Here is a 57,671-nt window from a genome sequence, read left to right on the forward strand (position 1 = left end):
TGCCGCAGACGAAGCACCGGCCAAGCCTGTACCCACCACAATAATCTTGTAATTTCTGCGGTTTGCTGGGTTGATCAACTGGGCATGGGCCTTATATTTTTGCCACTTATCTTCAAGTGGGCCATCTGGAATTCTGGAGTCAAGCATGTCCTCAAGTTATTCAAAATATGCTTGCCCTGAGTCATGATCCCGCGAAAAAATTGAAACACACTCCTTATTTTTTAATTTTCAGGAAAGTGCATTTTCAAATAGCTTCTACGGTTTCCATGGATGTGGTTTTGAATAAAACCATTGATTCGATTTGGCGGGTTTTGCGGTTATAGATTGCCTCTTCTTTTAAGCAAAAGGAATTATTTTCCTTCCTGCATGATTTCCCCAACCAATTCGTAGGATCTCAATCGATCGGCGCTGTCATAAATATTGGTGCTGACCATGATTTCATCGACTTCGGTTTGCTTGATGAATCTTTCGAGGTCTGTTTTGACGGTCGCTTTGCTTCCCACAAAGGTACAGGCCATCATATTTTGGATTGCGGCAGCTTCGTCACGGCTCCAAATGTTGTCCATGCTTTTTACAGGTTTTTTGAGCGGGTAGGATTTTCCGCGGATGATGCCCAAAGCCATCTGGTAAAAGGAGGTGGCCATGCTGTTGGCTTTCTCATCGGTATCGCCGGCGATGACATTGATACAGGAAATCACGTAAGGTTTTGCCAGATATTTGGAAGGCTTAAAATTAGCCTTGTAATGTCTGATGGCTTGCAAGAAATAGGTCGGTGCAAAATGACTGGCAAAAGCGTAAGGCAATCCCTTTTCAGCAGCCAAGATTGCGCTGCTCATGCTTGATCCCAGCAGATAAATCGGGACGTCCAAGCCCTCAGCAGGAAAAGCGCGAACTTTGGAATCCATATTGTCGTCTGAAAAATACAATTGGAGTTGGTCCAGATCCTGGGGGAAGTCCTGCACGGTTTCCACTCGGCCTCTTCTCAGTGCTCGGGCAGTGGTCTGATCGGTCCCCGGAGCGCGTCCCAAACCCAGGTCGATTCGTCCCGGGAAAAGTGTCTCCAAGGTGCCAAATTGCTCAGCCACCATCAGTGGACTGTGGTTGGGCAGCATGATGCCTCCCGATCCCAATCGGATTTTGGAGGTTCCATTGGCGAGGTAACCGATCAAGAGGGCAGGGGAGGAACTTCCCACGCTTGCCATATTGTGGTGTTCGGCCAGCCAAAATCGGGTATATCCCCATTTTTCGGCATGTCGGGCAAGGTCAAGACTTCGGTCGTAAGCATCTTTGGCATCTTCACTTTCTCGGAGGATGGCCAATTCCAATACAGAATAGGGGATATTTATTGTCAAAACTTTTGTTTTTTTGATGGGCTTGTTGGAAAAACAGCCAAATTTTTGGAATCGTTCCTAAGCCAAAAAAGCTACCGCCAATATGCTGCTGGAGAATCGGATAGGATTTAGGGATCACAAATCGATTTGCGGTATACCGGCTATTTTATCTGTTCATTCCATGCGCCCTCTGGAATTTTTTCCATTGCTAGGGTAAGAAGTTTTGATTTCCTTCATTTTTGGCTATGGCGACATTTTGCCAAGGATAATCAGTGGAGGGAATTCAAATTCAATATAATATTCTGAAAATTTTTTCCGAAATCTTTATTTTCATTCCCCTAAAAAAACATCTGAAAAATCATTACTTTTCAGATTGAATCAAGCCTATTTTAGTTTTCGAAAATTGAATCAGGGAAAACTCAATAGGCTTGTGAAAGATCACCCATCTTCATTTCTAAAGCTACGCCTAAATTGAACACCCGTAATACACAGGTTTTGACCAGATTCAATGTTAGCCTGTTGTGGTTGCTGGTTTTTTTTCCTGTAGCCACCTTATTGGCCAACGATATTCAGGGATTATATCCCATGGACAGCAGTCTCCTGGAAACCTTTTTGCAAGAAAAAAATTATGTAGTGGAAACCTGGGATAACTCCAACGGTCTTCCGCAGAATGCAGTCTATGCCATGGGGAAAGACAATACCGGTTTTTTGTGGCTGGCCACAGAAGAAGGTTTGACAAGATTGGACGGTTCTTCTGCAAAGGTGTTTGACCAGGAAAATAATCCTCAAATGCTTGAACAGACCTATTACACCTTCTTCAAAACCAAAAGTGGAATCTGGGCCTCGGGAGACCGGAGCATTGCTCTTTTGGAAAAGAACATCCAGAAGGTGGTGGATTGTGCCCACATTACCGAAAATTCCTGGATCAGAGGCATTTCGGAAGATGAAAGGGGGAATATTTGGATCAGCAACAGGGAGGGGCAAATTCACTTGTGGAAGGATGGGGTTTTTGAAGAATTGGATTATTGGAAACCAGAGGGTCCCTTAGAAATGTTAAGCCTTTTTCATTTGGGGAATTCCCAGATGATTGCGGGCACGACCAAAGGATTATATATCATCAATTACGTGACCGAAACCGTTCGATTGATCTCATCGGAGGATTTTATCGGAAACAGGATATTCGGAACGCCTGAAAATGTTTTTATCGCGAACCCTGAAAATGGGATTTATCGGTTGGGGAAGGATTTCAATCTTCAGCTCGAAAATGCGATCACCGAGCTCAGAGACTTGAATTTAAGCAGTCTGACCACTGATTCTTCCAATCGGATTTGGGCAAGCTCTACTGAAAAAGGACTTATCATGATAGAAAACGGTAAAGTCAACCGCTTTTATTATCCAGAAATCAATAATTACCCAGTCCGAAAACTGATTCACGAAAAGGATATCCTTTATCTAGGGACGCATGGAAAAGGCTTGGTTGTAATCAAGCCTGCCAAAGTAAAACAGCCTAACCATCCGGAACTTCAGCAAAAAAACATCAAGGCAATTTTCTCTTCTGATGAACAAAGCATTTGGGTAGGCACCAAATCAGAAGGGGTTTACCGAATAAAAAACAGAAAAATCACCTCCATATCCACCTCAGATGGATTGATACAAAACGGTGTCAACACCATAGGAGCGAACAAAAACCAATTGTATGTAGGGTCAACTTCAGGTATATCGGTAATTGATGTTGTTTCAGAAAAGGTGATCAATCAAATCACGCAGGATGATGGATTGGCAAGCAATTATGTCAATGCGATCTTAGGGGATTCTGAGGCTCGGGTATGGATACTTACCCGATATGGTGGGCTGCATTATTTGGATCAAAAGCAGCAGCTTCAAAAAGTTGAACTCCCTGCGAAGTTTTCCAATACCAATTTCATCGGAATTATGGAATTGAAAAACAAGGATATTTTGATCGGCTCCATTGGACAGGGTGTTTTCCGGTTGGTGGATGGGAAATTTGCAGAAAACCTGATACTTCCATTGGCTCCGGGAGAAAACGTCATTTATTGCATGGTTGAAGATCAAGATGGGGACCTTTGGTTCGGTAGCCATGGGGGAATTGTCCTTTACTCGAAAGGAGAATTTAAAAGGATTAAAAAATCACAGGGTTTGAAATCACAAAGTGTTTTCAGCATGACCAGAGATGAAAGGAACGGAATGTGGATTAGCAATAACTTTGGTGTCCAGTATATCTCTCCTCAAGAACTCAAAAGATTCAAAGAAAGTCAGGACGAAGATTTTTTCATATCATCCATCTTGTACGATCAAAGCCAAGGAATGCCGAATGCCGAGACCAACGGATTAATTTCCCCTTCAGCCCTTAAAGACGCTACCGGAAAAATCTGGATTCCGACCGTTGAAGGTGTTGGGATCATTGATCCTTCGGAGATTATATTGGAAAAGCAACCCATAAACTTTCAATGGGATGAATTGGTATATGGAGAAAAAAAAATCCCTATAGACAAGAAAATATTGATACCTGCAGGGGAAAATATGTTTCAGGTTTCCTTCAACTGCATTGATTTCCAAAATCCACACCAGTATACGCTCTTCTACCGAATAGGTGGGGAAAACAATGCTTGGTTACCTGTAAAGAACCAAAGGCAATTCTTCTTTAACGGGCTTAAACCAGGCAACTATCTTCTCGAAATCCAAGTTCTGAAATATGGAAAAATTGAATCTATCCAATCCATACCGATTGAAGTAGAAGCCTTCTTTTTTGAAACTAAAAGTTTTAAAATTCTTTCTCTTGTATTTCTCTGTTTATTGACCTACTTTATAGTTAAATATTACTTAAATATAAAAATGAAGATTGATTTAGAAACACAGGTAAATCAAAGGACATTGGAGCTCAGGGATACGAATCATCAGCTGAAACAAGCTGTCCGGGAAATAGAAACTCAAAACACCACACTCAAAGAAATTACTTGGAATCAATCGCACTTGGTCAGGGCTCCTCTCACCAAAGCGATGGGTATCAATCAGCTGTTGATCAATTATCCCAAGTATGCCCAAATTGGAAAAAGCCGGGAGGAACTGGAGAAGGAAATGCTCACGGCACTGCAGCAGCTTGATGCCATTGTGAGGGAAACGCATAGGAAATCAGAAAATCTGGGAGAGGACTGATGCCGACAAAACCGATAGTGTACATCATAGACGATGATCCGGGAGTGGTGTTCCTCCATGAGATCATCATACAGGAAACCAAACTGACAGACCATCCTGAAAGCTACACCGATGCAAAAAAAGCATTGGACGCCATTCTTTTAAATGACCGGACCGATTTAAAGCTTCTGATTTTTCTGGACATCAATATGCCTAAAATGAATGGCTGGGAATTTTTAAATGAATTGAATTTGAAAATTAAGAAGGCAGATATCAAAGTCGTGATGGTGACTTCTTCTCTGAGCAGGATCGACAGGGAAAAGTGTAAAAATTATCCTATTGTAATTGATTTTTGGGAAAAACCGATCAGCGAAGACCAAGCGATCCTTCTTCAGGAAAGATATTCAGATTGGTTTGGGACGACCTCTTAAATTTTTGTTGTTCCGCCTGTTTTTTGTCCTCTCCTATATTTTTTTGATATCAAAAGGAGCCAAAGAGGCTCTGAAATCCCGAAAAATCCCAATCCCCTTTTTTGTTCTTAGGAAGGTTCTTCTAAAATGTTTTTCACCCGGCCAACTTCCCCACTTTCCAGTTGGACTTTAATGCCATGTGGATGGAAACTTACCTTGGTGAGGATCCGCTTTATCTGACCCTGTGTAAGTTCCCCCGTTCGCTGATGTTCTTTTTTTACAATTTCCACTTCCTGTCCAATGTTGATGTCTTTTCTGTTTTTTCCGTCCATGTTGCAAATATAAGGGAATGCCCGGAAAATGAGGGAAAAAGGAGCCCATTGCACTGCCATCAGCTTCTGGCTGTATTTAAATTCATGACAAGCCTCCGGAATTCCTCCCTTTGTTTTGGCTTCAGCTACTTCCAATACCAGTTGATTGAAGGAGGAATTTGAGTGTCCATAAATCTTAAAACAGAATTTTATTTCTATGAAAAATAATGGGTCCCGGACCTTCCTTTTTTTTTTCATCACTCGGATTACATTGACAATTAGCGAAGTACCAGCCAAGTTTTACCCCATTTTTTGTGGTATATCCGTAGGTTCATCGCCTTTGATTTTTGAATTTGGGAAGAACACCCTTTTCGGATTTTTCTTCAGTTCGGCCATCACCGCTTCAAATAGTTTATTCTTGACCCTGCCTGAATTTTTTGGTTCCACCAAGTAGCGCACAGTCACTTGTATCCATGTGTTGGGATTTGCTGATAAAATAACAGAAGGATATTCATTTACGTCCAGTTCATCCACCGGGGTGTCGGCCAATATTTTCTTAAAACGCTTTACCCGTCTTACCATGGCTTCACCGATTTCTTTTTCGACAACACTTTTCACGGTATCGGTGGTAAATTTAAAATCACTTTCATAGGATATAAAAAAACTAAGTTCATTCCAAATGAAAGGAAATAAAGGCCATGAGTAATTGTATACATATTCACTGAATACTTTTGAGTTGGCAAATCTTATGATGCGTCCGCTGGGATGGTCGCCTGATAAATAATCGCCGTTAAATTCCCAAAGGGTGGTATCAAGGTAGCCAACATTGATGATGTCGCCGAAGACACTGCCAATCCGTATGCGGTCACCGACTTCGTAAGGCTTACGGGTAAGAATGTAAATCCATCCAAAAAAACTGGTAATCAGGTTTTGTAAGGCAAAGCCAAGGATTAGGGAGACAATCCCAAATGAAACCATGGCGGCATACCAGTTCGCAAAGAGCAGCGAGAGGACAATCACGAGGATCAGCAGACCGGCAAACAAGTCTGCAATCCGGTTGAAATTAAATACAGTGGTTTTATTTTCAATTTTGCGGTCAAATACTTTTTTCAAAAGCCTTGTTGCCATCAACACCAAAGAGATCAACATGATGGCAAGGACAATTTTTTGTGCCAGCGGAATATACATGCTGGAAATGGGCAAACTTTTCCAGCCCAAAAGATAATAAAGCGCACCACAGACTAAAAAGATGATGGCGGTGATTCCCACCAATGGAGCTTCTTTCTCTAAAGCATCAACGCTGTCTTTTTGGACAACAATTGAGTTTTCGATCAGGGCTCTTTGTACCTTCTCATCCTTTTTTATGTCTTCTATTTCTTTGTCTTCTATATGTTCTGAACTTTCCATACTTCTTGTCCAATTTGTCGGATGTAATCTTAGTTAAATTTGTTAACTATTTTCTGATATTCTGCCAGTTTTTTGGCTTGGATCCCTAGCCAATTGGCTATGCCAATCTAAAAATTTTTCATCTGGAATCATCTGGTTATCGGTAAGTAATCTTGACCCTAAAGCAAAGACCAATTTTTTTAAAACTTTCGCTCTTAATTTTTTGCAAAGGATTGTTGGGCTTATTTGCCATTTTGAGTCACATCAATTGGAACCAATATTTCAATTTAAATAAGAACCAAAAGGGTCTGCCGGGCAATAAATCCGGCTTCTGGCTTCATTTCCAAACCCTGTGCCATATGGGCTGGGATCTTTCCTTCATTTGTGGTTTCTACCGAAATTGAATGGCTAACGGCAGAGAGGATTAGGATTTTTTTGCATCAAAATCACTCTTCCTTCTCATACGCAATTTCTTTAAAAATGTATCGCTCGTCAAAATTCACTTCAAACTTTTCTAAAAAATCGCGATACTCATCCATGAAACTCTTTTTTCCATGATGTTTTTCCTGATTTTTGATGTAATCAATTACCCGATCCACATGCGACTTGCTGTATGAAAATGCTCCGTAACCTGCTTGCCACGAAAACTTCCCCGTGACAAAACCTTTTTGGCTAATCCATTTGAACTGTCTCCTTTTATGTCCTGCATCAAATCGGAAACTGATTGGGTAGGTCTCATGCCAATTCATATATGGACATGATCAGGTATTCCGTTTATTGCCAATACTTTATGATCATGATTTCGGATACTTCCTATCATATATTTATACAATTTTTCCTTCCATGATTTTCTTATGACCCCGTCTCTATTTTGTACTGCAAAAATCATCTGAACATGAATTTGAGTGTAGGTATTGGCCATGATGCATCAATTTTCTCAGTTATCGGTACTACTCAACTCAATAGACTCTGCATTTCAACCCACATCTATCAATTAAAAAATAAAATAAGCGGTGGAAAAATCATCCCAGATCCATCCTATTCAAACAAAAAAGCCCGCCCCCAAATCAGGGGCAGGCTTCTTCAATACAATAAATTTATCAACCGAAAAAGCTACTCCATCTCCTCCTTTTCCTCCTCCAATCTTGCCTTCTTTTCCAAATGTGCTTTTCCATTAATACCAAAGACCACCTTATAAAGCAAGAATCCCGTGGTGCAGATGACCAGACCTTGGGTCAGGATCATCAATACCAATGCTTGTGTGTTCATCATGATGTGGTTCTCCCTTCTTTTTGACGTTTCTTTTGTGACAGGTATACAAGTAATGAAATAAACAAAAACAGCCCCACCAACAGTGTTCTTGCCAGATTGGAATAGAAGATCTTATTCTCGATTTCGAGTTTCAAGGAGCCGGGTAAGTCGAGCGCCAGCTGTTCCTTCAACCCAAAATGGGAGATTTGGCGGATGATCGAACTGTTGTCCAACTGCCATGCCTGACCTTCGCCCAGTCCCTGAAGGCTCAGCGCCCAGTCATTGTTTTCCGGTGTGATCAAAGCGCTCACAAAAACCAGCAGGAGCAACAAGGGCGTGACATATTTGATGATGAATTTGTAGAAATTCGGAATGTAGATATCCGAGCCTTCATTGATTTCCCGCCAACCTTTGTTGATCCCAAAAACCCAGGAAAACAGGATCGATTCCAGAAGTGCAAAAACGACCAAACTCACCGTTCCTGCCCAGTAATCGTATTCATCAAAAACACCATATTGGTAAAACAACACCGTCGGAAGTCCCATAACCAAAGCCAAGGCGCCAAAGGACCAAGCGCCCTGGTTCTTGTTCCAACCAAATTCGTCTTTCATAAATCCCATCCAAGGCGTGCCCATCGCGAGTGAGGAGGTGATACCCGCAAAAAACAACAAGCCAAACCAAAATACCCCCGCAAAGGCCGCTGCGATCTCGCCCCATTGCTGGAAGAGAAATGGCATGGTCTGGAAGGCCATCCCGAAACCTGCATTTTCCATCACCCAATCCAGTCCCAAATAGCCCGCCGCGATCGGGATTACTATGGAGCTTCCCAATACGACTTCCACAAATTCATTCATAAAACCCGCCGAAACGGCATTCAGTGCGATATCTTCCTTGGGTTTGATATAGGCGGCGTAGCATTGGATCGTGCCCATTCCCACGGATAGGGTAAAGAAAATCTGTCCCGCAGCGGCCAACCAGACCTTGGGATTGGTGAGGGAATCGAACTGGGGAGTCCAAAGGAAATTCAGTCCGTCCCAGGCACTGGCATCCGGAAATTGCTCGGATTGACCGGATTCTCCCAGGCTCAATCCCTTGATGGACAAGAGCACCCCAAATAGGATCAACAGGGGCATGCCGATTTTCGCCACCTTTTCTATCCCACCCAAGCCTTTGGAAAGGATAAATACATTCAGGGCCAGGACCAATACATAAAAGACCACTGCCTCGTAGGGAATGCCAAGGGTGGATTTGCCGATATCGATGTAATCCTCAAAAAACCGAGCCACTTCAGATTGGGACATTCCCTCGAAAGTGCCCAAGATCGAATGCAGCACATAGGACAGGGTCCAGGATTCGATATAGGTGTAGTACGCCACCACGGCCACATTGGTAAATATCCCGAAAACACCCACATACTTCCAGATTTTACCTTTCCCCATGCTGTCCATGATGTAGGGTGTACTGTGGTTATTGGATTTTCCGCCGTACCTGCCCGTGGACCATTCGATCAGGAGCAGTGGAATGCCCATGACCAAAAAACAGATCAGGTAGGGAATGATAAAGGCTCCGCCGCCATTTTGGACGGCTTGAACAGGGAAGCGGAGAAAATTCCCCAGCCCGACTGCATTTCCTGCCATTGCCAGGATCAACCCCAACCTGGAACCCCAGGCTTCTTTGACTATTGTATTGTCCTTCATTGAGTTTCAGTGCTTGATTAGGTACCGTGTTTTTATAGCAAGCGAAGTAGGATTTTTTGAAATGCATGTACCAAAGAAACCTTCATCCAATTGCATTGGAATAATATCGGGGATTTTGGGCGAGATGCTGAGGGAGAAATGCGGATTGAAAACCTGAACAGGATTCAATTCAAGGGGTTCAGAAGAAAAAATGGAAGGGGAAGAGGGTATTCAACCTCTGATCCGTGGAGAAATTTTCCCAATCGACCACGAGGGTAGAAGCGGAGGAGAACTGAATCAAATGATTGGGCTTTGGACCAAAGAGCTCAAATGCAGTAGGGTGGAATTGTTGTTTTCCGGCAAAATTAAACTGGCTATGACCCTGAAAAACCAATGGAGAATGCTGGTCAGCCCATTCCACAGCAGACAGTTCAGAAGCTGTCGGGCTAGACTGAACTTGGCAATTGCTGACATCCGGTATGGGGACCAAAAAAACACCAATCAACCATAGGAGGGAGATAAATAGGAAGGCTTTTTTCACGGTGTCGGAACTGAAAGGAAGCAAGCGTAGATGTCCATTTGAGGCAATAAGCTGCCAAATGTAAACCCTTTTTTGAGTGTTCAATATGGATTGGGAGAATTATTTTTTGAGGGTCTACAATGGGCCAAAAAGACAGCATTTGCTACTCGTGAATTTATAGGGATTCATTGTCGAAAATCCAATTTGGTTCTGTCAAATTTGCATTTGTTTAATGAGAAGAAAATTCCAAAATAATTTCAAACTAATTATTTCACCTTGATATAATATTAGTTCAAAATATTTATATGTTGCCCCATATTTATATTCAAAATTTTTATACCGTCAATGCGTGTTTTTAAAAAATTAATAGCATAAATTATTGTTTTGTCCGTTCTATTGCTGATTTCTTTGGATTCGATAGCAGGAAGATTTATTGTAGAAAGGCTTAAAAGTCCTTTTGCAACCCTCCTTTTGGAGGATGATCCCAAAGCAGAGTTTACATTTTCACCCGATATCAATTGTGCGGACAGCCCCATTAAATTCACTAATACATCCACGGGAATCGATTTGACATTTGAATTGGATTTTGGTGACAATAGCCCAAAATCAACAGAAAGGGATCCCAGTCATGTTTTTGCTTCGGCTGTAGGTTCGGGAACAAAAACATTTTCCGTGAAATTGACAGTGAAAAGTAACCAAGATCCAGGCAAAACCAATTGCCCGGCCCGATTATTACCCGTGGCCAACACAATTTGAATCTGATCCAATTCTTCCGTTTCTAGACCATTTATTGACAAAAATTCCCTCAGAAAGAGATGCCGATTGCGTAGGCTTTTCTTCAGGGAAGGACATTTTTTGAAACTGGTCATTTATTGGTAGCTCAATTCTCAAACCGGTACGGAAGCTATCCCCTGGCCATTTCCTCCAGAAACAAGGAACATTTTCTTGCGTTTATTTTCTCCCTCTCCGACTTCCGCGATGATACCACAAAAGAAACTGACAGCAATAAAGTGTAAACATGATCACATAGCCTTCAACACTTCGCTTTAATCAATTCCGCAGCGCCTTGGTGATTCCCATAATTTACCGAACATCATTTATTTTTTAATTTTATAAATATTTTTCATGAAGAAACAATCTTTAATATCATTGCCATTTTGGAATATAATCTTGGAAATCTGGACATTAATTTATGACTGATAAAAAATTTTATTTAAAACTTAGTTATTATTTTTTTGTTATTTTATAATCATTAAAAATATTTATAATGATTATATATATTTAAATTATTTAAATTATTTTGCTAAAAAAAGAAACCAAAGTTTTTCAATTCACGTAATGAATTGAAATAAAATATCTTTTATTAAAATTACGAAATGATGGGATAAATCAATTTTCATTAAAAATACAATTTATGTATATATGGGAACTAAAATAAAAATATATTGTATTTACATTTTACCAAATAAAATTTAGTCATTCACTTATTTTCGTAAAAAAATATAAAATCTATATTTACTATTTATGATTATTTATAACTGATTTTAAAGTGATTGGGCATTATAAATCTATTGTTAAAGTAATAAAAAAAGGACAAGCTGAACACCGTATTAAGAAGTAGGCACATTAAAATGAAGTACAATATGAATATGAAAAATTTAGTATTTGCAACCGTTATTACCGGATTGCTGGCAAGTTCCTGTACACAGGTAACAGACAAAGCCAAAGAAGAGGCTCAGAAAATGGTGTCACAAACCAATGAAAAAGTGCAAGAAGTCATTGACGAACTTGGCTTAGTCTATGTTGAGGAGGGAGCCCAAGACATCATCACCTACGATGAAGTGAATGCTGCACAAAAAGCTTGGTGCGATGCGTTGGTTAAAATCGGAAAACTAAAAGAAGAAGGTGGCGATTATAGATCTTTTGCAGAACAGGTACTTACAGATGCTTACAATTATGATAATGGCAAGGTCTTTTTTAAGCCAACTTTGGCCTTTGGGGACCAAACCTTCAGAAACGATAAAAAAGGTGCTTTGGCCTACTTCATTGGAGGTGATCTCGAATATCCAAACGATAAAGGATTTGCAATGGCCCCTTGGGTAAAGGCACGATATGACAATGCTGGAGAAAACAACGAAGGCATCCAAATTTATGGTTCTGTAGCCATTACCATGGGGAATGTATGGGTGACTGACAAAAATGGAAATGAAATAATGGTAGATAAAACTTGGGTCTTTAAAAAAGACAATGAAGGTAAACTTAGAATTATTGTTCACAAGTCCTCCTTGCCCTTTAGTCCAGCCAATTAAATCAAAAAAATGATCTCCGACTACAAGCACTTTTTCTTGTAGTCGGATTTTTTTGAGAAGCCGCAGAAGACAAAAAAACAACATTTTTCAGACAACAGGATTGTACTTACTACAATGAATCCCTTTTTTCAAAAAAAGGGATTTTTTTTGCTCCCTCCCATGTTTTTAAACTCAAAATAGTCATTATACTCCCTAGCCGTTTGAAACAGCAAAAAAATCAGGCTATTTATATAGCATATAGGTCCGATATGGTGCTGTGAAAAGCAGAATGCAAAGGCTGATTATTTGGTGATTTTGGTCTTGAGTAGGGAATGGAGAAGACGGGTTAAAGTGATGCGCATTGGTCTAAACACTATTGTATTGCTGAATTCCATAAATGCTGTTCAAAAGGCAGCAATTTACCCGAAGGGAAAATCTCTGAGGAATAAAGAAAAGCAGTCGAGCAGACCACTCTTAAAGACCGCCTTGCGACTATATCCACGGAACCCAAGCCTGGTATTGCCTAAAACACACTCAGATGCCTAATTTTTCCACCTATAATCTTTTGCATCGCGGGCGGGGCAAACAATATGGATTGAGTCGGATGGATATGTTTCTTAGGGATGCTTGCCAAGATCGATTTGATTATGGATAATAAAGTGCATACTTTAACATCGTTTTTAATGGGGGCAGAAAAATTCTTTTAAAGGTTAAACCATGATCAAGGTAATTATTATAGACGATGAGAAAAAGGCCCAAGAGACTCTGGAATTGTTTTTGGACCGATATTTCCCACGCCAGTTCAAGGTTTTGGCCAAGTGCAGCAGCATCGATGAAGGCGTAAAGTCCATCCAAATGGAGCGCCCGGACATCCTGTTTCTCGACGTGCAAATGCCAAAAAAAAATGGTTTTGCCATTTTTGAGGAAGTGAAAAAAATTGATTTTGATATCATTTTCACCACTGCCCATAAAGAATATGCCCTCCAGGCTTGGAATTCGGCAGGTAAGGTTTTCGGGTATCTGCTCAAACCGATCGATATCAGTGAGCTTCAAAACCTGATGAACCGCTTTTTTGAAAAACAGGATCAGGGCTCCCTGATTGTGAAGTTGGACCGAATGTCCGAGAACATGGAAAACCTGGGAATCCAGGCCTATAATACCTTATCCGGGATCGAATTTGTTCATTTTGATGAAATCCTCTATTGCGAAGCCAGCATGAGTTATACCACTATCCACAAAGCGGACGGCTCTCAAATCCTGGTCAGCAAAAACCTGAAGGTGATTCAGGAAAAACTTCCAATCGGACAATTTATCCGCATGCATCATAAACTGCTGGTCAATGTGAAGCAGATCCTGCGGATTGACAAAAAAGAAGATTTTGTTCTATTAAAGGGTGGAATACAGCTTTCCGGTTCCAGTCGAAAGATGAAAGATTTGAAAAAGTATTTTGCATACTAGATTTTTTATTGCCTGCCTCGTATTGGTCTTTTGTGTTGTTGTGCAAAACCAAGCCCAACAGTTTCCCAACAGAAATTACACCACCCTGGATGGATTGCCAAACAATGCCATCCGTTCCCTTTTTATCGATTCCAGGGGATTGCTCTGGATCGGGACCGAAAACGGGATTTCCAAAATGGAAAACAATACTTTCCAAAATTTTGATACCTCCGATGGAATGGCTTTCAACAGCTGCTGGGTGATTGCCGAAGACCCTATGGGGCGGATGTGGTTTGGGAGCTATGGAGGTGGCGTTTCCATGTATGATGGTCGTTTTTTCCATACTTTCACCAGCAAATCCGGATTGATCAATGACAAGATCAGAAAACTCTTCTATTTTGAAGACAGAATTTGGGTGGGGACTGAAGACGGAATCGCGGCCATCGATGTGCATTCACTCGAAATCATCAGCTTGGAGAAAAGCGTTTTCTCCGGAAGAAGGTCCTATACTTCCGGGTTTTTTGTCCACAACAACCTGTTGCATTACACCACCTTTGGCTATGGTATTTATAGCATATCGCCATCCGGAAAAGCCGAATTCACCATCAAAAAAGTCAGGGACCACGATAAGATATACGCCTTGGGCTGGGACAGTGACAGCCTCTTATTGAGCAATATCGGCGCCATCCAGCGTTTTGCTCCTGCCGATCTCACTTCCAGTAAACCAATGGAGGACGGATTTGGCGTATCCGTGGTTTGGGATTATGCCAGGGATAATCAAGATAATCTGTACGCTGGCGCTTGGGGAATTTTCAACAAAGATGGAGGCTTGTTTAAAATCACGGGAAACAAGATGGTGGATATGGGCAAAACCTTTGGCGTGAGCTCTAAAGTGATTTTGGCTACAGCATATAATCCCCAAACCAATATGCTCTATGCGGGATCAAATGACAAAGGACTTTTTGCCATCAGCCTTAATCCCTCCATTGCTTATGTGCAATTCGATGAAAAATCCGTCTTGGGATTTGCAGCGATTTCCGGTAAGACTGCCGTCCTGCATACGCTTGGCCTTACCCTCTTGGACAAAGAGGACCAAGCCACCCATCAGGTGGATTTAAAGGCATTCAAACGGATTGAACTGGATTATCTGCAGAAAAATCACAAAAATCTCCCGAAAAATGTAGACGGTTTTTTTGAGATGAACTTCAACCTAGATGCCGCTGATGTGGAATTTTATGGACTGATCCATACGGATTCTTCGCTCTATGTCAGCAGCAACATCGGTATTTTTGAGCTGAATGCAGCAGGGAAGTTTTTGACTTATATTCCCGTGCATACCTTTGTGATGGGCTTTACGCCGGATGGCAGATTCATCGAATCCAATCCCTATCGAGGACTCAGGATTTACGAAAGTCCGGCCAAAATGGAATACCAATATTTTTCCGATACACTCCCCCATATCCCCCATCAATTGTCCCAAATCGTCCATAGCGGAGATAAAACCTACTTTTCCTCAGTTTTCCATGGGCTTTATACCTGGGAAAAAGGGACGTTTACAAGTTACCTGAGGGCGAAAAAGTGGTCCGAAGAAAAACTCAAGGTCCTTCATCTGATGGAAGACAACAGCCTTGTCATCGCCTCAGAATTCGGGGATGTATTTGTTGCGGATGATAAAAATGGATTCACCATCAAAGAAACCATCGGTAAAAACGACATTGAGGGAAATTCCATCCAGTTTCTGGAATCCTATCAGGGAAATATTTTGATCGGCACGGAGAAGGGCTTGACCGTCTATCGGGATGGGAAAACCAGGTTCTTCGACGAGGAACAGGGATTTACCTCCAAGCTCTTTCAAACCGCCAAGGTGATCGGGGAGGTGCTCTGGCTGGGAACAAGCGAAGGATATTACAAAGTACATTTACCCGGACTGTTGCTTCCGGTATCCCCTCCTCTTAAACTGCTGGTGGATGAATTGTCCATCAACTATGATCCAGTACCTGCAGAATCCTTTTCGTGGTTTGTCCTACAACAAAAAGAAATTGTGGTCCCTCACGACCGCAATACGGTTTACATAAGCTTCCAACCCAGCGGGCACCAATTCCCGGGAAAGCTGAGTTACCGCTACCGGCTCAAATCCGATGCTGCCTGGAGTCCATTCAGCAAGGAAAACAAGCTGTCCCTTCCCTATCTTCCCCCCGGAGTGTATCCCGTCGAAGTGGAAGTTCAGGACAGTCATACCGGCGTCAGCAATATTTTCACGCTGCTGACGATCAGAGTAAAACAACCCTTTTATTTTGAGGTGTGGTTTCTTCTTCCCAGCCTTGTCCTATTGATTTTGATTGGGATGAAAGTCTATAACCGCCGGATGAGAAACATGAGGACACAGGAAAGGAACATTGCCAGCAGCTCAAAAAGGCTTGTCGAAACAAAACTTGAAGCCCTTCTGAGTCAGATGAATCCCCATTTTATTTTCAACGCCATCAGTTCCATCCAGTATTTTATCCTGAAAAACGAAACGGAAAAGGCATTGGACTATGTCAATAAATTTTCCCGTTTGGTACGCAGTACCTTGGACAACAGCTCCAAACTGCTGATCACATTGGAGGAGGAAACCAGCTATTTGAAAGCCTATTTCACCATCGAAAATTCCAGAACGGAAAACAGGGTGAAGCTCCAGATCGAGCTGGATCCCGAGCTCGACCCCAATAAGATCAATGTTCCGCCCATGCTGCTCCAACCCTTTGTGGAGAATGCTTTCGTGCATGCCTTCACCGAAAGCCACCAAAACCCCAGTATCCGGATAAACTTCGGGCTTATGTCCGAAAATCAGCTTTTTTGTACCATCCGGGACAATGGCATGGGACTGCAGGCCCGGGAAAAATTCAAAATCCACGAATCAAAGGGAGTAAAACTGGTCTTGGAAAGACTCCGTTTACTGGAAGGTGTTGTAGCCGAACCCTTATCGATACAGTATTCTCCAAACGGAACCACTGTGGAAATCACCATTCCCATTCACTGATAGCCTCCCGATCGCAGCAGTTATTGCCAAAAAAGCTACAGTTATTTATTTCTTCCATTTGGAAGCGGGCAATGCCCCATATTTGTTTTGCAAATGAGCGTAAAACTTTTTCCAACTTTTTATAAACAAGGTGGGTCCATGCAGTAGGGTACTGGGATGGACTCACCATTTTTTTGTCGCTGTGCGGAAGCTGTTTGAGCCGCTGTTAGAGATTTATAATCTCGAACTGCAGATAGTTCAGGATTTGCAATCCTGGTCTCGTTTTCGACAAATGGGATTGCAAATCCCTTATATCTTAATTCGACATTGCAAATGTCGAATAGCGGATGGTGCTGTTTGAGATTTATAAACTCGAACTGCAGATAGTTCAGGATTTGCAATCCTGGTCTCGTTTTCGGCAAAGGGGATTGCAAATCCCTTATATCTTAATTCGACATTGTAAATGTCGAATAGCACATTTAAACCTCCGCGAGTACTAGCGAACTCCTTCTGATTCCATAAAATTCACCGCAACTTCCGTTTAGGTATTCTTCCTCCTTTTCCACGATTCCCGCCCTTACGGGATTGGAATGGATATATTGGATCTTAGAGTCAAGGAATTTTTTGGTGTTGATTTCCACGCCGTGGTAACCAGATTCCCAAAACCAGAATTGCCCTTCCTTAGTCAGCAGCCACAACAACCAACTTTTTCTGCTTTCCTTTTCGTTTTCCTGGATGGCCACCATGATTTTTTTGGCTGTGAATTTTTTTAGGTCACGGATGATGTCCGATAAGGGAACTTTGATGCTGCTGATGATCAAATGGCAGTGGTTGCTCATCACCACCCATGCATATACTTGTAAACCTTTGTGCTCCTGACAATGTCGGATGCTATCCAGCAGGATATCCACATACTGTTGCCGCGTAAAAACATCCACCCATTGGTGGACAGTAAAGGTTACAAAATGAATGGCAGTCTGATCTTTGACGGTATAGGAATGTCCCATAAAAAAAGTGGGTTGAAATTTTATGACCAAGGAATTTACATTTTTCTCCGAAACTATGCAAACCGTTGTCTGAGAATTAAGATCTCGAACAGCAGATGTTTCAGGATTTGTAATTCTGAGCTGTTCGGGATTTATAATCTCGAACTGCAGATACCTAGGGATTTGCAATCCTGGTCATGGTCTTGCACTTGGGATTGCAAATCCCATTTATCTGGATTTGACATTGCAAATGTCGAATAGCAGGTTTCTCTGAAATTGCAAATTTCGACCAGCAAACCTTCAACCCTCAGAAATTACACTTTTAAGGATGTTGATACACACTTATAGGTAAAACAGGCACACTTATACATTTGATGAAAAAGCCAAGATCCAAACCTATACATTTAAAACCAAGCAAGACACCCAACGCATGGCTCTATTCAAAATCACCGTCAAAAACCCGATGTTCCGCAACGGCATCCGCCTCGAAAAAGGTATGAGCGTTCAAGTCGTCATGATCAGCGCAGCACATTACCCCCTTCACTACAAAAACGGTGAAGCCATCGTCGATGCTTTCCAGCGCATCTGGGCCGTAGATCTGAGGAAGGCCAATGCGGTAAACAGCGCGATTTTGGAAGTGGTGGAGATAAAATAGAACCCGGACAAATCAAACAATGACAGCTGGTGACAATGAATTGGAGGGAGAGAATAATAGAATGTTATTTGTCAAAATTAAAACTTTAGGAATTTAATCCTGGGTTGGGTCACATCACAAAATCAGAAAATCAAATGAGTCATCCAGATCCGAATCGGCCATATTGGAGAACAGAAATCGATAGGGAATTCGCCAAGGTCAAGTCCAAAATGCACCAGGAAGCAACCAATAGGGGCGGAGGAAGAGCAATTTTTCAGGATTCATATACCGGAAAAGTCCTCTTTGGCGGCGATCCCTACGATTACGAACATATCCGCTCCTCCGAGGAAATCTTCATGAAATACCGCGACCGCCTGACCAACGATCAAATCGCCAAAGTCGTCAACTGCCCCGAAAACGTGGGAGTTACTTTGCGCAGCATCAATATTTCCAAAGGAAAGAAAAGGATGGAGGATTGGATACGCCAGCCTTCTGTGGTGTCGGATTATGGGATTGATCTGGAATTGGTGAAGAAAGTGTTGGAGAAGGCGGATAGGGGGATGGAGAGAGTGATGGGAAAAGGATTTTAAATTGATTTGAAAAAACAGTTAAATCATTAAAGATGTTATAAAAAGTAATGTGGATCTTTCAGCATGAGAGAAACAGAATATGTTATTTGGGCTAAACCAAATATATACAATCATATTCAAGTAGATCAAATTGAGAAATACAATCACTTTCATAGCTTGCATCTGTAGCAGTAACTTCTAGTGCTAATAAAATATTAGCTTTTGCAGTCTCCCAATTTATGGAATCAACCTTAATTTGTGCCAATTTTTGGATAAATTATAATAACTAAAAACATTAAAATTAACATGAAAAAATATTTTGGAATAGCTATTATTCTGTTTTTGTTTAACGCATGTTCGAATAAGGATGTGGAGAGAAGCGACTTGATAAAAGGTAGAATTGAGGTTATGACTGGGCAAGAAGTTATCCAAGAGCTTTTAATTGAGAATGATACTGATATTGAACAAATTGCCAGGATTTTCAATTGTTCAGTACCCACCTTAAATAGAGTCCTAGAGAGAAAATCGTATTTGACCAATAATGCGTTAGAAGAATTTAAGCAATTTCTGGTTGCTGTAAAGATATTAGATGATAATTCATTTATAGAGAATGATCCTCTTCATGATTATTGGATAATAAAATTTAGATCTTATCTAGATAAATATGTCTGGTGGGCCGGGTATCTTCTTATTTTTGGTATTGTTGTGGGAGCTATTGTAGGGTTCTCCGGAGGTGACCCTGGAGAATTTGTAATATTTATTGGCTATATAAATTTATTTAATTTAATTATGTTTTCAATAAGTTATTTATTTGCAATCATTGTTTTATGGATTTTTCCTTATGTACAGCCAGAAATTCTTTATTCGCCAGAAATTAATACAGTATTTGAAACATTGATTTGAAATGAAAATATCTTTTATTTTACTACAATTTATTTACTTGTTTTTTTTAAGCAATAACATTAATGGTCAGATTTTAAGATCTGATCAGCAAAATAATATTTTAAGTGTAAAGTTGAAAGAATATGAATTTGAGGAACATGAGAAATTTCAAGAAGAATTAAATATAAAAGTTAAAAAATATTTTATAGATCAGAGTAAAAAATTTATCGATGAAGAAACTGGTTTTTTTGGAATTTGGGGAGAAACTATCTATTTTTTTGAAAGCAGTATTAAAAAAGAGTCAAGGTGGAAATCTAGAATTGAAAAATATTTTAGAACTACTGCATTTCAAACTTATGTTCAAAATGAAATTAATAATTACACTGAAACAATAAATAAACAGAGACTTGAAATTATTGAAAACGCAACTGGCATTCAAAGCAATCAAAATGGATTAGAAATTCAACTTAAATCACTAAGTTCTATTGAATTAAATTCTGAAATCGTTATTCAAACTGTTTCAAAAATTCAGGAAATGGTTGTTCATGAAGTAGTTCCTGAAATAATTGATCTTGTTCTTGGGCCTTTATTCCTATTCCCTCTATTGAGTAGTCTGATTGGTTTATTTATACCAAGTGTAAATGGGATATTAGGTAAAATAAAGATTATATGCTTAGTAGTATTAATTATTTATCCTCTTGTTCAAAGTATTCGTTTTAGTAATAACCTAGAGAAATATTTAATAAATAGTTTATATTCTTTTGATGAAAAGCAGTTTTATATTTTGCCTGATCTTAATGAAAATTCAAATGTTTTTTTTGAAAAAGTAAATAATAATTTAAAAAAATGAAAACAATTTTAACTATTGTAGTAGTAATTTTTCTTGCTTCTTGTAAAAATACAGCTCGGGAAATGGGTGGAGAAGGATTAAAAAAAAGTGTCAAATTAATAGAAAATATTGTTTCTCCAACTCAGTCTAATTTTTTGAAAAATTCATTGGGTGATGATGTTTTCCAAAAATTACTAAAAGAAAATGACGATGAAGTATTAAAAAGATTAGCTAAAAATATTGAAAATAATCCAGCTTTAAATGATGTAATAATTAATAATACCTTAGCGGTAAAAGTTCTTGAACTCATGGGTAATTCACCGGTAAGAAATAATCACCTTATAGTTAAATATTTTTCTGATTTAATGGCTGAGTTAGGAGAAGTTGCTCTTAAAGAAAAATATTTTTTTACAGAAGCAGGTGAAAGAATCCTTTTAAAAAGTAAAAAAAATGGAAGTGTTCTTGCGGAAATTTCGGAAACAGCTATAATAGCCAAACCCGGAAAAGGTGGCCTTGAACTTAATGAATTTTTGGCCGAGAAATATATGATACCTCATATTCCATACAAAATCAGAGGGCATAAATACGTCACAAATGAAATTGGTCAATATAAAGAAGTTTCAGGTACTTTTGTGCCTCCGATTTTTGAACCTACACCATTGAGAAATAACGTTCAACAAGGTCTTTCAAAGAAGTATAAGGATGCGGTTGCTCATACTGAAAACGGGCAAATTTCCAGAGTTAAAGCTGGCTATCCTGACTATAAAGATGATGGAGGCCATTTTATCGGAAATCGATTGGGGGGTGGATCTGAGATGTATAACTATATCCCAATGTCAAAAAAACTTAATCGTCCAGGAGGAGGCTGGTTCGAAATGGAAAGGGTATGGTTAGATGCAATAAAAAAAGGAAATAAGGTCAATTATAAAATTGAACCAGTTTATAATTCGAATTCAAAAAGACCAGATTTTATTAATGTTACATATGAAATTGATGGTAAGCGGACTACGGAATTATTTAATAATAATATTTTCTAATGGATAAAATTATAAAAGATTTACAAGCAAAGTATAAGGAAGAATTGCTTAGAAATAATATTGATATATTATGTCAATATTATGAGCCATTTTTAAGATGCCGATTATTAAAAAATAACATTATACAAGACTATGAATTTAGTAAAGAGGAAATGATTGAAATATTTAATTTTGTCAAAAATGAAAAGATTAATCGATTTCCTGAAGACAATAGGTTGGTGATAAGATTAGACAAAAATGGTGTGTCTATGAAATTTGATTTTGATAAAGAATTTGCAGAAGAGCATTCCAGATGAAAATCTACTGCGATTATAATTGAAAGATTGTTATTCTTTTCTTTTATGATTAGGACTCATGATGTGCTTAATTATAATATTTTATTTTTATTTAATTAATTTTTTTAAATTAATTAAATTACGATTAATTATTTATATAATGGAAATTAAGATCGAATCAGCAACAATTCAAAATGTTTGGGAAGCGCTACAGCAAGTGCCAAGTAATCCAAGATTCCATCAGGCTGAAAAACTTTTCATCAAAAAAATGAAAAAAGGTTGGATTTTCCTATCCAATAAATTGAAGAGATAATCAATTTAATGGATAGTCCATTTGACGATTATCGATTTCATTTTGATGAACTTCTGAAAATTTTTGAAATTTCTTTAGAATATGTTAGTTATCGCCCTAAGGTAATTGCTAGTGGTGTTTCAAGTTTTGAAGCGATAAGGCCGGAAAATTTTGTGCTCTTACTTAATATGTTAGAACGAATGGGTCTCCAAATAAATACCCAAAGATTTGTTGAGATACTTTTGCCAACCTTTGTTGCACGTTCGAAAACCATTTTTTCATCTGCCGAATTGGAATTCTTTTGGTACACAAAATATCGTTATAAAACAGATGATATTATTCTCTTTTCTGACAAACCTTTGTTGTCTACTGAGCCTATAGATGCTTTTAAAATATCCAATGGTTTCATACTTTCACTTTACAAAAATGACGAAAACCAAGAAACTCTAATGTTGAGAATTCGTGCGCCAAAATATCGAAAACGTCCACAAATAAGGCGAGTAGTTTGTGATGATTGTGGTTTTGAATGTCAAAAGGGAGATCCAGAGTCAAGTTTTTTACATCGAAAAGAACACAAAAGACGTTTATCCTGGTTGAAACCTGATCCCCTTCCAATAATGCTTTTGGAACTTCAGAAAGATAGAATTGAAGCAGAACATGTTTCCTTCATCTCATCGTGTTGGAAACACAAAGAAATGTATAATCGAGCACTTGCTTTTAAGAGAGAGTTTCATAATAACTTTGTACAATGGAGTCATAATGGAAAGGAAGATATTGATGCCCATGGATTTTTATTTACTGGAGATAAAGGTGAAATTGTGGGAGCTTGTGCGTTTCGTAATAGAACAAAAGATGGTCAACATCAAAGGTGGGGATTACTGTGGATTTGGTTTTGCCCAAATGAACGAAGAAATGGACATTTGGCGAAACGTTGGAGAATGCTTCGACTGCGATTTTGAGATTTCCTTGTTGAACCTCCAGTTAAAGATGCGATGAAGTCTTTTCTTAAAAAACATGATGATTTAGCACTTTTAGATAAATAAAACATAAAGGTGTGGTAGTATTGTCACTCATTTCTGGAGATTTTATTTTTATCACTTTAAATATCCCAAGATTTGAAACCCCAATCATATTCCCACGAAGAAGGAATGCAAATCCCCTTTTATCTGAATCCGAAATTGCAAATGTCGAACAGCAAGAGACCCAATAATCCTATAATCCTTAGTCCAATTTTAACCCTTATTGTACATTGCCACCCGTAATTCTCTAATAATCAGTTAGGAGTTTGGTTTTTTTGACTTCACCATCTTGGCACCAGCCCTTTTTCTCCCAATAGTCTGATTTTATTGAATTTTCAAGCCCATTTGGAAACCGGATGCATATTTTGGGTTAAAGAGTTGAAATCACCCTTCTTGCTCCTAAAAATCTTGCCCTGTATTGCGGGTGTTCCAGACTGTTGGTGGTAATGCCTCTGCCGCCGCCTCCTGAAGAGCTATGGACAAAAAAGATTTCATCCTCTGTTGAGAACACGATGCCGACATGCCCGACCCGGTCACTGTCATTCTCATATCCTTTGAAAAAAACCAGATCACCCTTGGCGAGATTACTTTCGTCCACCGGAGTGCCTTCCAAAAACTGGTTGGCAGAACCGGCGGGAATTTCGATCCCAAACTTATTGAAAACAAAGTAAATAAACCCCGAACAGTCAAATCCATTCAACGATTTGCCTTCATAGGCGTAGGGAATTCCTTTCATGGACAAGGCGTAAGTTATCAGAGAATCAGTTTTGGTGTCAATTGCATTGTCATATAAAAAAATTTGTTGGGCAGCAGCTGAGTTGGTTTTGTTGGCTTCGGATTGATTCCGGACCAAGACCACCAAGAAGCCAACGGCCACCAACATATAAATGATTCTTTGCTGGTTAAGTCTCTTGATACCCTTAAAAATCAACTTTAAATACCGCTGCATATTAAAATAATTTGGTCGAACTTTAAGGATAGCTTTAATTGTGCCACAAATCGTTTTTTGATCAATAGAGATAAATTCCGAGGAAATAACAGGATAGGAGAGGTGGATTTGCTCCATTTGATAGGACAATACGATATGCTTATTTCTAAAAATCTGAAACAATGGGTAAAAAAGAAACAACATTTGACCAAAACACCTTGGAATACGATCGCTGGTTTGAGGAGCATCCATGCATTTACCAATCGGAAATTCTGGCCATTCAACAAGCGCTTCCGAAAGATAAATCAGGTATTGAAATCGGTGTGGGTACTGGCCGTTTTGCGGAAACTTTACACATTAAATTTGGGGTAGAACCTTCCGCGAATATGGCAAGGATGGCTAAAAAGCGAGGTGTACACATTTACACCGCATATAGCGAAAATCTTCCGATTGAAAATGAAAGCTTCGACTTTGCCCTGATGGTGACGACCGTCTGTTTTATTTCTGACATCCCAAGAGCATTTTCGGAAGTTCATCGCATTCTAAGACCAAAGGGAGAAATCATCGTCGCCATCATTGACAAAAACAGCGCACTCGGTAAAAAATACCAAGCAGGACAATCTTCAAGCAAATTTTATAAGGAGGCTCATTTTCATTCCACCGAAGTAATAACGGAATTGCTGAAGCAATCCGGTTTTCATGATTTTGACTTCTGGCAGACTTTGGCCAAACCGGATGAAAATGAAATCGAAAAACCTATCAAAGGTTACGGTCAAGGGAGTTTTGTCGTCATTAAGGCTGTTAAATAAGGTTTTCCCTTTACTTGATTTACCGGAAAAATGCTTTTTCCCTTAAGAAAAGTAAAAAAAATCCATAGCAACAAGCATCCAACCATTTTTCTCTACGACCCATGATCCCTACTGTTTACGTTTAAAAATCTCGAAATACAGATATTTCAGGATTTGCAATCCTGGTCATGGTTCCACAAAAAAAGAATTCAAATCCCCATTTTTCTGCATTCGACATTCTAATTGTCGAATAACGCGATTCCAAATCCCCCTTTTGCCCGAATCTGACATCCCTAATGTCAAATTACCCTTCTCCGAATATTTTGGTCATTAGTTAATGCTGTTTTTTTTTAGAGAATTTATATCTATTTTCAATTGTGCATTCCACATGAAGTGTGTTTTTAGGAATTGGCCAAATCCCGGTTCTGATGATTTTGATTGGGAAAGGTCTTTTTTGATGGATGGGATTCTTTTATGGCCCATTTGGAAGTTTGATGGGCGGTAAGGCTTTTGGTATTTGCCGATAATTATCCGGAGAGAGAAGTCTTTTCCGGCTGTGAAGGGACTATTTTTAAATCATTAGAGAGAGACAGGATATGAAATATTTCATAGGACTGAACAATGAATTTCTGACTGAGGTTGGTGAAATCTATCAATTTACCCGGCGATTTTTCAGGGAATTTTTCAAGCCCAAACAGGAGTTTGATGAATTCCTGCACCAATGTTTCTGGGTGGGGTACAAGACACTGCCCTTGGTCGGGCTGACGGCATTTATCATGGGACTGGTCCTGACGATCCAATCTCGGCCCACACTGGTGGAATTTGGCGCGCAGTCGATGTTGCCGGCGATGGTGTCGGTGTCCCTGGTGCGGGAAATCTCCCCGGTCATCACCGCCCTGATCTGCGCAGGCAAGATCGGCTCGGGCATGGGGGCTGAACTGGGGTCCATGCGGGTCACAGAACAGATCGATGCCATGGAAGTTTCGGGTACCAATCCCTTCAAATACCTTATAGTCACCCGTGTGGTGGCTACAACCGTCATGTTGCCCCTGCTCTCCAATCTCTCCAACGCCATTGCGATCTATGGGGGCTATCTCGGCGTCAACATCCGTGGCCATGTAAGCTGGCATTTGTACTGGACCCAAGTTTTCGATGCCTTGAGTTATGGTGACCTGATTCCTTCCCTGATCAAGACTTTCTTTTTCGGTTTTGCCATCGGCATTATCGGCTGTTATAAAGGATACAATTCCAAGAAAGGGACGGAAGGGGTGGGAAGATCTGCTACTTCTGCCGTGGTGGTGGCCTCGCTTCTGGTCTTTGTCATTGACCTGATCGCCGTTCAGATCACGGATCTTTTGGGATTTACTTAAACCGAATCTATAATGGATCCAGTCGTGAAAGTAGAAAACGTCAACAAATCCTTTGGAGACAACCATGTGCTCCGCAATTTCTCCTTGGAATTGGAGCCCGGCGAAAACCTGGTGATCCTTGGGAAATCGGGCTCGGGTAAGTCGGTGTTGATCAAATGTATCATCAACCTGATGCCGGCTGATACGGGCAAGATCATCGTCCTGGATCAATCGATTCAGGACATGGATCAGGAGGAACTCGATATCCTGCGGGCCAAGGTCGGGTTTCTTTTCCAGAGCAATGCCTTGTATGATTCGATGACCGTCCGGGAAAACCTGGAGTTTCCGTTGCGCAGGCACTGGAGCAAGGAAGAACGGGAAAGGGGATCCGAAATGGCGGTTTTGGAGGCTTTGGAGGATGTTGGACTGGCCCATACCATCGATATGATGCCGGCGGAGTTGTCCGGCGGAATGCGGAAAAGGATTGCCCTGGCGCGCACCCTGATCCTGAAACCAACCATCATTCTCTACGATGAACCCACCACGGGTCTGGATCCGGTCACCGCACGGGAAATCAGCAATTTGATGATAGAAGTGCAAAAGAAATACAATGCTTCGTCGATCATCATTTCGCATGACATGAATTGTATCAACATTACCTCCAACCGTGTCATCATGTTGATCGAAGGAAGGTGTTATGCCAATGATACCTTCAATAATCTTAAAAAATCCACCGATCCCAAAATCCGGGAGTTTTTTGCCTGACCATGAAAAAGAATACGATAGAAAACTCGAAAGTAGGCTTGATCGTGATTGCGGGAACACTTTTCCTGCTTTTCAGCCTGTATATGATTGGAAAAAACCAGAACCTGTTCGGTTCCACCTTCAACCTCCGAGCCGTAGTCAAAAACGTCAACGGATTGGTGGTGGGAAACAATGTAAGATTCATGGGCATGGATGTGGGCACGGTGAAGTCGATCGACATGGCCAATGATACCTCCATTTACATCAGCATGCTCATCAACAATAATATGAAGCCCTTTATCAAGAAAAATGCGATCACCACCATCGGTACCGATGGATTGATGGGCAATAAATTGATCCACATCCTTCCCCAGAAAGAGGTGGCCGAGCCCGTTGAGGAAGGCGATGTCATTTTCTCACAAACCCCGATCGATACGGATGACATCTTCAGGAGCCTGAATGCAACCAGCATGATCGTCGAAAAAACTTCTTTGAATCTCTTTGAAATTACTTCTAAATTGAACGGCAATGAGAATTTTTGGGCTTTTCTTTCGGATACAGTCCTTACCCAGGATTTGAGAAATTCCGTCAGGGAATTCCGGCGAACAGGAGCGAATGCCAATGCCATGACGCTGGCTGGGAGGAATCTTGTCGAAAGACTCGAGCAGGGAAGCGGTCTGGTCAATACCCTTTTTATGGATTCGATTTTGTCCAATCAGCTGATCACCTCTCTGGAACAAATCGGGCAAGCGAGTACCCATGCTGAATTGTTGCTGGAGGAAGTGAAAACGATGGTGATTGCCATGGAAAAGGGGGAAGGGACCACCGGATTGATTCTGAGGGATTCCATGATGCGGGAATCGATTTTGAACACCGCGCTGAATATAGAAGAAGGGACAGACAAATTCAACCAAAACATGGAAGCGCTCAAAACCAATTTTCTTTTCCGTCGGTATTTTAGAAGACAGGAGAGACTAAAAGCGAAGGAAAAGGAGGCGGAGGCTGGAAATAGCAATTAGGAAAATGATTTTTTTGGTACGTTCCAAATTTTCTGTGCTCTTATTCAACCCGTTTTATGCATTACGAACTCCATTTAATATTTTAATTTACCGATGATCAGGTAATCAATTCGATGTTGACTATTTTTGACTAAACCCTTTTGGTGTCAGGAATTATTCTCCCAATAGTCTGATTTTCTTTCAGTTTCAATCCCATTTGGAAACCTATTGCATATTTCGGGTTCAATCCATTTGGCTTTGATGAGGGAATGTCCTGCGAGAGGGTCTCCTTCTCAAAAATGTAAATTGACCTAAGATGTCGATTTTTCCCCCAACTACCGGGTTAAATGGAGAAGGCAGAAATTTGATTCACGCTGTATGTGGTCGGTGATTTTTATTCTGCATTTGCTTTCAGTTCGTAATTGGTACTCCGGCCTCTTGGTGAACCTTTCACCAAAATTCCTTTTTCAATCAAGTCCTGAATATCACGCAAAGCGGTGTCTTGGGAGCATTTTGCAATCTTAGCCCATTTTGTAGTGTTGAGCACTCCCTCGAAATCCTCCATCAGCATATTCAGAATTTTTCTTTGTCTGTCATTTATATTGACCCTTGCATGTGTTACCCAGAATGCGTGTTTGTCAATTATTTTTTCAAGAAGCTTTTCAGAATTTTCTATCGCATGTATTAAACAATTCAAAAACCATTCTAGCCAGTTGGTAATATCCAATCCGCTTTTTTGGGTCTTTTCCAATATGTCATAATAGGAATTTCGTTCTTTTCGAATTTGAGTTGACATACTATAAAATCTATATGATTGTTCGTCGGAACGCGCCAGTAACATCTCACTTAGTGCTCTTGAGATTCTTCCGTTTCCATCTTCAAAGGGATGTATTGTCACAAACCACAAATGTGCAATTGCAGCTTTCATGACAAGATCAGTATTTTGATCCCAATTAAACCAATCTAAGAAAATTCGCATTTCATTTTCAATCTGAGCCGCTGGAAGAGCTTGGTAATGCACTTTTTCTTTTCCCAACGCTCCCGAAACTACCTGCATCGGTCCTGTTGAATCCTCACGCCAGTTTCCTGAAATGATTTTATACATCCCGCTTTGTCCCATTGGGAACAAGGAGGTATGCCAAGAAAATAATCGATCCTTGTTCAAATCTTGGTCATAATTTTTGGTTGCATCAAGCATCAAATCCACAATTCCGTCAACATTACGTTGAGAAAAAACCAATCCTGATATATCAAGTCCCAATCGTCTTGCAATGGATGATCTTACTTGTTCTCTGTCTAGAAATTCACCTTCTATTTCAGTCGATTTTATAATCTCCTGTGTTAAAATCTCGAGATTGGCTTCATTGCGAAGTTCAAATCCCAAGGCTCCCATTTTGCCTATTAACCTGCCTTGTCTGTTTCTGACATGGGAAAGTAAGGATAGAAGTTTCTCGCTATTCCATATAAAAATTGGCCAATTCTGGTTGTTGTATAAATACATATCTTTTTTCTCCGCGTATTATGCGGTGAAAATAAGGTTTATTCTCCGCATGAAAAAATTATCTCCGCATAAAATGCGTCCTAAATGATCATTATTCTCCGCACCTTTATTTTTGGCCCCGCCAATACCTTCTGGCATAAAGAAGGTTTTGTGAATTGCGGAGTGGCATGAAGTCGAAAACCACCAAGGTTTAGGCCAATGGTAATATTGACGAATTGCACAAAGATGGGTGTCAAATATCCATGTGGGTATCCACCAGCGTATTATCTGTGGAGGCGCCAAGTAGCGCAAAAAGTCCATCCTGAAATCCAATTTTTTTAAATGAAGAAAATATGATCAAAGGCCGCAGAATGGATCCAAAACGTCTTTTAAACTTAATTTTCGCTTCATCGCTCTAGCGCCATTTTCATCTAATTTTGAGGAATTATTTAAGCATTCACAAAACCAAAAAGTGATTTTGTTTCCAGGAAGGCTTGCCAATTTCTTCCTTCAAATAACCCAAAATAGCTGATTTCTTTTTGGCCAAAAGCGGAGAATCCGCTTTCAAATCCCTCTTTAAAAAAGAGAGTGGGAGTGAATGCGCATGGGTTAAACCCAGGAGCAATTGATCTAAAAACCAAAAACCATCACTAAAATTTCAATTTTGAGAACCATGAAAAAAAAGTTACCCAAACGAATGGTGTTTTACGCAAAAAGCACTTTCAGAATTCTGGCGCTGCAACTGGTTTTTTCCCAGTGGGTATTCGCAAATCAATCAAGTGAGCAGGACTCCAACCAGGACAAAACGCGTTTCGAAGAAACCGAAAAGAGGGGAGGGAATATACTAAATCCCAGAGAAATTCAGGCAGAGGCAAAAGAAAGTGCAAATGTCCAAATCCTGAACAAGACAAGCTTGGTGCAACAGGAAATCAAGGGAAAAGTCATTGATTTAAAAAGAAACGAGCCCATCGTGGGAGCCACCGTGATTGTGAAAGGGACCAATATCGGTTCGGTCACCGACTTTGACGGAAATTTCACCCTCTTGGTGCCAGAGGGAAGCAGGGAAATTGTGGTTTCTTATCTGGGCTATACCGCCCAAACCCTTCAAATTGGGAATCAAACCTTTTTCACGGTCAACTTGGAAGATGAGGGAGCCTTATTGGACGAGTTCGTGATTTTGGGTTATGATGTCCAGCGCAAAAAGGACCTGACAGGTGCTGTGGCCATCGTCAATATGGACGAAATTAAATCCTTACCCGTGGCAAGTGTGGAATCGATGCTTGTGGGTAGGGCTCCTGGCGTCCAGGTCTTGTCGGACAATGGACCAGGTGGGAATGTATCCATTAGAATCAGGGGTTTTGGGACAGTGAACAACAATGACCCACTTTATGTAATCGATGGAACACCGGTTTCCAATGGACTGAATTCCATCAATCCTCAGGATATTGAGTCCCTTCAGGTATTGAAAGATGCTGCGGCTTCTTCGATATATGGTTCAAGAGCCGCTAATGGTGTGGTGATCATCACCACCAAAAAAGGGAAGTCGGTCATACCTACGATTACACTAGATGCTTATACTGGATTTCAACAGGCATTTAACCTTCCCAAAATGCTTTCGGCACAGCAATATGGGGATCAATTGTGGAAAGCCAGCATCAATGATGGAAGAACTCCTGCTTCGGATGTGTATGGGAAAGATCCATTGAACCCAAGGATTCCCCAATGGCTCAATGCCAACCAAACCATTCCTTCCGCTGATGTGGATTGGGTCAATGAAATATTCAGAACGGCTCCCGTGCAATCCTACAACCTGACGGTGGCAAAAGGCGGAGAAGATTCCAACCATGTCTTGTCGCTTGGTTATTTCAATCAGGATGGTATCATCAAACACACAGGTTTTGACCGGTACTCCCTTCGGTACAACTCAGAATATACCCTCAAAAAATTCCTGAACATCGGTCAAAATTTCACGGCCTCTTTGACCAAGACCAATGATGTGGCCACCAATAGTTCTTTAGGGAGTATTGTCTATGATGCGTTTCAGTTTCCATCCATTGTTCCGGTAAGGGATATCAATGGAAGCTTCGGTGGCAATCCACTCAACGATATCAGCAATCCTCTGGGCAATCTTTTCAGACAAAAAGACAATACCAAAAACAGGATCAAGTTGATGGGAAATGTCTATGGGGATGTGAAAATCAATGACAACCTGAATTTCAGGTCCAATTTTGGGCTTGATTTTGAAAATTTCAATCAACGGTCTTTTGCGCCGATTTACAATGAGTTGCTTTCGCAAAGGGTTGTCAACAGCCTGTCCGACAATAGTTCTTTCTATTATCAATTGGCTTGGACAAACACCCTGAATTATAATAAGAAATTCGGCAACAGTACCTTGGATCTTCTTTTGGGCCAGGAATCGATTGAAAATTATGCAGAACTAAAAAGCGCTTCCAGAGAAGGCTTTCTGTATGAAGATCCCAATTTTCAATATTTAAGTTACGGTACACAAAACCAGCAAAACTCAGGGAGCGCCAGCAAATGGAATTTACTTTCCTTCTTTGGAAAGGCCAATTATGCCCTAAAAGACAAATATCTGTTTTCAGCCACATTGCGGTATGACGGTACTTCAAGATTGGCAAACAATAAATGGGATGTGTTTCCAGCTTTCTCAGCAGGCTGGCGCTTAAGCGAAGAAGATTTTCTTGATCTTGGACCAAAGGTAAATGAGTTGAAAATAAGGGGGAGTTGGGGCCGGACCGGAAACCAGCAGGTGCCCACTTATTCCACATTGGCAAGTTTTCAGAACAACATCAACTATTCCAATTATGCCATCGATGGTGCACAGGAAAATGTATCCATTGGCCTTGTGGAGACCCGTGTAGCCAATTCCAATCTGAATTGGGAACTGACCACCCAAAGCGGTGTGGGAATCGATTTGGAAATGTTTGACAATAAATTGGTGATCACGGCCGATTATTTCAATAAAACCACGGACAACCTATTGATTTATGCGCCCATCCCGCCGACTTATGGAGGAACAAATGATGGCGTTTGGACCAATGGTGGTAAAATGAGAAACCATGGATTTGAACTTGGGTCAAAATACAGCGGCCAAGCCGGAAATGTATTTTACAATGTAGGCTTGAATTATTCCTTCTACAAAAACAAGTTGGTGGAGCTGAATCCCGGAGTGAATTATTTGGGTATTCCCGCCTCTTCTTTACACAGTGTCAATTTTGGCCAGGAAGTTTCGCGAACGCTTGCAGGACAGCCTATCGGCACCTTCTTTGGATATGATGCGATCGGGATTTTTCAAAGCGAAGAAGAAATTGCATCCTATGGCCTCCAGCCTAATGCGCGTCCAGGTGATTTGAAGTTCAAGGATATCAATGGCGACGGCCTGATCAATGCCCAAGACAGGACAGCTATCGGCTCTCCACATCCGAAAGCGATCATTGGATTCAATACCAACCTGTATTACAGAGGATTTGATATGGCATTGTTCTTCAATGCCTCTCTGGGGCACAAGATTTACAACCTGACCAAGTACAAAACCTTGTTTTTCAACCAATCTGCCTACAACAAGTCCAGCGACATCATAAATGCCTGGTCTCCGCAGAATACACAAACCGGAATTCCAAGACTGAGTCTGGATGATCCGAATGAAAACATCCGACCGTCTTCCTATTACCTTGAAAATGCATCTTTCTTGAAGTTGAACAACCTTCAATTGGGCTATAGTTTTCCTGCAAGCGCTTTTCAAAACATGGAATTGAGGTTGTATGCACAGGCTTCAAACTTATTTACCATCACCAACTACTCAGGAATGACACCTGAAATCGGACTTCAGAATTATTCTTCCAACAGTAGAAACTTGGATATTGGAGTTGACAGGGGTGTTTATCCTCCATCCAGGACTTTTATGGTAGGTTTCAATGTCAAATTTTAAATTAAGAAAGAATGAAAAATCAACGCTATAATTTCAGCCGGCTATTGGTATTTATTGGAATATTGGGTACGTCTCTGGCCTGTTCTTCTGATTATTTGGAGGAAGTGCCCTATGGTGAGGTATCTCCCTCCAACATGTCCAATCCCGAAAATATTGAACGCGCCATCATCGCAGCCTACAGCAGCCTAAACGGTCAGTTTGACAATGCCACAAGTGGATTCAACTCTCCTGCTTCCAATTGGAGTTTCGGGGACGTGGTTTCTGACGATGCCTACAAAGGTGGGGGAGGAACCGGCGACCAAAACCAGATTCACCAACTGGAAATATTCAATACCACCCCGGTGATCACAGATGTGCAAAGAAAATGGTTGGCGCTCTATGAAGGGATCAAAAGAACCAATTATGCATTGAATCTTTTGAAAGATTCAGAAACATTTGATACGGATTTGAAATCGATCAGGGAAGGAGAACTCAAGTTTCTGAGAGGGCATTATTATTTCGAATTGAAAAAAATCTACAAAAACGTCCCTTTCATCGATGAATCGGTGGTGGAGATTCAGGATTTTTATGTGGGAAACAAAAGTCTTACGGACGAAGCCTTGTGGGGAAAAATTGAAGCGGACTTCAATGCAGCTTCAAGTCTACTGCCAATGGAGCAATCCGATGCAGGAAGGCCAACCAAAATGGCTGCGATGGCCTATCTCGCCAAAACGTACGTTTTCCAATCCAAATGGCAATTGGCCTTGACTGCTTCCAATGAAGTGATCAGTTCGGGGAAGTATAAACTTCATGCCGATTTTAGAGATGTTTTTTTACCGGAGAATGACAATAGCCGCGAGATCATCTTTGCTGTCCAGCATTCTGTCAACGATGGAGAGCCAAGGCATTTCAATGGATCCATCGGTGACAGACTTTCGGCACCAGGAGGTCCCCATTATCCCCAATATGGATTTCATCGGCCAAGTCAAAATCTAATTGCCAGTTTCCGGACAAATGAAAGCGGAATGCCTTTGCTTGATTCAAATGGCAATTCCGATTTCGTCGACCCCCGATTGGATCATACTGTGGGAAGGCCGGGAATACCCTATTTGGATCTTGATATATTGTATCAAGCCAATTGGGCCAGGGATCTTGCGACCTATGGTCAATTTTCGCCAAAGAAGAGAATAGTTTCACCACTGTCCAATTTTCAGGTAAAGGTGTGGCCGTATATCAGTTCACTCAATTATTATATCATCAGGTATGCCGATCTGTTGCTATGGAAAGCAGAAGCACAGGTAGAATTGGGTGATTTGGAAGGTGCTAGGGAGACCGTGAATTTGGTAAGGCAAAGGGCCAAATCCTCTCAAGTGGTCAAAAATCTTGGAGGAAACGCACCGGCTGCCAATTATGCAATTGAGGTGTATTCAGCTTCTTGGACCGATGCCGCCGTTGCAAGACAAGCCGTTAGATTGGAGAGAAGGCTGGAATTGGCCATGGAAGGGCATAGATTCTTTGACTTGGTCAGATGGGATATTGCGGATCAGGTGATGAATGCTTATTTCGATAAGGAAAAAACACTCAGATCCCATTTGACCAACGCCAAGTTCCAAAAAGGAAAACATGAATATTTCCCGATTCCGCAATTGTATATCGATATGGTAGGTGCTGAGAATGTCCTTCAAAACCCAGGATATTAGTGCTCTTTGATTTTTTTGAGAAGGGTGGCTCTTTTTTGGGTCACCCTTTTTTTTTTATGGGATGTGCTGTAATCGGATTTGGCTTTTATATTTTTTATAAAATTCCGGCTAAAAAACATGCTTATTTTTTATATTTAAACTTTATATAATTATATTCAATTCGGGAAACCGATTCTTTTATTTTTAAAATACAAGGGATTGGAGTCTGTTTTTTGGTTTTTTTTAAGGCTCTTTTTTAAATCTAAACCTCAGGAGGAGTGTCCGCTATGTTGATTATTGTGATGGGATTGCCCGGATCAGGGAAAAGTTATTTTGCAAGGAGATTGGCCAAGCAGCTCGGGGCGGTGTATGTGGGCAGTGACGAACTTCGGAGAAAAATGGGTTTGCTGGGAAAATACAAGATCGAAAACAGGATTTCCGTTTACAATGAAATGATCAAGACTTCCAAGGAGCTGCTTATCAAGGGGGAAGATGTGGTCATGGATGGTACTTTTTACCTTCAATTCATGCGGGATATGGCAATCTGCATGGCCAAAACCCTTTCTTTCGAGGTTTTCATCATTCTGGTAGAGGCAGAAGATACCCTGATTGGACAGCGACTTTCCATGCCCAGGGAAGACAGCGAGGCCGATCTGGCGGTTCACTATCAGATAAAAGGAGAGTTTGATCCTTTGTCGGAGCCCCATTTATTGATCCAATCCACGAATGAGAATTTGGAGGAGAATCTTGAAAAAGCAAAGCATTTTTTGGAAAAAGTCAATTGATGAAGCAAAGAAAAAGACAAGATGGACCAGGAAGAGGTTAGGGAATTGATGGCCAAGGGTTTTTTTATGGACAAACCCATAAATGGAACATTGGAAGAAACCAATATTTCCTGGGTGATTCTCAGCGCTACGCATGCCTTCAAGATCAAGAAGCCTTTGAAACTTTCCTTTTTGGACTATTCGACCCTTGCCTTGAGGAGAAAATATTGCGAAAAGGAAGTGGAGCTCAACCGCCGATTTTCCCCCATCTACCTCAATGCTTTTCCCATCAGGCGAAATGGAGACCAATGGGAAATTGGAGGCTTTGCCGGGGAAGTGATCGACTATGCCGTGGTCATGAAAAGACTGGTTAGTGGAAAACGAATGGATATCCTTTTGTCTAAAAACAAAGTCACCGAAGATGAAATCTCCATTTTGGCCGGGCAATTGGGCTTGTTTCACCATGCCTCTGTGAAAGTCAAGCGGCCATTTGAACTTGGGTCAGCTCAGGGGGTTTTCAACGATTTGATGTCCATCCAAGCAATCGCCACCAAGGAATTGGATGGTAAATACCAGGAATGGATACCGGAATTGGTGGCATGGAGCGATGCTTTTTTGACCAAAAACGAAGCGAGATTTCGCCAGAGGATAGAGAAGGGGTATATGCGGGATGTCCACGGTGATCTTCACAGCGGCAATATTTTCCTGTACAAGAAACCCATTCTTTTTGATTGCATCGAATTTTCGGATGAATACCGACAGATCGATATCTTGTATGAAATCGCATTTCTTTACATGGATCTGGAATTTTTTGGAAAACCTGAATTGGCCAAGAAGTTATTGAGGGTTTATAATGCTGTTTTTCCATGCTTTCCGGAAGCCCTTGACAAGGAGATTTTTAACTATTTCAAATGTCTTCGGGCCAATGTCAGGGCAAAAGTACATTTGCTCAATGCGCAATCGGCAAGCCACACCAAGTCAAAATCGCTACATCTACTCAAAGGAAAGGGCTATCTCGAATTGGCTATGAAATACAAGGATTCAATGTAGTGGATGGAAGAAAAAGCATGAAAAATCCTCAGAATAGATCCCAATTCCTTTGTTGATAAATTTCAAAAATTATTTATGGATTTTCGCTTTCATGCAAGAAGACGTATTCATTCCAAAACCAATTTTTCATGCAAAGTCCGCCAAGAGATAAAATCCCAATAGTTATCATTTGCCGGAATCCATTTCTGGTCTCCCTAAAAATCTTTGCGTACTCTGCGAAATACTTCGCGCGCGCTGCGTGAAAATATTCAGAACCAATTTTCGCGCAAAGTCCGCGGAGAACATCGCAAAGTCCGCCAAGAGATAAAATCCCAATAGTTATCATTTACCGGAATCAATTTCTGGTCTCCCTAAAAATCTTTGCGTACTCTGCGGAACACTTCGCGCGCTCTGCGTGAAAATATCCAGAATTATTTTTTCACGCAAATTCCGCGGAGAACATCGCAAAGTCCGCCAAGAGATAAAATCCCAATAGTTATCACTTGCCGGAATCCATTTCTAGTCTCCCTAAAAATCTTTGCGTACTCTGCGAAATACTTAGCGCGCTCTGCGTGAAAATATTTCAAAACCAATTTTCACGCAAAGTCCGCAGAGAACTTCGCAAAGTTCGCCAAGAGATAAAATATCAATAGTTATCATTTACCGGAATCTATTTCTGGTCTTCCTAAAAATCTTTGCGTACTCTGCGAAACACTTAGCGCGCTCTGCGTGAAAATATTTCAAAACCAATTTTCACGCAAAGTCCGCAGAGAACTTCGCAAAGTCCGCCAAGAAATAAAATCCCAATAGTTATCATTTACCGGAATCCATTTCTGGTCTTCCTAAAAATCTTTGCGTACTCTGCGAAATACTTAGCGCCCTCTGCGTGAAAATATTCCAAAACCAATTTTCACGCAAAGTTCGCCAAGAGATAAAATATCAATAGTTATCATTTTCCGGAATCCATTTCTGGTCTCCCTAAAAATCTTTGCGTACTCTGCGAAATACTTAGCGCCCTCTGCGTGAAAATATTCAGAATTATTTTTTCACGCAAAGTCCGCGGAGAACATCGAAAAGCCCGCTGAGAGATGAAATTTCAACCATTTTCATCAAGGAAAATCAATTTCCAGAGAGCGAAAAATCTTTGCCTACTCTGCGAAACACTTAGCGCCCGCTGCGTGAAAATATTCAGAACCAATTGAACAAGAAAAGCCTGCTAAGAAATAAAGTTTGAACAATTATGGGATTGATCCGGCCAATCTTGGATTTGTAGAAGGACTTCCCAATGGCAAATGGCTGTTTTTGTTTCAAAAATCCTTAAATTGAAATATGGTTTTTTAATCCAATTCATATTTAAATTAAATACTACTCAAATCAATATAAGTTACATAAAATCAATATACTATGAAATATTTTGCTCTTGTTATTCTAGTGCTGAATTTGACTACTCAATCGTTATTTGCGCAGCAAGGAATACTGGAGGAAGATATCCGCAAGGAGCTCTATGCATTGATTGAGCAATACAACGAGGCCAGGGACAACAAGGATACTTTATTGCTCAAGACCATTTTGACCCCTGAAATCGATCAGTTGGTTTCCTCTGGGGAATGGAGAACAGGCATCGATCAGGCGATTGATGGGATGATGAGGAGTTCCGCGGCCAATCCCGGCAGCCGAAACTTGATCGTTGATAAAATTCGCTTGCTGGATCAGGCTTCAGCCATTTTGGATTGCCGGTATGAAATCGAAAATCCGGATGGCCCCACCAGAAAAATGTGGAGTACCTTCCTGGCTGTCTTCACCGAAGGACGGTGGAAAATCACTGGAATCAGAAACATGTTGCCCACTTCAACCCAAAACTAACGCAGAGATGAAATCAACTTTCAACATTCAAGCCATTTTGATATTTTTATTCGTAATCAGCATTGGAACAATTGCCTATGCACAAAATATGAAAGGCCAAGAATCCAGAGATGCCCGTGTAAAAGAATTCTTGGAGCAAAATAGATGGCAATGGCGTGACCTGAATATTCCCTATGAAGATGGGCAGGTATTGTACAAGCTCATCATGGACAACAATTACCAATCCGCCTTGGAGATCGGCACTTCCACGGGGCATTCGACCATTTGGATTGCCTGGGCACTCAGCAAAACCGGTGGGAAATTGATCACTTTGGAAATGGATGAAAGGAGACAAAAGGAAGCCATCAAAAAACTGGAGGCTTTGGGACTTTCTGATTTTGTGGACTTCAGATTAGGAGATGCCCATCAAATCGTGAAAGAACTTGAAGGGCCTTTCGATTTTGTCTTTTCGGATGCAGACAAGGATTGGTATGTCCAATATTTCAAGGATACCGATCCAAAGCTCAAAAAAGGAGGACGATTTACGGCACACAATGTCTTGAACAATATCGGTGGAATCCGCACATTTATGGAGTATGTTAAGGATCATCCGGGATATGAAACCACAGTGGACAGGAGCAGTTCTTCAGGAATCTCTATCAGCCGCAAAAAATAGGGCGGGAAGAGAAATGGTCCAATACTGCCGTTATCAATTTTTTTAGGAGGGGAGGAAAAAAAGACAATCTTTTATACATGAATAGGGCTCCATGAAACCCTATTCATTGACCCTTACTGGACTTCTTTTTTGCGAAAGGTGTTTTCCCACAACCTAAAGCCACCTTCAAAAGCCAATTTGTTGTTTCCTAAGCGGCAACCTTTTGGGATTTTTGTAAGCAATTTGGAATTTCCGCCACCGATGACGATATCCTCGGGCAGGAATGCAGCGCTGAATTTTTTGATGATGGACAATACATGTTCCTGCCATTTTTCCTGTTCCATCCTTTCCAAACCCCGTAAACCAATGTAATCTTCGTAGGTGCCTTTTCGGTAGGGAAGGTGTGCCAATTCAAGCGGGAGGACAGTTCCATCAAATACAATGGCGGATCCAAGTCCTGTTCCCAAGCCCAAAAACAGCAAAACGCCTTCCTCGTATGAACCCAAAGCCTGCATGGCGGCATCGTTGATGATTCTCACCGGTTTTCCGAAAGCGGCATCAAAATCAAAAGAAGTCCAACCTTCGCCCAAGTTTTTGGGTTCGGTCATGATTTTTCCTTTTTTGATTACACCCGGATAGCCAATCGAAATGGCTTCAAACTCCCAATCTTGGGTGTTTTCCAAAACGGCAGCGACCATCTTTTCAGGGGTCATGAAATCTCCGGAAGGAATTTTCCTTCTTTCATCCTCATTGTTTGCCTTAACCTTGACGTTGGTACCTCCGATATCGATGACGAGTAGTTTCAAATCGTAAAAATTTTAAATGGGTGGAACATTGAATGGTGTGCTAAAATAAACTTCAATTTTGATATCCACATCAAAAATTAGGTTAAATAAATCATGTCCTCCAGTAATATATTGAAAAATAGAGAATTAATATTGACTTGTCGGGACTGCGCTTTCACCCTTTCTGGGATGAAGAGGATGCGGGATTCCACCTCCTGCGATTTCGAATTCTTCAAAATGGAGGGTCGATTGCATGGCTTGCTGATCAATAGAGGAGAACGTGAAGCACCGAGATGCAAAGTTTTATCCTTTTTTTAGTTCTAAAAACCAACAATCGTTTGATCATTTGAATTTTTTATTAACTTTGAATCGCAAAGTACTTTCAATATGAACAAGCAGCACGACCCATTAGCAACCCTGCACGAGATCCGGAATATCATGGACCGTTCTTCCCGCTTTATTTCATTGAGTGGGCTTTCTGGTGTGGCAGCGGGGCTGTCGGCACTCTTGGGAGCAGCGCTTGTAAGATGGCATTTCCTTGAAGAAGATATCCAGTATCGCGAGACACTCGGGCGCGAGTTGACAAGTGAGTCCATCGTATTTGTCCTTTCGATAGCGGCAGGCGTGTTTTTGCTCGCGGTCAGTTCGGCGATATATTTCACTGCACGCAATGCCAAAAGAAAGAGCCATCAGGTATGGGACAGCAAGTCCGAACGCATGTTGGTCAACTTGGCCATTCCCTTGGCTGCAGGTGGGATTTTCTGTGCAGCGCTGTTTTACCATGAATTGCCGTATTTGGTGGCTCCCGTGATGCTGCTATTTTATGGTTGCGCCTTGTTGAATGCCAGTAAGTATACCGTCAGCGATATTCGCTATCTGGGGATTTTGGAAATACTATTGGGCTTGTTTGCAAGCTTTTATCTGGGCTTTGGATTGTTGGCTTGGACGCTTGGATTTGGTGTCCTACACATCGTGTATGGTGCGCTGGTGTATTTCAAATACGAACGCTAGCAGGACCGTGAAAGATTATCTTGAAAATATCAACAAGGCATTTGAAAGCAGGGTGCGGCTGGGCATTATGTCAGTCCTGATGGTGGAAGAGCGCGTGGATTTCAGTACGCTCAAAGAAACGCTGGAGCTGACGGATGGCAACTTGGCCAGTCACTTGCGGGCCTTGGAGGAAGCGTCTTATCTGGTAGTGGAGAAAAAGTTTGTGGGTAGGAAGCCAAATACCACCTATCAAGCAACGGATCAAGGTCGTGAAGCTTTCAAAAACCATTTGGATGCACTGGAGCAGCTCATTTTGAACAATAGAAAGGAGGGTTGATATTTTTTTGACACTCAACTTTGAATTTCAAAGTACTTTATATGGTAATATTATAAGTATTGAAGCGTATGGAATAAATGAAAATCGGATGATCGTCTATTCTGCCACTGCTTACCAATTGGCTATACAAAGGGCTGGAAGCCGGGGGGCGGATGATAAATATCCTATTCATCTTCATTGCCCGGTCAGCAATGGGAGTAGGGGAATGGTCCGAAAAGATGGCCATGATATGAAATGCTTGACGATTGACCATAAATAACAATACTTAACACGCATATTAAAACCAGAAAATTGATGAAAACGAAAAACAAAAGATTGATCGGCATTGTACTCGCTGTAGCATTTCTATTGCTCCTTCCATTGATCGCAATGCAGTTTACAGAGGAAGTGGCCTGGACGCTGTTGGACTTTGTGGTCATGGGCGTGCTGCTCCTCGGTACAGGACTGCTGAGTGAATTTATCATCAGAAATGTGAAAAACCTGAACACCAGAATCGCCATCATTGGGGTGATTCTGTTGGGACTCCTCCTCATTTGGGCAGAACTCGCAGTCGGGATCTTCGGAACCCCTTTTGCGGGATCCTAAATTGGAAACCCATGAAAATTCAGGGCAAACACACACCAATATTCGTTTGGGTATTTGGAATACTTGTTTTTACAGTAGGTGTCCTGAATCTGATTTTGGTCCACCCTGTGCCAGGCTTGGTGTATCTGCTACTCTCCTTGGTCTATTTGCCTCCGGCCGCAGGTTGGCTCAAGGAGAGATTCGCTTTTACAATTCCGCTTTTGGTAAAAATCATTTTAGGCATAGCCATTTTCATGTTCACATTAGGGGTAAGTGACCTAGGGGAGATGATTGATGATTTTTTTTAATGATAACATAACTTCATTTCGAAAGCCCAAAAGGAGTATAGCCTTACTTTTAGGGAATTAAACCATTCCCATTTTATCAAATAAATCCATGTTGTTGATTCAAAACGATCTTCAGTTTGAGCGTATTTTCAATGAATACTGGGAGATAATGTACAAATCGGCTTTCAGCAGAATCAGGGAACAGGAGGTGGTGGAAGATCTGCTCCAGGAAGTTTTTATCGATATCTGGCAAAGGAGAACTGAAATCACCATCCAATCTACCCTCAAAGCCTATCTGCTCACTGCGGTCAAGTATCGGGTGCTCAAGTATATGGACAAGGCAAGGGAAAAAAGGGCGCGTGAAATTGAAGGCGCCGATGTTCCCTATTTGGATGTTGATGTGCTGGGGTTTGAAGACCTCTACCATCAATTGGAGGTGGTGATTGCCAAATTGCCACCTAGAAATAGGCTTGTGTTTCAAATGAGCAGATTGGAAGGGTTTTCTTCAGATGAAATCGCTGAAAAACTCGGGATTTCCCAACAGACTGTTCACAATCACCTCTCCAAATCCCTGACATATGTCAGAGCGGAAATGAAACATCTTGCCCCTGGGTTTTTGCTTTTTATCAATCTCTGATTTTCCCGATTAAGTATTCATTAACAAACCCATCAAATTGATAACAATTCAATAAAGATTTTGAGAGGTAGTGAATTTGTGTTTTGAGCACTCTATAGAGGAAGACTCAAGAGATGAGAAAGGAAAAATCCATAGCACAACACATTCAAAAAGTCCTGAGAGGTCAGGCTTCCCCACAGGAATTCAATGCTGTCAACGATTGGTATGATCATCAAGAAGAAGACGAACTTCTGATTCAGGATTTTAAGGGGCGTACAAAATCGCTTATCAGGAAAGAACTTTTTAACAAAATACAGCGAGGTCGGATTTCCAACGCTCCAAATGCCGGGAATCGGAATATCAAAAGAATATTTGGTATAGCGGCCTCTGTTGTGATGGTCATCGGATTGGGGTTTGTTTTATCTGAACTTACCCAAAAACCAAAAGTGGATTTCTCCGATAAAATCGCTTTCCAAAAAGTGGAGAACGGGGTCGGAATGGTAAAGAAGATCAGACTCCCTGATGGCTCCAGGATCCAATTGTTTCACAATACCACGATAGAATTTGATCGGAATTTTTCAAACAACAGGTTCGTGAAACTGGAAGGAGAGGCATTTTTTGAAGTGGTGGCCAATCCGAATTTGCCCTTCAGGGTCCAAACCGATGGTTTGACCACGGAAGTGTTGGGCACTTCTTTCACCATCAAAACGGCTGGTCTCGAAGAAACTAAAGTTTCCGTAAAAACCGGGAAAGTCAGCGTTAGCAATGCACAAACCAAATTTGAACTTCACAAAGACCAGCAGCTGATCTATTCAATAGGTGCCGGAAGAGTTCAGCAAATCACCAATCGGGATTTGGTTTTTGGTTGGGCCGAAGACAAAATAGTCTTCGAGAACAGCGATTTATTCAAGTTGGTAAAGGTACTGGATGCTTGGTATGGAATTCAAATAGAGCACAACCTATCACCAAACAATACCTGCAGAATTTCAGGCACTTATCTGAACATGAGTCTCGAAAATCTCCTCCAAGCCATTCAGTATTCACTTCCAATGACGTACCAGATCGATGCCAAAAAAGTAAACATTCAATTCAAAAACTGCAATTAAACGAAGATGGGGCTGTACCACCAGCCCCATCAATTTGTCCACTTCTAATTCCTTCAAAAATTAAAACAGAACCACCGAAATTATGGAAAAAAAATTAATCTTCTCAATAAAGAGGATTGCAAAGAGACTGTTTACCCTCTTATTCCTGCTCTGCTGGGCAGTTGGCATAGCCGAGGCAGCAAAGCCAAATGCCCAAAAACTGGACGAAACCTTTGTTAGGGTTTCCAAAAACAAGCAAAAGGTTTCCGAATTCTTCAAAGAAATTGAAGCGCAGACAAGTTTTCGGTTCTCCTACCAAAGCAACTTGGAGCTGCAGCAGACAGTCGCCTTGGACAAAAGATATCAAAATTTGGAAAGCATGCTGACGGAGATTTCCAAAAACACTTCCTTAAAATTCAAACAGATCAACCATACCCTGGCGGTCTCCACCAAGGAGATTCCGAGAAAAGCAACGGGGATGGAAAAAATCAGGATTTCGGGACAGGTCAGGGATGGGGAAACCGGTGAAAGCCTCCCGGGAGTCAACGTGGTGATCAAAGGAACCAACACGGGTACCATCACCGACATCGATGGTAATTACGCGCTTGAATTGGACCTTGGGCAAGTTTTGGTATTTTCCTACGTGGGTTTTGCAAAAGAGGAATTGACTGTAGGGAATCAAACCCGTATGGATGTTTCCCTGAAATTGGATGACAATTCGCTGCAGGAAGTGATTGTGACAGCCCTCGGGATCAAAAGGGAAGAAAAAGCCTTGGGATATGCGACCCAGAAAGTTTCCAGCGAGGAGCTTCTGGATGCCCGATCGAACAACTGGTCGGACGCCTTGATTGGTAAAGTGGCGGGATTGAATGTGTTATCGGCAGGCTCAGGCCCGATGAATTCGTCCCAGATCAGTTTGCGCGGAGACAATTCCTTGAATCCAAACGGAAACGGTGCCCTGATTGTGCTGGATGGCGTACCCATGAACAGCGGTTTGACTTCTTCCGGTGTTGGAAATGCTTATGGAGCGGGTTCGGGAAATGACGTTCCCATCGATTTTGGAAATGGAATAGCGGATATCAATCCAGACGATATCGAGAGCGTCACGGTGCTGAAAGGAGCAAGCGCCACAGCGTTGTACGGAAGCAGGGCCGCCAATGGTGCCTTGATCATTACGACCAAAAGTGGGAAGAGAAAAAACAAAGGATTGGGGGTCAGTTTCAATTCAAACATCAGTTTCAATGACGTATTGAAATGGCCTGATTATCAGTATGAATATGGTCAGGGAACTGGAAGGGCTTTAAACAAAGAAGGCGAACTGTATTATTCCTATGGCGCCTCTGCAGATGGCTCCAGTACGGGAGGAACCAGTAGTGCATTTGGACCCAAATTCGATGGGCAATCTTATTTCCAATATGATCCGACCATTGAAGGGCAATCTTTGGAAAGACAGCCTTGGAGACCGTATCGCAACAACGTGAAGGATTTTTGGAGGACTGGAGTCAATGTCGTGAACAACATCGCGCTGGAAGGCAGCAGCAAAACAGGTTCCGTTCGCGCATCCATTACCCATACCAAAAACGAATGGATCATGCCCAATACGGGTTTCGAAAGATTCGTGGCTGCATTGAGTGTTTCTCAGGAAATCAACAGCAGGCTGCGGTTGAATGCGAAGGTGAATTTCACAAACAAGAAAAGTGACAATCTTCCTGCCACAGGATACAACAACCAATCCATTGCCTACTTCATGATTTTCCAAAATCCAAACGTGGATCTGGAATGGTATCGGCCGATTTGGAGGGAAGGTTTTGAAAATGTGGATCAGGTACATCCTTTCAGTTCCTTTATTGACAATCCTTACCTCATCGCTTATCAGATGACCAATGGCGTGAACAACAATTCGGTCGTGGGAAATTTTTCAGCAACCTATTCCTTTTCTGATAAAATCGACCTTTTGGTGCGGTCTGGACTTGCCATGAGTCAGGAAGAAAGAGACCAAAGAAGGCCTTACAGCACCGCGAATTTCCAAAGGGGATATTACAAGCAGCAGGACATCACCAACTACGAGCTCAACACGGATTTTTTGTTGACCTACAAGGAAAAACTTGGAGAGAAAATCAACTTTACCGGAAGTATCGGTGGGAATCAGATGCGGAGAAATTTCAGGTTGATCAGTGCAGAGGTGGATGGATTGGTGATCCCGGGGGTATTCAAACTTTCCAATGGAATCAACAATCCTTTTATCTCCACCAGAGACAACAACAGGGTGATCAACAGTCTTTACGGTTTGGCGACATTCTCCTTTGACGAAAAAGTGTTCGTCGATGTCTCCGGGAGAAATGACTGGTCCAGTACGCTTCCAGTACAGAACAATTCCTTCTTCTATCCATCGATTAGCTCCAGTTTTATCCTGACGGATATTTTCAAGTTGCCCACTCCGGTTTCCTTTGCCAAACTGAGGCTTTCGGGAGCTCAGGTTGGCAATGATACAGAACCTTATAGAACGTTCAAATATTACGGTCAAAGTGAATTTCCGGGTTCAGCTTCGGTACCGACAACGCTTCACAACATCGATTTCAAACCGGAAATCACCACGAGTTATGAAACAGGTCTGGAACTGATTTTTTTCAACAGAAGGTTGGGGACAGACATCAACTTCTACCAGACGGTGACCAAAAATCAGATTCTTGAAGTACCGATTGACATCACCACCGGCTTTTCCCGGGCGATCCTGAATGCAGGCAAGGTGATGAACAGAGGGGTGGAAGTGGTATTGAACGGATCCCCGATTGCCACACGGAATTTTAAATGGAACTCATTTATTACCTGGGCCAAAAACCAAAATGAAGTTTTGGCATTGGCCGATGAGGTGGATGCCGAGCAGATATTGGGATCGGGAGGAAACGCCACTGTCATCGCCAAAGTGGGAGGAACAACGGGTGACATTTATGGATTTGGATTTGTCCGCTCTCCAGAAGGGGAGATTGTGTATTTGAAGAATGGACTCCCCGCCAGACCGCAAGAAATCCAATATATCGGCAATGCCTATGCAAAATGGAAAGGTGGTTTTCGGAATGAGTTTGTGTACAAAAACCTGCGCATGACTGTTTTACTGGATGGCCAATATGGAGGCATGATCTATTCCCAAACCCACCACAAAATGTCTGAACAGGGAAAACTCAAACATACCCTCAAAGGAAGAGAAGATGGATTTATTGTTGGAGATGGGGTAGTGGACAATGGTGATGGAACATTCTCTCCCAACACCACCCAAGCTTTACTTCCCAATTACTACACCGAATATTACCGAAGGGCAAATGTCGAGTCCAACTCCTTTGATGCCTCGTTCGTGAAGTTGAGGGAAATGAGATTTGAATACTCGGTACCAGCCAGATTTTTGCAAAAAGTGGCAGTAAGCAGAGCGACTATTGCCTTTTACGGAAGAGATTTAGCCATGTGGACCAAGTTCCCGATTTTCGATCCCGAAACAGCGGCCTTGAATGGCGGCAGCTTGCTTCCAGGTGTTGAAATGGGACAGCTTCCCACGCCAAGAACCTTCGGTGTCAACCTTACCCTTCAATTTTAATCCCCCAGACAATCATGAAAAAATTGAACCAATATATCCTTATTGTCCTCTTGGCAGGAATGGTTTCCTGTACAGAAGATTTTGAAGAAATCAATACAGATCCCAACAGAATAGAACGGATCAGCCCAGGAACGCTGTTGAATCCCATTTTGTATGGCATTTCAAGTTTCAATACCTCCAGGGCAGATGCATTCACCTTTCAGGTCATGCAGGTGGCCTTGCCGTTTCCAAATGCATCCGGTGGTGCGCATCGGTATGACATCACCGAAAATGCCGGCAATTCCACTTGGAATACCTATTACAGATGGCTGATCAATATCAAGGAAATGCGGGAGGCGGCGATCATAGCGCAGGATCCAAATTATGAAGCAATAGCCCTAACCTTAAATGCTTGGGTCTACAGCCAACTGACAGACAGCTTTGGCGAGGTGCCAATGATGGAGGCAAGTGCCGCGGAAGCGGGGATTTTAAGACCCAAATTCAACACCCAGGAAGAAATATACAGCAAGTTGTTCGAGGACCTTACGCTGGCCAACAGTCTATTTACCACGACCCGGCCAATGGTCTTTGGGGAAGAAATCCTGTTTCAGAACAATGTGAACAAATGGAGGAAATTCTGCAATTCCTTGCATTTAAGATTGCTTCTTAGGGTTTCGAACAGGCCTGAAATGAACAGTTTTGCAAAAATGGCACAAATCATCAAAGATCCGGTTGCCTATCCTGTTTTCGAAAACACGGCGGAGTCAGCCATATTAAAAATCACGGGCGTCACGCCCAACCTTTCTCCTTGGGGAAGGGCGATAGATTTCACCACTTTCAAGGCTGGATCAGAATTTTTCATTGACAAATTGAACGAGTTGAATGATCCAAGAAGAGCCAAGTTCTTTACCCAGGCAAGGGAATTGGACGGCATCACCACCATCGGCTATAAAGGAGTGACCAGCGGATACGATGGTCCGGATAGCCAATTTGGGTTTATCCCCAGCAACCACAATGTCGCCTTGGTACAGGCACCGATGATTTCTTTGATCCTGACCTATGCAGAGGTTGAATTCATCAAAGCCGAACTGGCCCAAAGAGGACACTTGGATTCAGCGCCCCAAATTCATTTTGAAAACGCCGTGAAAGCTGCCATGGAACAATGGAGCGTGACAATGGCCGACGGGTATTTTGAAAATCCAAAGGCCGCCTATGATGGAACTTTGGACAGGATCATGTTGCAAAAATACATTGGACTTTACTTCAACGATTATCAGCAATGGTTCGAACACCGAAGAACGGGACTTCCAATATTGCCCAAAACGGAAGGGATGCTCAATGATCAAAAGCTGCCGGTAAGGTTCCGGTATCCATTGGCTGTCCAGATCAACAACCGTGAAAACTACAATACAGCAGTCGGTAGAATGGGTGCAGATGACATCAACACCAAGGTTTGGTGGGAAAAATAACTAAAACAAACACAATGAAAAAACAAGTCATTTTATTCAGTCTATTGTGCTTTTCGATGGGCGGCTATGCCCAGCAGATGGCAACAGGTTATGTCTTTGAAGACCTCAACGGAAATCAAAAAAAGGACAGGCGGGAAAAAGGAATTTCCATGGTTTCAGTATCCAATGGGGAATTGGTCGTACAGACCGATGCGGCGGGGAAATACAGTATTCCCGTAGGGGAGGACCAGATCATTTTTGTGATCAAACCTGCAGCATTTGATTTGCCCCTCAATGCGCAAAACCTTCCACAATTCTATTATATCCACAAACCAGCAGGATCACCGGAATTGAAATATCCTGGATCGAAACCAACCGGTCCACTTCCAAAATCGGTGGATTTTGGCTTGGTGCCTTCGGAAAAGGAGGAGAAATTTACGGCCTTGGTTTTCGGAGATCCCCAACCCTATAACTTGGAAGAAGTAGGCTTTTTTGACAAAGGCATCGTCAAAGAAGTGGAGGGAGTTCAGGGCGTGAAATTCGGGCTTTCTCTGGGAGACTTGGTCGGGGATGATCTATCCCTTTTTCCACATTATATCGATGCGGTGGCAAAAGTCAATTTGCCTTGGTACAATGTGATGGGCAATCATGACCATAATTTTGATGTGGAAACCGATGCCTTGGGTGATGAAACGTTTGAGACCTATTTTGGACCAAGTACTTTTTCCTTCAATCAAGGGAAGGTGCATTTTATAGTACTGGAAAATATCCTATATCCTGATCCAAGGGATGGAGAGGGGTATTGGGGAGGTTTTAGGCCCGACCAAATGGCATTTATCAAAAATGATCTGAAATTTGTGCCAAAAGATCACTTGATCGTATTGGCCATGCACATCCCATTGTTTGAAGAAGGTGATTCTTTCCGGGACGAGGACATCCTGGAACTCTTCGAATTGTTGGCAGCATATCCGAATACGCTTTCCCTTTCGGCCCATACCCATTATCAAAGACAGGTCATGTTTGGGGAAGATGCTGGTTGGAAGCAATCCAAACCGCATCATCATTACAATGTGGGCACCACGTCTGGGGATTGGTACCGAGGTGATCTGAACGAAGAGGGAATCCCCGTCTCCACCATGAGAGATGGAACCCCGAAAGGATATGCTTATTTTGATTTTGATGGAAATCAGTATAAAATACGCTATCAGGTAGCAGGAAAGAATCCGGAATATCAAATGGAAATCTTTGCGCCCAAGGTACTGGAAAAAGACAAGAGGACCACTTCAGGGATTTTTGTCAATTTCTTTATGGGCGCTCAAGACGACGAGGTTAAGGTTCGGATCGACAATGGGCCATGGAGAAAAATGACGCACACCATCAGCCCGGATCCAGCCTATTTGGTGGATATGCTCAAGTGGGATACCACCGAAGAGCTTTTGGAAGGAAAACGGCCCTCCAATGCACAATTGAACCACCATCTTTGGAGGATTAATGCCCCATCCAATTTGTCGGTTGGAGAGCATTTGATTGAGGTGGAAGCCACAGATATGTTTGGACAAAAACATACAGGGAGCAAGACTTTCAGGATTTTGGAATAACCACTGTTTGACCGTGAATGTAAAAACCTCTTTCTCCTTCGGTGGAGAAGAGGTTTTTTGGTTTTGGGGAATTTGAAATTTTTGCTGGGTATCGGAATTGTTGCGGGTTTCAACCCGATGCAAAACGGGTTAAAATCCGATGAAAAAAGACTTTACAAACCGGAAGAAAATCAGGCAATTTGAAGAATTAAGGTGTAATACGGATGTGGTGATGTCAAAAACAAAAGCAATCAATATATTGAATATAAGTCAACTGAACCCGTTTTATGCATGACGAACTCAATTCAATATTGTAAATTACTGACAATCAATTGTTTGTTGACTATTTTTGACTTCACCCTATTGGAGTCAGGAAATATTCTCCCAATAGGCTGATTTTCTTTCAGTTTCAATCCCATTTGGAAACCTATTGCATATTCCATCTAACTTACCTCAAGTTAGATCCTTTACGTTACTTTTCCGTTGTCTTAGAATTCGGGTTGAATCAATGAATTTTGAAATGGCATTGCGGGGGTAGGGGACTTAAGGGGAAAGGTATGGCCGCCCAGCCATGTTAAAAACAAAGGCCTGAGAATGAATGCGTAATATGAAGTTGCAGACCTACATAAAATATTCTCATGCTTTTTTAAGGATGTTTCGTTTAATGAGTTCGTCTAACAAGGACTGATAATTTTTTTGAAGCAACTGAACCGCACCGTCCACTATTTCCTGTCTCGCTGGATTGGTGTAGTTCCTGATGAGGTTTTTTATAATGGTGACAGAAGCAGCGGTTGGCTGGGGGGTATAATCCCATACTTTTTTAAAAAACATACTCACAGGACTGCTGTCATTTAAAGCATCAGAAAGATTATTGATGGATTGGACCACGGCCTTTCTCATGGCTTCCAGATTTTTTTCATCCAGTTTTGCATCTCCTCTTAACTGCCATTTATTGCCCATGTTGTTGGTGACAGAAATTCCCCCGCTATAGTTGTTTAATGCATCATGGATCAGCTTTACCACCATAGTTTTGCCCATGATGTCGGGTTCTTGCTCCATAATCCCAATTAATAGCTTTGTAAACCGATCAGCAGAATTAATATTGGGTCGCCAGACACCCCCTAACCTGTCTACAGTTTCATGCTTACTAAATTCATCTTTCAATTTTCCCTGAAAGGATTTACTGGCAATTTTCCCAAACATTTCTTCACCCTGCTTATTGATTTTACCGGATGAATTCAAAACCAACATTTTAAAATAATTTGATATTTCATCTTTGTTGAAAAGATGGCCTGCAGCAAAAGCATCAGTAAGGAAATGATCGCCAAATCCGTTTACCACCAATGCATCATTGATGGCACTGCTATCCATGCCCTTTCTCATGATACTGATTGCCTGGCCGTGATATTTTTCCCACTCAGACTTATGATTGGGCTTGGCACTTGAAAAACTGGCAATGTAAGTGCTATTGGAAGGCGCAAAATGGGCAAAATTGTCTTCGGCAAGCTTTAGATAGCGGCCGGAAGTTGCTTGTTGCCAATCACTGTCTTCCGGGTTAGCACCAACGGGGCTACCCTTTAGTTTGCCTTCATAGTACCGCTTACTTTTATCAATCAGGGCCTTCAATTTGACCAGTTCGCTTGCACTTGCCTTGGCCATTTTATCATAATCCTCATAAAAATCTCCCATGGCAATTAACTCCGCATAGGTGAAATCCACTCCCTTAATAGGAATATTGTATGTTGGAGTCACGGGAAATGCCGAAACCAGACCAGCAAGCACATGTTCACCGGTGTCATATTTGGCCTTGCTATATCGGCCAGTTAAGGAAAGGGATTTTCCTGAAACCAAGGAAACCGAATCAATTCTCAGGCTTGCATTTCCTTCTATTTTAGGTTCACTATCAACAAGTAATCGGTTGATATGGGGTTCAAGTGCCGCTTTTATGACTACTCCTGGAATAGGCCAAATTACTTTTATATTGGAGATGGTATGGGTGATCAATTTTACCGAATCATTGTAAGCGGTTTTGACTGCGCTTTCAAAAGTATCCCCACGAAGCCAATTTTGCCAAAACTTTGACATCATGGGTTCTGGGATATAATTATTGCGGATGGATCCTGCCACCGCTTTGGCCCCCACATAAAGCCAATCATCATTCAATCCTGAACCCACACAGTTCATCATATAAACCACTCTCAAAGGTAAGGGGCTGCCATAGGAGTTCCTGATATTTTGGAGATCGCGATCACTGATGCTTATGCCTTGATACCCACTGAAGGATGAGGCATTCCCATGGGCCAGCGTAAAGACATCTATGATGTAACCTTTTTGGGACAAATCAATCAAAGTAACTTTAAGGTTCTCATAGGTAGCTTTGCCATCTTCCAGAATAATTACTTCCTGGTATTTTTTGCCTTTTGCCTCTTTGAATTTGTTCAGCCATTTTACAAATTCCTCTGAGACATAGTCAATTATTTTTTCAAGGCCTTCCTGAACCAATTTCCCGACACTGTTTTCCCATTGAAAAGGCAAAGCACCCGTGTTTTCCATAAATACCACCAAGGCAGTTTTGGCTGAGGACATGCTTTGTGCCATTGTTTTTGGTGCGGCACTTATTTTACTATTGAGTAAAGCAGTTTCAAAATCATCTTTGAATTTTAAACCGACCTGACTCTTGAATCCCAAAAAAGCATTTTTCTTTCTAAGTTCATGATAGCCATTCTGGACAATTTCCGATGTCAGCCAGCTGACCGAAGGTTTTTCATCAGGAGGAAACGGGATAAGGTTCGTGTTGATTTCTTTGATGGCATAAAAAAGACATTCTGCTGCAATTTCCCGAAGTTCATCTGAAATTTGGTTTTCGCTTATATTTCTGTTGAAAAAAAAATCAAGTATTTCTACGATAAAAACATCCTCATCAACGATACGGTTGCTGATTCTACCTATTTCTTCTTCAATCTCACGAAAGGAAGCACTTTCTGAAACATTCGATTTATCCCTGGTCGGTTTTTCCTGCCGCTTAAACTCCTTCAGATTTTCTTGCAACATCAAAATTCTATTCCCTTTCATAACCTTAAAATTTAGACTAATGGACAGCCAAAAGAAAAAACCTATTTATCTGGAATCGATCCGCTCGGCCATTTTCATGAGTGATAAGAAAACTCGATAATTTTTGCTTTTAGGGGTTTCCAAGATGTTCCAGCAGATATTTTTTTTGATCCGGTGGCAATGCTGGTACAGTATAGTTTCTGTCACTGTATTTCTTGACATAGTCCTCAGATTTTCCAGGAATTAAAAAATCCGTAAAGGAAACGCTTTTTACTTGATGCCGGTTAAACTTCAAGCCTCCAAATGCATTGATTTCAAATTCCCCCTGAAATTCAAATTGGCCATTTCCCATAGGGTCATAAGTGCCATCATAGGCAAATACAATCGGCCATTCCCTGGGATCTTTCATTTGATCCGGTGGGATTTTATTCAATCTGTTAAAGCTTACGTTTAGTGAGGATTTGGTAAAGGCGGTGGTATGGGTTAGGTTTCGGCGAACATAAGCCCCTCCGATTTCGCCATAGTCATTTCCTTCCCAGGACACTTCAATGAGGGCAGCAGCACTTGAAGCCAAAGCTCCTCCACTTAGCCAGATGAGTGGAAAGGTATAGGGTCTTTTTGGCCTTCCCTGTAGTTTTTGTTTTGCCTGAGCGGTCAATAAACGTTCAGCATTGTCGGAGACAATGGTTAGATTCCCGGACTTTGTAACAGCTGGCGATAGCAGAGAAATCCCGGATAAACCTAAACCCGCCGCTTCAACTGCAGTCAGGCCGGCAATACCAAACAAGGCCGGTGCAGCTTTGGTTTGTGAATATCCGTTTGACACTGCCGGACGTTTCTTTCTTTTCCAGCCACTGAAATCATTTATTTCTTTCCTTAGAGCGATTATCCTGTTCATCTTAATTTTGTTTTAAGTGGCCTAAATACTGTAAAGGGTTGTTTGGTTTTTCCAATGGATCAATAAGAGTTGAATCCTTCTCATTTTTTACCAGGGCAAGAAAATGAAGGTCAAAGTTTCCAAAAGCATTCAAAATCATCCTTGCACAGCTGAAGGTTTCATTGTCGTTGCCTAAGTATATTTTTCCGTTGTAAAGCTGGCATTTATTGGATTGATCAGATGGTAGCTTTTCACAAACCGAAGGATGTATGCCAACATGTGGATAGTATAAATGGACTAGATCCCCTTTATCCTTTTCTTGATTCATGGTTTCCAAAACTTTTTCCACTACATTTTTTCCATTCTCTTCAGTGATGGATTTGGCCCTCAGTGCAGCAACCACCTCACTTTCTCCCAAAATTTCTGATAAATCCCTCTCCATTGGGATATGATCATTTGTTGCATAAATTATTTTCCCATTTCCATCATACACTCCTCCATAACAAAGTTTATTGCTAATATCTGGTTGATTCTGTGTCGGGGTAAAAAGAATCAAATCTGCAGGTTGCAGTTTATCTTCTTTGATTGATTGTCCTCCATTGGAAGTGTCCAGTGCAGTTTCAGGATTGAACATTCCTTTATCAGATGTTGGAAGCTCCTCCTCAACAATTTCCGCATCCTGTGTTGTGTTTTCTCTCTTCTTATCATGGATGTTTTTGATTTCCTCCTCTTCAATGTCTTTTTCCAAAAGATCAAATCTGGTTTCCATGGCAATGGATCCAAGATCATAAGAATTGGCATACCTCATGCTTTGGGCAATTTTCTCGAATATTTGATGTTCATTTTTTTCAGGATCATAAGTGGACTCAATTTTTTCAGGGAATTTATTTAATTGGGAAGTACCTTCAGTATCTTTTTGCCTGAGGATTTCAGTGGGAGAAATCTCTTTCCTGCTTATCGTTTTCTTTTGGGTTGGATCAAAAATCTTTTCCCCTTGCAAAATGGCCTTGATGTCATTGGCCAGTTCTTCATTGCTCACTTCGAAAGAAGAGGGATTGTGCTCATTTTCAGGGCTTTCTTTTCCATGTGCCTCAGTTCCTTCGTCTTTTTGGATGTCTTTTGAGGTGTTTTCAACATCCTCTTTCATCATGGGATCAGTATTGTTTCCAGGATTTTCATTCTTTTTTTCACCATTTTGAGGTTCTTTTGAAGGCTGTGTCGAAACCACTCTCTCTAATATTTCCTCCTCTTCTTCCGTTCCCAAAACCTCCGCATAACGGGTATCTTCTTTTTCTTGATCAAAGGATTCTACATAAAAAGCCTCGCTTTGAAGTCCGTCCTCAAAGCTCAACTGAACAGCGGGATTTCCGTTTCTGTATCCATCATAGATGGATTGTGGATATAAATCTAAGCTATAGGAAAGATTGATGGACAGGCCTTCGTCAAAACGGGTTCCCTTAACCTGAATTGTTTTTTTTTCCTTTTTTGCCTGTGGCCTATACTTTTTGAATTCTTCTGCGAGTTCAAAAAGTTTTCCTTTGTTCTCTTTCATTGTCTTGCTGATTTATGTCGATTTTAAAAATAGCAAAGGGGTCAAGGGTCATCACCAATTCGTTTTTCCCTTTTTTCAAGGTGTCTGGACCCACCTCGATTTCGAGTTTCCTGTTGTCTGAGGTGAGCACATGGACCAGCTTGTTGTTAACCACCGCAACCGGTTCAAATCCAGCATCCAAATGGAGATTGTTTCCATCCACAATGATGATTGGTTTTGCCCCTGACATATTGAGACTTACTTTTCCCACCGACGGGGGAGTGCTGTGCCTTTTTGATTTTTTGATGATGTCTGCAAGGTTTTTATAGGAAATCTTGTTGTTGCTGACATTGGCTATATCTACATTTTTATTTTCAAGTTTCTCCAGATCATTCACTGAGGTAACCCCCATTTTTCTTAATGATTTCCTTGTTTCATTGTCCACATCGATTTTATCGATAGTTATGGCATCCTTTGAAACAGGTTCTCTCGTGGTCTGCCGTATTTGTTGATCCGTAATAGACCCCAATTGAATTGACAATCGGGAAGCACCGCTCTGTCCAGGCTGCGCGGTAATAAATTTTACCTCATCACCATTATATGTGGGGAAAAGATGCAGGTCCAAGCCAACATCTTTTACGGTATAGGTCAAAGGCTTATTGATTGCCTTAATGGCCAATGTTTCCCTTGCCTTATCAAGTTCCACTACCAATGAATCAATAAATGATTCCAAGTTCCACATTGCATTAGAGACTGTCGCCATGACTTGCTTTATTTTCAGTTATTTCAATGTTGACTTTTAATTGATGAAAGACCGGCAAAACAGTGGTTTCCACATAATATAATGGAGGAGAACAACCTATTTTTAAGCCCTCATCATTTGTATTCAAAATCTCAAGCTGAATGGGTATTTCCAAATCCGCTTTTTCAAGCTGCACAAGAACCTTTTCTTCTAAATCAAACAGTATTCCATCCAAATCAACCATCTGACTTACAAAACCACCCATTTCGAGCATTGCCTCATCGATTTCCATAATTTATTCATGATGTGTTGTTTGTCTTTTATCGGGAAAGGATCTTTTTATTTTTTCCGGTAGAAGACTTACCTTTTTGTCAAAAAGAACTTTTCGGCCTTCCAGCTGTATCTCAGGTTGCTCTTTTCCTTCGATATGAATTGTTTCCGGGAATATGTTTTGCTGTTCCATAGGGTCATTGTGATTTTGTTCCTATAAAGTGTGCGGAAGAAAATTTTGGAAAATAAACCTCCTCATCCAATATTTCATTTACCATTCCTGCGGCATCGGTTCCCATGATTTTACTGATAACATAAGATTGAAAACTACCTTCTGGATATACCCACAAAGAAGATGTTTCTCCTTTTTGTCCTTTAAAATCTACACTTACTCTAGCCGCCAACCCTGATTCGGAGACATAATTTTCACTTCGGAATGCCATCAATCTTTCGTCATCCAATGGTTCTTTTTGAAAAT

50 protein-coding genes and 1 pseudogene (2 of these 51 cut by a window edge) are annotated in these 57,671 nt (G+C 41.4%); 33 read left to right on the forward strand and 18 right to left on the reverse strand.

Annotated elements, in window-relative coordinates:
• Both F824_RS0112075 and F824_RS0112085 read right to left on the reverse strand, forming a co-directional pair.
• A protein-coding gene (locus F824_RS0112075) for a fumarate reductase/succinate dehydrogenase flavoprotein subunit (protein WP_019598155.1) crosses the window boundary here: on the reverse strand, positions 1–147 show its 5' end (the start). The gene continues 1,770 nt to the left of window position 1, outside the view; the window shows 147 of its 1,917 coding nt (coding positions 1–147); its start codon is at positions 145–147; its stop codon lies off the left edge, out of view.
• A gap of 203 nt (positions 148–350) precedes the next feature.
• The gene (locus F824_RS0112085; protein ID WP_033405334.1) at positions 351–1,346 is read right to left on the reverse strand and encodes an LLM class flavin-dependent oxidoreductase; all 996 of its coding nucleotides are present in this window, start codon (positions 1,344–1,346) and stop codon (positions 351–353) included.
• Positions 1,347–1,802: 456 nt separating this feature from the next.
• Between F824_RS0112085 and F824_RS0112090 the strand changes: the two genes are divergently transcribed.
• A complete protein-coding gene (locus F824_RS0112090) occupies positions 1,803–4,505 on the forward strand; it encodes a ligand-binding sensor domain-containing protein (protein ID WP_019598158.1) in 2,703 nt (900 codons plus the stop codon).
• Entirely contained in the window at positions 4,505–4,915 is a 411-nt protein-coding gene (locus tag F824_RS0112095; RefSeq protein ID WP_019598159.1) for a response regulator, read from the forward strand. The genes F824_RS0112090 and F824_RS0112095 overlap by 1 nt, the downstream gene beginning before the upstream one ends.
• A 107-nt stretch (positions 4,916–5,022) precedes the next feature.
• Here F824_RS0112095 and F824_RS28240 read toward each other — a convergent pair whose 3' ends face one another.
• From F824_RS28240 to F824_RS0112125, 5 genes and pseudogenes are all read right to left on the reverse strand, one after another.
• Positions 5,023–5,361: a YwbE family protein gene (locus F824_RS28240; protein WP_437438307.1), complete on the reverse strand. Its 339-nt coding sequence runs from the start codon at positions 5,359–5,361 to the stop codon at positions 5,023–5,025.
• A gap of 144 nt (positions 5,362–5,505) precedes the next feature.
• Positions 5,506–6,612, reverse strand: a complete 1,107-nt coding sequence (locus F824_RS0112105; protein ID WP_019598162.1) for a mechanosensitive ion channel family protein — start codon at positions 6,610–6,612, stop codon at positions 5,506–5,508.
• Between the two features lie 425 nt (positions 6,613–7,037).
• Positions 7,038–7,513, reverse strand: a pseudogene (tnpA, locus tag F824_RS28245) (IS200/IS605 family transposase).
• A gap of 191 nt (positions 7,514–7,704) precedes the next feature.
• On the reverse strand, positions 7,705–7,863 hold the full coding sequence (locus F824_RS27505; RefSeq protein ID WP_154654332.1) for a hypothetical protein: 159 nt from the start codon (positions 7,861–7,863) through the stop codon (positions 7,705–7,707).
• Positions 7,860–9,539: a sodium-dependent transporter gene (locus F824_RS0112125; protein ID WP_019598165.1), complete on the reverse strand. Its 1,680-nt coding sequence runs from the start codon at positions 9,537–9,539 to the stop codon at positions 7,860–7,862. The genes F824_RS27505 and F824_RS0112125 overlap by 4 nt, the downstream gene beginning before the upstream one ends.
• A gap of 190 nt (positions 9,540–9,729) precedes the next feature.
• Between F824_RS0112125 and F824_RS0112130 the strand changes: the two genes are divergently transcribed.
• From F824_RS0112130 to F824_RS0112150, 5 genes are all read left to right on the forward strand, one after another.
• Positions 9,730–10,029 (forward strand): hypothetical protein, encoded by a 300-nt coding sequence (locus F824_RS0112130; protein ID WP_019598166.1) that lies wholly within the window; start codon positions 9,730–9,732, stop codon positions 10,027–10,029.
• Between the two features lie 393 nt (positions 10,030–10,422).
• Complete coding sequence (locus F824_RS0112135; protein ID WP_019598167.1) at positions 10,423–10,794, forward strand: PKD domain-containing protein; 372 nt, start codon at positions 10,423–10,425, stop codon at positions 10,792–10,794.
• An 893-nt stretch (positions 10,795–11,687) separates the two neighbouring features.
• Positions 11,688–12,347, forward strand: a complete 660-nt coding sequence (locus F824_RS0112140) for a hypothetical protein (RefSeq protein ID WP_236613256.1) — start codon at positions 11,688–11,690, stop codon at positions 12,345–12,347.
• A 696-nt stretch (positions 12,348–13,043) separates the two neighbouring features.
• On the forward strand, positions 13,044–13,784 hold the full coding sequence (locus F824_RS0112145) for a LytR/AlgR family response regulator transcription factor (RefSeq protein ID WP_019598169.1): 741 nt from the start codon (positions 13,044–13,046) through the stop codon (positions 13,782–13,784).
• Positions 13,774–16,782, forward strand: coding sequence for a histidine kinase (locus tag F824_RS0112150; RefSeq protein ID WP_019598170.1), 3,009 nt, complete (start codon positions 13,774–13,776; stop codon positions 16,780–16,782). Before F824_RS0112145 ends, F824_RS0112150 begins: the two co-directional genes overlap by 11 nt.
• 458 nt (positions 16,783–17,240) lie before the next feature.
• Here the strand turns inward: F824_RS0112150 and F824_RS0112160 are convergent, their stop codons facing one another.
• The gene (locus tag F824_RS0112160) at positions 17,241–17,768 is read right to left on the reverse strand and encodes an REP-associated tyrosine transposase (RefSeq protein ID WP_019598172.1); all 528 of its coding nucleotides are present in this window, start codon (positions 17,766–17,768) and stop codon (positions 17,241–17,243) included.
• Between the two features lie 409 nt (positions 17,769–18,177).
• Between F824_RS0112160 and F824_RS0112170 the strand changes: the two genes are divergently transcribed.
• The 7 genes from F824_RS0112170 to F824_RS0112205 all read left to right on the forward strand — a co-directional run bounded on the left by F824_RS0112170 (position 18,178) and on the right by F824_RS0112205 (position 23,224).
• Complete coding sequence (locus tag F824_RS0112170) at positions 18,178–18,402, forward strand: DUF6140 family protein (RefSeq protein ID WP_019598174.1); 225 nt, start codon at positions 18,178–18,180, stop codon at positions 18,400–18,402.
• 134 nt (positions 18,403–18,536) lie between these two features.
• Entirely contained in the window at positions 18,537–18,971 is a 435-nt protein-coding gene (locus F824_RS0112175; protein WP_139189800.1) for a hypothetical protein, read from the forward strand.
• Between the two features lie 285 nt (positions 18,972–19,256).
• Positions 19,257–19,853 carry a hypothetical protein gene (locus tag F824_RS0112180; protein ID WP_019598177.1) on the forward strand — a complete coding sequence of 199 codons (597 nt, stop codon included), beginning with the start codon at positions 19,257–19,259 and terminating at the stop codon, positions 19,851–19,853.
• A gap of 1 nt (position 19,854) precedes the next feature.
• Complete coding sequence (locus F824_RS0112185; protein WP_019598178.1) at positions 19,855–20,682, forward strand: hypothetical protein; 828 nt, start codon at positions 19,855–19,857, stop codon at positions 20,680–20,682.
• Positions 20,679–21,698: a DNA/RNA non-specific endonuclease gene (locus tag F824_RS0112190; protein ID WP_019598179.1), complete on the forward strand. Its 1,020-nt coding sequence runs from the start codon at positions 20,679–20,681 to the stop codon at positions 21,696–21,698. The genes F824_RS0112185 and F824_RS0112190 overlap by 4 nt, the downstream gene beginning before the upstream one ends.
• Positions 21,698–21,994, forward strand: a complete 297-nt coding sequence (locus F824_RS0112195) for a hypothetical protein (RefSeq protein WP_019598180.1) — start codon at positions 21,698–21,700, stop codon at positions 21,992–21,994. Before F824_RS0112190 ends, F824_RS0112195 begins: the two co-directional genes overlap by 1 nt.
• Before the next feature lie 300 nt (positions 21,995–22,294).
• The gene (locus F824_RS0112205) at positions 22,295–23,224 is read left to right on the forward strand and encodes a hypothetical protein (RefSeq protein ID WP_019598182.1); all 930 of its coding nucleotides are present in this window, start codon (positions 22,295–22,297) and stop codon (positions 23,222–23,224) included.
• 430 nt (positions 23,225–23,654) lie between these two features.
• Here the strand turns inward: F824_RS0112205 and F824_RS26815 are convergent, their stop codons facing one another.
• The gene (locus F824_RS26815; RefSeq protein WP_139189798.1) at positions 23,655–24,233 is read right to left on the reverse strand and encodes a C40 family peptidase; all 579 of its coding nucleotides are present in this window, start codon (positions 24,231–24,233) and stop codon (positions 23,655–23,657) included.
• A 161-nt stretch (positions 24,234–24,394) separates the two neighbouring features.
• Here F824_RS26815 and F824_RS0112220 point away from each other — a divergent pair, with 161 nt between their 5' ends.
• The 4 genes from F824_RS0112220 (at position 24,395) to F824_RS0112245 (ending at position 28,112) form a co-directional block, all read left to right on the forward strand.
• Entirely contained in the window at positions 24,395–25,021 is a 627-nt protein-coding gene (locus tag F824_RS0112220; RefSeq protein WP_019598185.1) for a class I SAM-dependent methyltransferase, read from the forward strand.
• 575 nt (positions 25,022–25,596) lie between these two features.
• On the forward strand, positions 25,597–26,370 hold the full coding sequence (locus tag F824_RS0112235; RefSeq protein WP_019598188.1) for an MlaE family ABC transporter permease: 774 nt from the start codon (positions 25,597–25,599) through the stop codon (positions 26,368–26,370).
• 12 nt (positions 26,371–26,382) lie between these two features.
• On the forward strand, positions 26,383–27,114 hold the full coding sequence (locus F824_RS0112240) for an ABC transporter ATP-binding protein (RefSeq protein WP_019598189.1): 732 nt from the start codon (positions 26,383–26,385) through the stop codon (positions 27,112–27,114).
• A 2-nt stretch (positions 27,115–27,116) separates the two neighbouring features.
• Positions 27,117–28,112, forward strand: coding sequence for an MlaD family protein (locus F824_RS0112245; RefSeq protein ID WP_019598190.1), 996 nt, complete (start codon positions 27,117–27,119; stop codon positions 28,110–28,112).
• Between the two features lie 373 nt (positions 28,113–28,485).
• Here F824_RS0112245 and F824_RS0112250 read toward each other — a convergent pair whose 3' ends face one another.
• A complete protein-coding gene (locus tag F824_RS0112250) occupies positions 28,486–29,592 on the reverse strand; it encodes a Fic family protein (protein WP_019598191.1) in 1,107 nt (368 codons plus the stop codon).
• 652 nt (positions 29,593–30,244) lie between these two features.
• Here F824_RS0112250 and F824_RS0112265 point away from each other — a divergent pair.
• From F824_RS0112265 to F824_RS0112305, 6 genes are all read left to right on the forward strand, one after another.
• Complete coding sequence (locus F824_RS0112265) at positions 30,245–33,520, forward strand: SusC/RagA family TonB-linked outer membrane protein (protein WP_019598194.1); 3,276 nt, start codon at positions 30,245–30,247, stop codon at positions 33,518–33,520.
• 11 nt (positions 33,521–33,531) lie between these two features.
• Positions 33,532–35,199: a RagB/SusD family nutrient uptake outer membrane protein gene (locus F824_RS0112270; RefSeq protein ID WP_019598195.1), complete on the forward strand. Its 1,668-nt coding sequence runs from the start codon at positions 33,532–33,534 to the stop codon at positions 35,197–35,199.
• A gap of 266 nt (positions 35,200–35,465) precedes the next feature.
• Positions 35,466–35,963, forward strand: a complete 498-nt coding sequence (locus F824_RS0112280) for an AAA family ATPase (RefSeq protein ID WP_019598197.1) — start codon at positions 35,466–35,468, stop codon at positions 35,961–35,963.
• 21 nt (positions 35,964–35,984) lie between these two features.
• Positions 35,985–36,992, forward strand: coding sequence for a hypothetical protein (locus F824_RS0112285; protein ID WP_019598198.1), 1,008 nt, complete (start codon positions 35,985–35,987; stop codon positions 36,990–36,992).
• 1,383 nt (positions 36,993–38,375) lie between these two features.
• A complete protein-coding gene (locus tag F824_RS0112300) occupies positions 38,376–38,834 on the forward strand; it encodes a YybH family protein (protein WP_026333680.1) in 459 nt (152 codons plus the stop codon).
• Between the two features lie 7 nt (positions 38,835–38,841).
• Positions 38,842–39,489 carry an O-methyltransferase gene (locus tag F824_RS0112305; RefSeq protein WP_019598202.1) on the forward strand — a complete coding sequence of 216 codons (648 nt, stop codon included), beginning with the start codon at positions 38,842–38,844 and terminating at the stop codon, positions 39,487–39,489.
• A 113-nt stretch (positions 39,490–39,602) separates the two neighbouring features.
• Here F824_RS0112305 and F824_RS0112310 read toward each other — a convergent pair whose 3' ends face one another.
• A complete protein-coding gene (locus F824_RS0112310; protein ID WP_019598203.1) occupies positions 39,603–40,274 on the reverse strand; it encodes an ROK family protein in 672 nt (223 codons plus the stop codon).
• Positions 40,275–40,640: 366 nt separating this feature from the next.
• Between F824_RS0112310 and F824_RS0112320 the strand changes: the two genes are divergently transcribed.
• Together F824_RS0112320 and F824_RS0112325 are read left to right on the forward strand one after the other, a co-directional pair.
• Entirely contained in the window at positions 40,641–41,264 is a 624-nt protein-coding gene (locus F824_RS0112320) for a hypothetical protein (RefSeq protein ID WP_019598205.1), read from the forward strand.
• 7 nt (positions 41,265–41,271) lie between these two features.
• Positions 41,272–41,580 carry a winged helix-turn-helix domain-containing protein gene (locus F824_RS0112325; protein WP_019598206.1) on the forward strand — a complete coding sequence of 103 codons (309 nt, stop codon included), beginning with the start codon at positions 41,272–41,274 and terminating at the stop codon, positions 41,578–41,580.
• 37 nt (positions 41,581–41,617) lie between these two features.
• Here the strand turns inward: F824_RS0112325 and F824_RS28250 are convergent, their stop codons facing one another.
• On the reverse strand, positions 41,618–41,806 hold the full coding sequence (locus F824_RS28250) for a hypothetical protein (protein ID WP_211218920.1): 189 nt from the start codon (positions 41,804–41,806) through the stop codon (positions 41,618–41,620).
• A gap of 68 nt (positions 41,807–41,874) precedes the next feature.
• Here F824_RS28250 and F824_RS0112335 point away from each other — a divergent pair, with 68 nt between their 5' ends.
• From F824_RS0112335 to F824_RS0112365, 7 genes are all read left to right on the forward strand, one after another.
• A complete protein-coding gene (locus F824_RS0112335; protein WP_019598208.1) occupies positions 41,875–42,165 on the forward strand; it encodes a hypothetical protein in 291 nt (96 codons plus the stop codon).
• Positions 42,166–42,176: 11 nt separating this feature from the next.
• The gene (locus tag F824_RS0112340; protein ID WP_019598209.1) at positions 42,177–42,452 is read left to right on the forward strand and encodes a hypothetical protein; all 276 of its coding nucleotides are present in this window, start codon (positions 42,177–42,179) and stop codon (positions 42,450–42,452) included.
• Between the two features lie 88 nt (positions 42,453–42,540).
• On the forward strand, positions 42,541–43,068 hold the full coding sequence (locus F824_RS0112345; RefSeq protein ID WP_019598210.1) for a sigma-70 family RNA polymerase sigma factor: 528 nt from the start codon (positions 42,541–42,543) through the stop codon (positions 43,066–43,068).
• 113 nt (positions 43,069–43,181) lie between these two features.
• Positions 43,182–44,153: a FecR family protein gene (locus F824_RS26820; protein ID WP_019598211.1), complete on the forward strand. Its 972-nt coding sequence runs from the start codon at positions 43,182–43,184 to the stop codon at positions 44,151–44,153.
• Positions 44,154–44,235: 82 nt separating this feature from the next.
• Positions 44,236–47,718 (forward strand): SusC/RagA family TonB-linked outer membrane protein, encoded by a 3,483-nt coding sequence (locus F824_RS0112355; RefSeq protein WP_019598212.1) that lies wholly within the window; start codon positions 44,236–44,238, stop codon positions 47,716–47,718.
• A gap of 14 nt (positions 47,719–47,732) precedes the next feature.
• Complete coding sequence (locus tag F824_RS0112360) at positions 47,733–49,166, forward strand: SusD/RagB family nutrient-binding outer membrane lipoprotein (RefSeq protein WP_019598213.1); 1,434 nt, start codon at positions 47,733–47,735, stop codon at positions 49,164–49,166.
• A gap of 14 nt (positions 49,167–49,180) precedes the next feature.
• Positions 49,181–50,743, forward strand: a complete 1,563-nt coding sequence (locus tag F824_RS0112365; protein ID WP_026333681.1) for a calcineurin-like phosphoesterase C-terminal domain-containing protein — start codon at positions 49,181–49,183, stop codon at positions 50,741–50,743.
• 615 nt (positions 50,744–51,358) lie between these two features.
• On the opposite strand, the gene F824_RS0112380 is transcribed toward F824_RS0112365, so the two are convergent.
• The 6 genes from F824_RS0112380 to F824_RS0112410 form a co-directional block, all read right to left on the reverse strand.
• Complete coding sequence (locus F824_RS0112380; protein WP_019598217.1) at positions 51,359–53,794, reverse strand: hypothetical protein; 2,436 nt, start codon at positions 53,792–53,794, stop codon at positions 51,359–51,361.
• A gap of 109 nt (positions 53,795–53,903) precedes the next feature.
• Positions 53,904–54,671 carry a hypothetical protein gene (locus tag F824_RS0112385; protein ID WP_019598218.1) on the reverse strand — a complete coding sequence of 256 codons (768 nt, stop codon included), beginning with the start codon at positions 54,669–54,671 and terminating at the stop codon, positions 53,904–53,906.
• A 1-nt stretch (position 54,672) separates the two neighbouring features.
• Positions 54,673–56,202, reverse strand: a complete 1,530-nt coding sequence (locus tag F824_RS0112390) for a C40 family peptidase (RefSeq protein ID WP_019598219.1) — start codon at positions 56,200–56,202, stop codon at positions 54,673–54,675.
• Positions 56,174–56,944, reverse strand: coding sequence for a hypothetical protein (locus F824_RS0112395; protein ID WP_019598220.1), 771 nt, complete (start codon positions 56,942–56,944; stop codon positions 56,174–56,176). Before F824_RS0112395 ends, F824_RS0112390 begins: the two co-directional genes overlap by 29 nt.
• Positions 56,928–57,215 carry a hypothetical protein gene (locus F824_RS0112400; RefSeq protein WP_019598221.1) on the reverse strand — a complete coding sequence of 96 codons (288 nt, stop codon included), beginning with the start codon at positions 57,213–57,215 and terminating at the stop codon, positions 56,928–56,930. The genes F824_RS0112395 and F824_RS0112400 overlap by 17 nt, the downstream gene beginning before the upstream one ends.
• 175 nt (positions 57,216–57,390) lie before the next feature.
• Positions 57,391–57,671 carry the final stretch of a hypothetical protein gene (locus tag F824_RS0112410; protein ID WP_019598223.1) on the reverse strand. Its footprint extends 2,002 nt past the window's final position, so only the last 281 of its 2,283 coding nucleotides appear in the window; the start codon falls outside the window, past its right edge; it ends in the stop codon at positions 57,391–57,393.

This window comes from Rhodonellum psychrophilum GCM71 = DSM 17998 (genome assembly GCF_000381545.1).
Lineage (GTDB): Bacteria > Bacteroidota > Bacteroidia > Cytophagales > Cyclobacteriaceae > Rhodonellum > Rhodonellum psychrophilum.

Bases quoted from the DNA above. Each gene is read 5' to 3' on its own strand.
- F824_RS0112095 (WP_019598159.1), top strand. From the start codon at position 4,505: ATGCCGACAAAACCGATAGTGTACATCATAGACGATGATCCGGGAGTG.
- F824_RS0112380 (WP_019598217.1), bottom strand. From the start codon at position 53,794: ATGAAAGGGAATAGAATTTTGATGTTGCAAGAAAATCTGAAGGAGTTT.
- F824_RS0112400 (WP_019598221.1), bottom strand. From the start codon at position 57,215: ATGGAAATCGATGAGGCAATGCTCGAAATGGGTGGTTTTGTAAGTCAG.
- F824_RS0112140 (WP_236613256.1), top strand. From the start codon at position 11,688: ATGAAAAATTTAGTATTTGCAACCGTTATTACCGGATTGCTGGCAAGT.
- F824_RS0112345 (WP_019598210.1), top strand. From the start codon at position 42,541: ATGTTGTTGATTCAAAACGATCTTCAGTTTGAGCGTATTTTCAATGAA.
- F824_RS27505 (WP_154654332.1), bottom strand. From the start codon at position 7,863: ATGATGAACACACAAGCATTGGTATTGATGATCCTGACCCAAGGTCTG.
- F824_RS0112340 (WP_019598209.1), top strand. From the start codon at position 42,177: ATGAAAATTCAGGGCAAACACACACCAATATTCGTTTGGGTATTTGGA.
- F824_RS0112235 (WP_019598188.1), top strand. From the start codon at position 25,597: ATGAAATATTTCATAGGACTGAACAATGAATTTCTGACTGAGGTTGGT.
- F824_RS0112395 (WP_019598220.1), bottom strand. From the start codon at position 56,944: ATGGCGACAGTCTCTAATGCAATGTGGAACTTGGAATCATTTATTGAT.
- F824_RS0112170 (WP_019598174.1), top strand. From the start codon at position 18,178: ATGGCTCTATTCAAAATCACCGTCAAAAACCCGATGTTCCGCAACGGC.
- F824_RS0112180 (WP_019598177.1), top strand. From the start codon at position 19,257: ATGAAAAAATATTTTGGAATAGCTATTATTCTGTTTTTGTTTAACGCA.
- F824_RS0112265 (WP_019598194.1), top strand. From the start codon at position 30,245: ATGAAAAAAAAGTTACCCAAACGAATGGTGTTTTACGCAAAAAGCACT.
- F824_RS0112245 (WP_019598190.1), top strand. From the start codon at position 27,117: ATGAAAAAGAATACGATAGAAAACTCGAAAGTAGGCTTGATCGTGATT.
- F824_RS0112390 (WP_019598219.1), bottom strand. From the start codon at position 56,202: ATGAAAGAGAACAAAGGAAAACTTTTTGAACTCGCAGAAGAATTCAAA.
- F824_RS28250 (WP_211218920.1), bottom strand. From the start codon at position 41,806: ATGGCCATCTTTTCGGACCATTCCCCTACTCCCATTGCTGACCGGGCA.
- F824_RS0112175 (WP_139189800.1), top strand. From the start codon at position 18,537: ATGAGTCATCCAGATCCGAATCGGCCATATTGGAGAACAGAAATCGAT.
- F824_RS0112195 (WP_019598180.1), top strand. From the start codon at position 21,698: ATGGATAAAATTATAAAAGATTTACAAGCAAAGTATAAGGAAGAATTG.
- F824_RS0112145 (WP_019598169.1), top strand. From the start codon at position 13,044: ATGATCAAGGTAATTATTATAGACGATGAGAAAAAGGCCCAAGAGACT.
- F824_RS0112185 (WP_019598178.1), top strand. From the start codon at position 19,855: ATGAAAATATCTTTTATTTTACTACAATTTATTTACTTGTTTTTTTTA.
- F824_RS0112320 (WP_019598205.1), top strand. From the start codon at position 40,641: ATGAACAAGCAGCACGACCCATTAGCAACCCTGCACGAGATCCGGAAT.
- F824_RS26815 (WP_139189798.1), bottom strand. From the start codon at position 24,233: ATGCAGCGGTATTTAAAGTTGATTTTTAAGGGTATCAAGAGACTTAAC.
- F824_RS0112125 (WP_019598165.1), bottom strand. From the start codon at position 9,539: ATGAAGGACAATACAATAGTCAAAGAAGCCTGGGGTTCCAGGTTGGGG.
- F824_RS0112205 (WP_019598182.1), top strand. From the start codon at position 22,295: ATGGATAGTCCATTTGACGATTATCGATTTCATTTTGATGAACTTCTG.
- F824_RS0112130 (WP_019598166.1), top strand. From the start codon at position 9,730: ATGGAAGGGGAAGAGGGTATTCAACCTCTGATCCGTGGAGAAATTTTC.
- F824_RS0112220 (WP_019598185.1), top strand. From the start codon at position 24,395: ATGGGTAAAAAAGAAACAACATTTGACCAAAACACCTTGGAATACGAT.
- F824_RS0112305 (WP_019598202.1), top strand. From the start codon at position 38,842: ATGAAATCAACTTTCAACATTCAAGCCATTTTGATATTTTTATTCGTA.
- F824_RS0112285 (WP_019598198.1), top strand. From the start codon at position 35,985: ATGGACCAGGAAGAGGTTAGGGAATTGATGGCCAAGGGTTTTTTTATG.
- F824_RS0112160 (WP_019598172.1), bottom strand. From the start codon at position 17,768: ATGGGACATTCCTATACCGTCAAAGATCAGACTGCCATTCATTTTGTA.
- F824_RS0112280 (WP_019598197.1), top strand. From the start codon at position 35,466: ATGTTGATTATTGTGATGGGATTGCCCGGATCAGGGAAAAGTTATTTT.
- F824_RS0112355 (WP_019598212.1), top strand. From the start codon at position 44,236: ATGGAAAAAAAATTAATCTTCTCAATAAAGAGGATTGCAAAGAGACTG.
- F824_RS0112335 (WP_019598208.1), top strand. From the start codon at position 41,875: ATGAAAACGAAAAACAAAAGATTGATCGGCATTGTACTCGCTGTAGCA.
- F824_RS26820 (WP_019598211.1), top strand. From the start codon at position 43,182: ATGAGAAAGGAAAAATCCATAGCACAACACATTCAAAAAGTCCTGAGA.
- F824_RS0112360 (WP_019598213.1), top strand. From the start codon at position 47,733: ATGAAAAAATTGAACCAATATATCCTTATTGTCCTCTTGGCAGGAATG.
- F824_RS0112385 (WP_019598218.1), bottom strand. From the start codon at position 54,671: ATGAACAGGATAATCGCTCTAAGGAAAGAAATAAATGATTTCAGTGGC.
- F824_RS0112240 (WP_019598189.1), top strand. From the start codon at position 26,383: ATGGATCCAGTCGTGAAAGTAGAAAACGTCAACAAATCCTTTGGAGAC.
- F824_RS0112365 (WP_026333681.1), top strand. From the start codon at position 49,181: ATGAAAAAACAAGTCATTTTATTCAGTCTATTGTGCTTTTCGATGGGC.
- F824_RS0112270 (WP_019598195.1), top strand. From the start codon at position 33,532: ATGAAAAATCAACGCTATAATTTCAGCCGGCTATTGGTATTTATTGGA.
- F824_RS0112105 (WP_019598162.1), bottom strand. From the start codon at position 6,612: ATGGAAAGTTCAGAACATATAGAAGACAAAGAAATAGAAGACATAAAA.
- F824_RS0112250 (WP_019598191.1), bottom strand. From the start codon at position 29,592: ATGTATTTATACAACAACCAGAATTGGCCAATTTTTATATGGAATAGC.
- F824_RS0112190 (WP_019598179.1), top strand. From the start codon at position 20,679: ATGAAAACAATTTTAACTATTGTAGTAGTAATTTTTCTTGCTTCTTGT.
- F824_RS0112300 (WP_026333680.1), top strand. From the start codon at position 38,376: ATGAAATATTTTGCTCTTGTTATTCTAGTGCTGAATTTGACTACTCAA.